52 protein-coding genes, 2 other RNA genes, 2 pseudogenes and 1 riboswitch (2 of these 57 running past the window's edge) are annotated in these 57671 nt (G+C 38.9%); of the genes and pseudogenes, 45 read left to right on the top strand and 11 right to left on the bottom strand.

Annotated features, from left to right (window positions below; translation table 11 throughout):
• The 6 genes in view from INF20_RS02230 to INF20_RS02205 are tightly spaced (at most 53 nt apart) and all read left to right on the top strand, a layout consistent with a single transcriptional unit that may run on beyond the window.
• On the top strand, positions 1-488 hold the 3' portion of the coding sequence (locus tag INF20_RS02230; protein ID WP_226384761.1) for a phosphopantothenoylcysteine decarboxylase domain-containing protein. Its footprint begins 271 nt before the window's first position; 488 of the gene's 759 nt are visible here — the last part of the coding sequence; the start codon falls outside the window, past its left edge; its stop codon occupies positions 486-488.
• 8 nt (positions 489-496) lie between these two features.
• Positions 497-1627 (top strand): DNA recombination protein RmuC, encoded by a 1131-nt coding sequence (locus INF20_RS02225; protein WP_226384760.1) that lies wholly within the window; start codon positions 497-499, stop codon positions 1625-1627.
• Between the two features lie 2 nt (positions 1628-1629).
• Positions 1630-2325, top strand: coding sequence for a metallophosphoesterase (locus INF20_RS02220; protein WP_226384759.1), 696 nt, complete (start codon positions 1630-1632; stop codon positions 2323-2325).
• A 53-nt stretch (positions 2326-2378) separates the two neighbouring features.
• Positions 2379-3557: a phosphopentomutase gene (locus tag INF20_RS02215; RefSeq protein WP_226384758.1), complete on the top strand. Its 1179-nt coding sequence runs from the start codon at positions 2379-2381 to the stop codon at positions 3555-3557.
• Positions 3558-3563: 6 nt separating this feature from the next.
• Positions 3564-4850: a thymidine phosphorylase gene (locus INF20_RS02210; RefSeq protein ID WP_226384757.1), complete on the top strand. Its 1287-nt coding sequence runs from the start codon at positions 3564-3566 to the stop codon at positions 4848-4850.
• A 28-nt stretch (positions 4851-4878) separates the two neighbouring features.
• On the top strand, positions 4879-5220 hold the full coding sequence (locus tag INF20_RS02205; protein WP_226384756.1) for a hypothetical protein: 342 nt from the start codon (positions 4879-4881) through the stop codon (positions 5218-5220).
• A 60-nt stretch (positions 5221-5280) separates the two neighbouring features.
• Here the strand turns inward: INF20_RS02205 and INF20_RS02200 are convergent, their stop codons facing one another.
• On the bottom strand, positions 5281-6393 hold the full coding sequence (locus tag INF20_RS02200) for an aminopeptidase (protein ID WP_226384755.1): 1113 nt from the start codon (positions 6391-6393) through the stop codon (positions 5281-5283).
• A 122-nt stretch (positions 6394-6515) separates the two neighbouring features.
• Between INF20_RS02200 and INF20_RS02195 the strand changes: the two genes are divergently transcribed.
• From INF20_RS02195 to INF20_RS02185, 3 genes are all read left to right on the top strand, one after another.
• Positions 6516-7475: a diacylglycerol/lipid kinase family protein gene (locus tag INF20_RS02195; RefSeq protein WP_226384754.1), complete on the top strand. Its 960-nt coding sequence runs from the start codon at positions 6516-6518 to the stop codon at positions 7473-7475.
• Positions 7476-7507: 32 nt separating this feature from the next.
• On the top strand, positions 7508-8284 hold the full coding sequence (gene proC / locus INF20_RS02190; protein WP_226384753.1) for a pyrroline-5-carboxylate reductase: 777 nt from the start codon (positions 7508-7510) through the stop codon (positions 8282-8284).
• A gap of 364 nt (positions 8285-8648) precedes the next feature.
• Positions 8649-9113 (top strand): hypothetical protein, encoded by a 465-nt coding sequence (locus INF20_RS02185; protein WP_226384752.1) that lies wholly within the window; start codon positions 8649-8651, stop codon positions 9111-9113.
• An 8-nt stretch (positions 9114-9121) separates the two neighbouring features.
• On the opposite strand, the gene INF20_RS02180 is transcribed toward INF20_RS02185, so the two are convergent.
• A complete protein-coding gene (locus INF20_RS02180; protein ID WP_226384751.1) occupies positions 9122-9991 on the bottom strand; it encodes a metallophosphoesterase in 870 nt (289 codons plus the stop codon).
• Between the two features lie 69 nt (positions 9992-10060).
• Here INF20_RS02180 and INF20_RS02175 point away from each other — a divergent pair.
• Positions 10061-10405 (top strand): annotated as a pseudogene (locus INF20_RS02175) (SseB family protein); the annotation flags it as partial.
• Positions 10406-10444: 39 nt separating this feature from the next.
• Positions 10445-10966, top strand: a complete 522-nt coding sequence (locus tag INF20_RS02170) for an O-acetyl-ADP-ribose deacetylase (RefSeq protein ID WP_226384845.1) — start codon at positions 10445-10447, stop codon at positions 10964-10966.
• A 25-nt stretch (positions 10967-10991) separates the two neighbouring features.
• On the opposite strand, the gene INF20_RS02165 is transcribed toward INF20_RS02170, so the two are convergent.
• Genes INF20_RS02165 through pepF form a run of 3 tightly spaced genes read right to left on the bottom strand, consistent with a single transcriptional unit; the run spans position 10992 to position 14679 of the window.
• Entirely contained in the window at positions 10992-12059 is a 1068-nt protein-coding gene (locus tag INF20_RS02165) for an RluA family pseudouridine synthase (RefSeq protein ID WP_226384750.1), read from the bottom strand.
• A gap of 12 nt (positions 12060-12071) precedes the next feature.
• The gene (locus tag INF20_RS02160) at positions 12072-12878 is read right to left on the bottom strand and encodes an NAD(+)/NADH kinase (protein ID WP_226384749.1); all 807 of its coding nucleotides are present in this window, start codon (positions 12876-12878) and stop codon (positions 12072-12074) included.
• Between the two features lies 1 nt (position 12879).
• Complete coding sequence (gene pepF / locus INF20_RS02155; RefSeq protein WP_226384748.1) at positions 12880-14679, bottom strand: oligoendopeptidase F; 1800 nt, start codon at positions 14677-14679, stop codon at positions 12880-12882.
• 96 nt (positions 14680-14775) lie between these two features.
• On the opposite strand from pepF, the gene murI reads away from it, so the two are divergent.
• The 13 genes from murI to INF20_RS02090 all read left to right on the top strand — a co-directional run bounded on the left by murI (position 14776) and on the right by INF20_RS02090 (position 27604).
• Positions 14776-15582 (top strand): glutamate racemase, encoded by an 807-nt coding sequence (gene murI / locus INF20_RS02150; RefSeq protein WP_226384747.1) that lies wholly within the window; start codon positions 14776-14778, stop codon positions 15580-15582.
• 33 nt (positions 15583-15615) lie between these two features.
• Positions 15616-16203 carry a hypothetical protein gene (locus INF20_RS02145; RefSeq protein WP_226384746.1) on the top strand — a complete coding sequence of 196 codons (588 nt, stop codon included), beginning with the start codon at positions 15616-15618 and terminating at the stop codon, positions 16201-16203.
• Entirely contained in the window at positions 16184-17077 is an 894-nt protein-coding gene (rarD, locus tag INF20_RS02140; RefSeq protein WP_226384745.1) for an EamA family transporter RarD, read from the top strand. Before INF20_RS02145 ends, rarD begins: the two co-directional genes overlap by 20 nt.
• A gap of 6 nt (positions 17078-17083) precedes the next feature.
• Positions 17084-19039, top strand: coding sequence for an MBL fold metallo-hydrolase (locus INF20_RS07975; RefSeq protein ID WP_226384744.1), 1956 nt, complete (start codon positions 17084-17086; stop codon positions 19037-19039).
• 18 nt (positions 19040-19057) lie between these two features.
• Positions 19058-20308, top strand: a complete 1251-nt coding sequence (locus INF20_RS02130) for a M16 family metallopeptidase (RefSeq protein ID WP_226384743.1) — start codon at positions 19058-19060, stop codon at positions 20306-20308.
• 19 nt (positions 20309-20327) lie between these two features.
• Positions 20328-20759, top strand: a complete 432-nt coding sequence (gene dut / locus INF20_RS02125) for a dUTP diphosphatase (RefSeq protein WP_226384742.1) — start codon at positions 20328-20330, stop codon at positions 20757-20759.
• A gap of 11 nt (positions 20760-20770) precedes the next feature.
• Positions 20771-21781, top strand: a complete 1011-nt coding sequence (locus INF20_RS02120) for a deoxyguanosinetriphosphate triphosphohydrolase (protein ID WP_404812911.1) — start codon at positions 20771-20773, stop codon at positions 21779-21781.
• A 91-nt stretch (positions 21782-21872) separates the two neighbouring features.
• Positions 21873-23624, top strand: a complete 1752-nt coding sequence (dnaG, locus tag INF20_RS02115; protein ID WP_226384740.1) for a DNA primase — start codon at positions 21873-21875, stop codon at positions 23622-23624.
• Positions 23624-24775 carry an RNA polymerase sigma factor RpoD gene (rpoD, locus tag INF20_RS02110; RefSeq protein ID WP_226384739.1) on the top strand — a complete coding sequence of 384 codons (1152 nt, stop codon included), beginning with the start codon at positions 23624-23626 and terminating at the stop codon, positions 24773-24775. Before dnaG ends, rpoD begins: the two co-directional genes overlap by 1 nt.
• A gap of 10 nt (positions 24776-24785) precedes the next feature.
• Complete coding sequence (locus INF20_RS02105; RefSeq protein WP_226384738.1) at positions 24786-25487, top strand: tRNA (adenine(22)-N(1))-methyltransferase; 702 nt, start codon at positions 24786-24788, stop codon at positions 25485-25487.
• 12 nt (positions 25488-25499) lie between these two features.
• Positions 25500-26282: a Nif3-like dinuclear metal center hexameric protein gene (locus tag INF20_RS02100; RefSeq protein WP_226384737.1), complete on the top strand. Its 783-nt coding sequence runs from the start codon at positions 25500-25502 to the stop codon at positions 26280-26282.
• Between the two features lie 12 nt (positions 26283-26294).
• An RNA gene (gene rnpB, locus INF20_RS02095) (RNase P RNA component class A) lies at positions 26295-26640 on the top strand.
• A 40-nt stretch (positions 26641-26680) separates the two neighbouring features.
• Positions 26681-27604, top strand: coding sequence for a carbon-nitrogen hydrolase family protein (locus tag INF20_RS02090; RefSeq protein WP_226384736.1), 924 nt, complete (start codon positions 26681-26683; stop codon positions 27602-27604).
• Between the two features lie 26 nt (positions 27605-27630).
• Here the strand turns inward: INF20_RS02090 and ppk1 are convergent, their stop codons facing one another.
• Positions 27631-29766 carry a polyphosphate kinase 1 gene (gene ppk1 / locus INF20_RS02085; RefSeq protein ID WP_226384735.1) on the bottom strand — a complete coding sequence of 712 codons (2136 nt, stop codon included), beginning with the start codon at positions 29764-29766 and terminating at the stop codon, positions 27631-27633.
• Positions 29766-30659 carry a Ppx/GppA phosphatase family protein gene (locus INF20_RS02080; protein WP_226384734.1) on the bottom strand — a complete coding sequence of 298 codons (894 nt, stop codon included), beginning with the start codon at positions 30657-30659 and terminating at the stop codon, positions 29766-29768. The genes ppk1 and INF20_RS02080 overlap by 1 nt, the downstream gene beginning before the upstream one ends.
• A 177-nt stretch (positions 30660-30836) precedes the next feature.
• Here INF20_RS02080 and INF20_RS02075 point away from each other — a divergent pair, with 177 nt between their 5' ends.
• The 3 genes from INF20_RS02075 to INF20_RS02065 are packed head-to-tail and all read left to right on the top strand — an operon-like array spanning position 30837 to position 33408.
• Positions 30837-31391, top strand: coding sequence for a beta-class carbonic anhydrase (locus tag INF20_RS02075; protein WP_226384733.1), 555 nt, complete (start codon positions 30837-30839; stop codon positions 31389-31391).
• A 47-nt stretch (positions 31392-31438) separates the two neighbouring features.
• A complete protein-coding gene (locus tag INF20_RS02070) occupies positions 31439-32800 on the top strand; it encodes an MATE family efflux transporter (protein ID WP_226384732.1) in 1362 nt (453 codons plus the stop codon).
• Entirely contained in the window at positions 32800-33408 is a 609-nt protein-coding gene (locus tag INF20_RS02065; protein ID WP_226384731.1) for a cytidylate kinase-like family protein, read from the top strand. The genes INF20_RS02070 and INF20_RS02065 overlap by 1 nt, the downstream gene beginning before the upstream one ends.
• A 69-nt stretch (positions 33409-33477) precedes the next feature.
• Here the strand turns inward: INF20_RS02065 and INF20_RS02060 are convergent, their stop codons facing one another.
• Both INF20_RS02060 and INF20_RS02055 read right to left on the bottom strand, forming a co-directional pair.
• On the bottom strand, positions 33478-34242 hold the full coding sequence (locus INF20_RS02060; RefSeq protein ID WP_226384730.1) for a formate/nitrite transporter family protein: 765 nt from the start codon (positions 34240-34242) through the stop codon (positions 33478-33480).
• Between the two features lie 49 nt (positions 34243-34291).
• A riboswitch (ZMP/ZTP riboswitch) is annotated at positions 34292-34373 on the bottom strand.
• 30 nt (positions 34374-34403) lie between these two features.
• On the bottom strand, positions 34404-34970 hold the full coding sequence (locus INF20_RS02055; protein WP_226384729.1) for a hypothetical protein: 567 nt from the start codon (positions 34968-34970) through the stop codon (positions 34404-34406).
• 162 nt (positions 34971-35132) lie between these two features.
• On the opposite strand from INF20_RS02055, the gene INF20_RS02050 reads away from it, so the two are divergent.
• From INF20_RS02050 to ssrS, 3 genes are all read left to right on the top strand, one after another.
• A complete protein-coding gene (locus INF20_RS02050) occupies positions 35133-39365 on the top strand; it encodes a 2-hydroxyacyl-CoA dehydratase (RefSeq protein ID WP_226384728.1) in 4233 nt (1410 codons plus the stop codon).
• 41 nt (positions 39366-39406) lie between these two features.
• A complete protein-coding gene (locus INF20_RS02045) occupies positions 39407-40132 on the top strand; it encodes a YebC/PmpR family DNA-binding transcriptional regulator (protein ID WP_226384727.1) in 726 nt (241 codons plus the stop codon).
• Positions 40133-40198: 66 nt separating this feature from the next.
• A non-coding RNA gene (gene ssrS / locus INF20_RS02040) (6S RNA) lies at positions 40199-40377 on the top strand.
• 44 nt (positions 40378-40421) lie between these two features.
• Here the strand turns inward: ssrS and INF20_RS02035 are convergent.
• Together INF20_RS02035 and INF20_RS02030 are read right to left on the bottom strand one after the other, a co-directional pair.
• On the bottom strand, positions 40422-41711 hold the full coding sequence (locus tag INF20_RS02035) for a D-alanyl-D-alanine carboxypeptidase family protein (RefSeq protein WP_226384726.1): 1290 nt from the start codon (positions 41709-41711) through the stop codon (positions 40422-40424).
• 12 nt (positions 41712-41723) lie between these two features.
• A complete protein-coding gene (locus INF20_RS02030; RefSeq protein WP_226384725.1) occupies positions 41724-42227 on the bottom strand; it encodes a DUF1836 domain-containing protein in 504 nt (167 codons plus the stop codon).
• Between the two features lie 135 nt (positions 42228-42362).
• Between INF20_RS02030 and INF20_RS02025 the strand changes: the two genes are divergently transcribed.
• The 15 genes and pseudogenes from INF20_RS02025 to INF20_RS01960 all read left to right on the top strand — a co-directional run.
• Positions 42363-43076, top strand: a complete 714-nt coding sequence (locus INF20_RS02025; RefSeq protein WP_226384724.1) for an SGNH/GDSL hydrolase family protein — start codon at positions 42363-42365, stop codon at positions 43074-43076.
• 37 nt (positions 43077-43113) lie between these two features.
• Positions 43114-43818: an ABC transporter ATP-binding protein gene (locus tag INF20_RS02020; RefSeq protein ID WP_226384723.1), complete on the top strand. Its 705-nt coding sequence runs from the start codon at positions 43114-43116 to the stop codon at positions 43816-43818.
• Positions 43819-43825: 7 nt separating this feature from the next.
• Positions 43826-46984 (top strand): ABC transporter permease, encoded by a 3159-nt coding sequence (locus tag INF20_RS02015; RefSeq protein WP_226384722.1) that lies wholly within the window; start codon positions 43826-43828, stop codon positions 46982-46984.
• Positions 46985-46997: 13 nt separating this feature from the next.
• Positions 46998-47513, top strand: a complete 516-nt coding sequence (locus INF20_RS02010; protein WP_226384721.1) for a shikimate kinase — start codon at positions 46998-47000, stop codon at positions 47511-47513.
• A 4-nt stretch (positions 47514-47517) separates the two neighbouring features.
• Entirely contained in the window at positions 47518-48258 is a 741-nt protein-coding gene (locus tag INF20_RS02005; RefSeq protein WP_226384720.1) for a nitroreductase family protein, read from the top strand.
• Positions 48259-48918, top strand: a pseudogene (locus INF20_RS08045) (GTP-binding protein); the annotation flags it as partial.
• 93 nt (positions 48919-49011) lie between these two features.
• Positions 49012-50835, top strand: coding sequence for an NYN domain-containing protein (locus INF20_RS02000; protein ID WP_449757707.1), 1824 nt, complete (start codon positions 49012-49014; stop codon positions 50833-50835).
• Positions 50832-52136 (top strand): acetyl-CoA hydrolase/transferase family protein, encoded by a 1305-nt coding sequence (locus tag INF20_RS01995; RefSeq protein WP_226384718.1) that lies wholly within the window; start codon positions 50832-50834, stop codon positions 52134-52136. The genes INF20_RS02000 and INF20_RS01995 overlap by 4 nt, the downstream gene beginning before the upstream one ends.
• A gap of 240 nt (positions 52137-52376) precedes the next feature.
• A complete protein-coding gene (locus INF20_RS01990; protein WP_226384717.1) occupies positions 52377-52742 on the top strand; it encodes an APC family permease in 366 nt (121 codons plus the stop codon).
• A 62-nt stretch (positions 52743-52804) separates the two neighbouring features.
• On the top strand, positions 52805-53293 hold the full coding sequence (locus INF20_RS01985; RefSeq protein WP_404812907.1) for an aminotransferase class III-fold pyridoxal phosphate-dependent enzyme: 489 nt from the start codon (positions 52805-52807) through the stop codon (positions 53291-53293).
• A gap of 24 nt (positions 53294-53317) precedes the next feature.
• Positions 53318-53599, top strand: coding sequence for a NifU family protein (locus INF20_RS01980; RefSeq protein ID WP_226384716.1), 282 nt, complete (start codon positions 53318-53320; stop codon positions 53597-53599).
• Between the two features lie 13 nt (positions 53600-53612).
• On the top strand, positions 53613-55085 hold the full coding sequence (locus tag INF20_RS01975) for a 4-hydroxyphenylacetate 3-hydroxylase family protein (RefSeq protein ID WP_226384715.1): 1473 nt from the start codon (positions 53613-53615) through the stop codon (positions 55083-55085).
• A gap of 11 nt (positions 55086-55096) precedes the next feature.
• Positions 55097-55399 carry a hypothetical protein gene (locus INF20_RS01970; protein WP_226384714.1) on the top strand — a complete coding sequence of 101 codons (303 nt, stop codon included), beginning with the start codon at positions 55097-55099 and terminating at the stop codon, positions 55397-55399.
• On the top strand, positions 55377-56693 hold the full coding sequence (locus INF20_RS01965; RefSeq protein WP_226384713.1) for an acetyl-CoA hydrolase/transferase family protein: 1317 nt from the start codon (positions 55377-55379) through the stop codon (positions 56691-56693). Before INF20_RS01970 ends, INF20_RS01965 begins: the two co-directional genes overlap by 23 nt.
• Positions 56694-56731: 38 nt before the next feature.
• Positions 56732-57671, top strand: partial view of a 4-hydroxybutyrate dehydrogenase gene (locus tag INF20_RS01960; RefSeq protein ID WP_226384712.1) — the 5' portion only. It continues 182 nt past the right edge of the window; 940 of the gene's 1122 nt are visible here — the first part of the coding sequence; its start codon is at positions 56732-56734; its stop codon lies beyond the right edge, outside the window.

Genomic DNA, 57671 nt, shown 5'->3' with positions numbered 1-57671 from the left:
GCTTTGATGCTGTAATTCATGCTTCGGCAGTGGGAGATTATAAAGCGGACTTTACTTTCCTTATGGAGGATTTGGCAGAGGAAATCTTTAATAACCTCGACAATATAAAATCCTCTGAGGATATTTTAAATATAATTACTGATCCTAAATGCAAAATAGATAACAGCTCAAAGATTAGCAGCTATCAGTCAAATCTTACTGTTAAGCTGGGACTTACACCAAAAATAATAGGTAATCTTAGAAAATGGATGCCTTCAGCCCTGCTATTAGGTTGTAAGCTCCTTGAGAATGTTTCCAAGGAAGAACTTATTGAAGTTGCAAGAAAGCTATGCGAAAAGAACAGCATGGACTATATTATGGCAAATGATTTGGCTGATTTAAGACATGGACAGAGCACAAGATACCTTACAAATGCAGAGGGCTTTACTGGTATTAAGCTTGAAACAGCTGAAGACGTATTTGCCTTTGTAGATGAGAAATTGAAATAGGAGGAGCTATGAATACGATAGCTTTGCTTTTAATGGCGCTTATCATCGCAGTTCTTGCAGTGGTGATAATAAATTTGGTAATGACATTGAACTCTAGAAAGGAAACTATGAGTTCCCTTATGAGCAGCATTGAGACAATGTCAAGGATGCTGTCTGAAAATCAGAAGAACTCGGCAATGATTCAGGATAAAAGACTTGAAGATCTTGCTGCAAAAATGGATAAAATGACAGCGGAAAATATAAGGCAGCTAGATAACATCAGGGAAACCGTTGATGAAAAGCTGCAAAAGACCCTTGAGGAAAGAATTACTCAGTCATTTAAAACTGTTTCTGATAGATTGGAGCAGGTACATAAGGGGCTTGGTGAAATGCAGACACTGGCTTCTGGTGTCGGTGACCTTAAAAAGGTACTTTCCAATGTCAAGACGAGAGGTATTTTAGGTGAAATACAGCTTGGCTCGATTCTTGAGCAGATACTTTCTCCTGAACAGTATGAGGAAAATGTAAAGACTCGCGCCAGCGGAAACGAAAGAGTAGAATTTGCAGTTAAGATGCCGGGTTCCGGAGATGATTTTGTATATCTTCCGATAGATGCTAAATTTCCAGGAGATACATACGAAGCTCTGATGAATGCTTATGAAACGGGAGATAAGGCATTGGTGGATGCTGCTTCTAAAAATCTTGAGAATGCCGTTAAAAAGGCTGCAAAGGATATTCATGATAAATATATTGAGCCTCCGTATACTACTGATTTTGCCATAATGTTTTTGCCATTTGAAGGATTGTATGCAGAGGTTGTAAAGAGCGGTCTTACAGAAAAGCTGCAAAGAGATTATAAGGTTAACATAGCAGGTCCTACTACTATGGCAGCATTATTAAATAGTTTGCAGATGGGTTTTAAAACTCTTGCTATACAAAAGAGAAGCAGCGAAGTGTGGAAAGTACTGGCGGCTGCTAAGACCGAATTCGGTAAATTCCAGATAGTAATTGAAAAGACACAGCAGAGACTTAATCAGGCGAACGAAGAGCTCGATAAGTTGGTGGGAGTCAGAACAAGGAGCATCAACAGAACTCTTAAGAGCATTTCCGATATGGGAGATGGGGAAGACTCTTCAAAATATTTGCTGGATGAGGAATAAACATGAGTATATATGCCATAGGAGATCTTCATCTTTCCATGGATCCTAAGATTGATAAGCCCATGGATATTTATGGCGGAATATGGGTGGATCATGCCCGAAAGGTGAAGGAAAACTGTGAAAAGAAAATAACCGATAATGATACGCTTATAATTGCAGGAGATATTTCCTGGGCTCTTAAATTACCGGATGCCATGGCTGATTTGGAATGGATTTCTAAGCTACCTGGTAAAAAAGTATGTTTTAAAGGCAATCACGATCTTTGGTGGAGCGGCATTAAAAAGCTTAACACTCTTTTTGATGATATAACGTTTATGCAAAATGATGTCTATATGGTAGAGGAAATTGCCATATGCGGCACAAGAGGCTGGATTTGTCCTGGAACTGACGGCTTTGATGCTTCAGATGAAAAGATATATAAAAGAGAGCTTTTAAGGCTTGAGGCTTCTTTAAAGGCTGCAATCGCAGCTGATGCTCAGGAAATTATAGGAGTTATGCATTATTCTCCAACAAATGATAAAAAACAGCTTTCGGGATTTACAGATCTATTTGAAAAGTATGGAGTAAAGGAAGTTGTCTTCGGACATCTTCACGGACATGATGCGGAGAGAAACAAAGAACCATTTAATTTAAACGGTGTTACTTATAGGCTTGTTTCTTTGGATGGCATTGATGCAGATCCTGTAAAGTTGAGATAAGGCTTACATAAAACGGAGATAAAGTTGGGGTATAACTGATTACAGGTGATAATATGGATAAAAGGGTTACAATAATTGTCACAGACAGTATGGGAGTCGGAGCAGCTCCGGATGCTTCTAAATTTGGTGATGCAGGCGCTGATACTTTAGGCCATATCATAGAACATGTGCCAGAAATAGATATTAGAAATCTTGAAAAACTTGGGATTTTTAAAATATTAGGACTTGAAAGATTTGATAAAAATCCGAAAGCCTCTGCATTAGGAGCCTATGGAAAAATGAAGGAGGTGTCCGCGGGGAAGGACACAACAACAGGGCATTGGGAGATTGCTGGGTTAAAAACTCAGATACCCTTTAAAACATATCCTGACGGATTTCCAAAAGAGTTTATTGAAGCCTTCGAAAAGGCTACGGGCAGAAAGACTGTTGGTAATATTCCTATTTCAGGAACTGAAATCATAGAGATGTACGGGCCACACCATGAAAAAACAGGTGATTTGATAGTATACACTTCAGAAGACAGCGTATTTCAAATTGCAGCCAATGTGGATGTGGTTCCCCTTAGTGAGCTTTACAGCGCTTGTGAAAAGGCCAGAGAGCTTTTAAAGGGAGAATGGGCTTGTGCCAGAGTTATTGCAAGACCATATAAAATCGAAAATGGAAAGAGAATTAGAACTTCCGATAGACATGATTATTCCGTATCGCCTCCTGAAAAGACGATGCTAGATTTGATTTCAGAATCAGGATTGAGGGTGCATGCCATTGGAAAAATAAGAGATATTTTTAACGGCTGTGGTGTTACTACCTCAGTTGCGACAAAAAGCAATGATGACGGCGTTGATAAAACGGTGGATGCTCTTAAAGAAAGATTTTCAGGACTTATATTTACAAATCTTGTGGATTTTGACTCTAAGTATGGACATCGCAGAAATATAGAAGGATATGCTAAGGCTATAGAGGATTTTGACCGAAGATTGCCAGAAATAATGGAAGCGATGAATGATGAGGATATTCTTATAATTTGTGCAGATCACGGCAATGATCCGGCTTATCAAGGCTTTAATCATACAAGGGAATTTGTACCTTTGTTAGTATACGGAAAAAATGTAAGGCCAGGAGTAAATCTTGGTATTAGAGATACGTTTTCCGATGTTGCAGCCAGCGTATGCGATTATCTGGGCGTAAGAGATACAGGAGCAGGTATAAGCTTTATAAAGGAAATTATGGAGTAATGCTTTATGTTTAGCATGACTGATATTATCGCGAAAAAGAAAAACGGTGAAAAGCTCTCAGAGCAGCAAATACGAGATCTAATAGACGGATATGTAAATGGAGATATTCCTGATTATCAGATGTCCGCACTTTTGATGGCAATATATTTTAACGGAATGGATGAGGATGAAATATATATCCTTACGGATGCCATGAAAAACAGCGGAGAAGTAATTGACCTTACGGATATTAAAGGAAATAAGGTTGATAAGCACAGCTCCGGAGGTGTCGGAGATAAGTTGTCTTTGACAGCTTGTCCAGTTGCTGCTGCTGCCGGTGTTAAAATAGCCAAAATGAGCGGAAGAGGCCTCGGATTTACAGGAGGCACCATAGACAAGTTAGAATCTGTTCCCGGCTTTAGAACGGATATACCAATGGATGAATTTAAGGCAAATGTTAACGAAATCGGTTTGTCAATTATCAGCCAGTCGGAGGAAATAGCGAAAGCGGATAAAATGATTTATGCTTTGAGAGATGTTACATCGACGGTGGATGTACCTGCTCTTATAGCTTCAAGCATAATGAGCAAAAAACTTGCCATGGGAAGCGATGCTGTTCTTTTAGATGTAAAATATGGCGATGGTGCATTGATGAAAACAAAGGAAGATGCAGAAAACCTCGCAAAGCTTATGATAATGATAGGTGAAAAAAATGGTAAAAGAACAGATGCATTGATTTCCGATATGGATCAGCCTTTGGGAAATTGTGTCGGTAATAGCCTTGAAATAGCAGAAGCAATAAAAACCTTAAAGGGTAATGGTCCAGAGGATATGTTTAAGAGCACCGTTGAAATGGCCGGAAGAATGATATATTTGGGTGGAATTGCAGAGACTGTAGCAGAGGGAGAAAGAATTGCCGAAGAGATGATAAGCTCGGGAAGAGCCTTTGAAAAATTTAGAGAGTTCATTATAAGACAGGGCGGAGATGTAAATGTAATCGATGATATTTCTCTTTTGCCTGTGGCAGCTGTAAAAAGGGAAATAAAAGGAAAAGATGTAGGAATTATTGATAAATCCCAAATAAGACATATCAGTGCATTGGCTGTTGGAACTGCTTCTCAGATATGTGGCGCAGGAAGAACAAAAAAAGGTGAGAAAGTTGATCCGGGTGCAGGTATCTTGCTTAATAAAAAAGCAGGAGACACTGTAGAGCCCGATGATGCTATCGCCCTACTCTATGCATCAGATGAAGATAAGGCTCAAGAAGCCATTTATAAATTGACTAACTGTTGGGATTATATTAAAATAAAATAGTTAATCAGACTAGTAGGAACGGTGGTTTATGTATACAGGCAAAATGACAACCAAACTGATTGCCGTGGCAATTCTCTTTATGACACTGATGTTTTTTCAGATATTTTCAGTCAAGGGAGGACATGACCTAAGCTTCGGTACATATACCGTAGTCTATGCAGCAGAAGAAGTGCAGCAGGTAGAAGAGGATAAGGTTACTAAGGACCAGGTGGATGTTGAGAATGTTGATCCATCAGCTTCAGAAAAGCTGCAGAAAAATCTTTCAATTCCAACGGATACTTTGTTGGTTTTCGGAGGAATAATTGTTGTTCTGGGCATATGTGTTGCCATAGCGGCGGTGGCGGGTAATGCCGCAAGAAAAAAGAAATAATTTGACAACAGAAAAAAATGAGAATACGGCGAAAAGCGCAAAGCTAATCGCCGTATTTTTTTAGTCGGATAAATTTTCAGGATTCAGACATTCCAATTCAGGAATTACAAATCTGCCATCCTTTCTAATAAGAACATCGTCAAAGTAAATTTCACCGCCGCCGTATTCAGGTCTTTGAATGTTTACTAGATCCCAATGTACGGCACTGTTATTTCCGTTTGGAGCATCTTCATAGCACATTCCCGGTGTAAGATGAAAGGAACCGCATATCTTTTCGTCAAAAAGCGTATCCTTCATAGGGTCCAATATGTAAGGATTTAGACCGAAGGAAAATTCTCCGAAATATCTAGCGCCTTCATCGGTATCCAAAAGTTCATTAATTCTGTCTGTATCGTTGGCAGTTGCTTTTATGATTTTACCGTCTTTAATTTCAAAAACGATATTTTCGTAGGTAAAGCCCTGTTCTTCACTTGGTGTATTATAGCTTATTATGCCGTTCATGCTGTCTTTTACCGGTGCTGTATAGACTTCTCCGTCAGGAATGTTACAGCCTCCGGAACATTTTACTGCAGGAATATTTTTAATGGAAAAAGTGAGATCAGTACCCGGTCCTGTAATTCTTACTTTATCGGTTTTATTCATCAGTTCCACGAGATTGTCCATTGCTTTATCCATTTTGCTGTAATCAAGGGTGCATACCTGATAATAGAAGTCCTCAAAGGCTTCAAGACTTGTGCCTGCAAGCTGAGCCATGGAGCTGTTTGGAAATCTTAAAATCACCCATTTTGTTTCGTTGACACGCTGGTCTAAGACAGGCTGAGTAAGGGTGTTATACATATTGAGCTGAGATGATGGAACATCTGATAGCTCAGATGTATTGGCACTTCCTCTGACACCAATGTAAGCATCCATTTCCTTCATAAATTCCAGCTGATGCTTGCTGTACATTTCTATCTGTTCTGTAGAAGCACCTAAAAGAATTTCCCTTGTTACGGATGATTCGCTGCTTTCCACATAAGGAAGTCCGCCTACTTTGTATATATCCTTTATAAGCTGTCTTATGAGAGGTAGTGTTTCTCTGCCCTCATAGTTTATCAGTACCTTTTCTCCCGGCTGAATTGAAGTTGAATAGTTAACCAGAAGATTTGAAAGTTTTTTTATTCTATCGTCCATATTTATACCCTCGCTTTCATATACCAATAAATTATACCGCCGGCAGAAGTCAGGTGCAATATATGAAGTTGTATTTTAAACGAATTCAATATAAAATAGAAAAGATATGAGAGGTTATAAATATGAATAGAAAACATGTTTTTTTGCTTAATCCGGCGGCAGGTCAGGGACAGGCCATTGGAATGAGAGAGCAAATTGAAAATATAAGTCAGAGGCTTTCCTTAGATACGGAAATATATGAAACAAAGGAAGAACTTGATGCACAGGTATTTACATCGCAGCTTATTAAAAACAATGATGTGGATACTAAAATCAGACTTTATGCCTGTGGCGGAGATGGCACTGCCAATGAAATTTTAAATGCAATTATAGGTCACGATAATATGGAATTGGCAGTTATACCCATGGGAACGGGAAATGATTTTGTACGCAATTTCGGTGATGTTGAGCTTTTTAGAAATCTTGAATATCAGATGACTGCAGATACAGTAAAAACAGACGTAATCCGTTATACATGGAAACGACAGGGCTTTTCATGCAGCAGATATTGCATAAATATGTTCAATATAGGTTTTGACTGTAATGTGGTGGAAATGGCAGGCAAATTAAAGAAAAAGCCGCTTATTTCCGGCTCAATGGCATATCTGGCAGGGGTTGCTGCTATGCTGGTTAAAATGAAGGGCGCTGATCTTAAAGTTGAATTTGAAGACGGAAAGGTGTTTGACGGAAAAATGCTGCTTATTGCCATAGCAAACGGTTGCTTTTGCGGAGGCGGCGTCAAAGGTGTACCTAAGGCTTTAACCGATGACGGTTTTATGGACATAAGTCTTATAAGAAAATGCAGCAGAAGGAGATTTATTCAGTTATTTCCTAAATATGCTAAGGGTGAACATCTTAATGCAAAGGGAGCAGATAAGCTAATTATATATAGAAAGGCAAAAACCCTTAAGATAACGGCGAACGGTGAGCCTTTTACATTCAGTACTGACGGTGAGCTTACCAAGGCAAAGGAAATAGAATTTGAGATAGTTCCAGGTGCTGTGGACTTTGTGGTGCCGCAGCAGATTGAAAGTAATAAATAAAAAAATTATTTGAAGGAAAGGACGGATATATTATGAAACTAGGATTTATCGGTTACGGAAATATGGCTCAGGCTATTGCTCAGGGTCTTGTGGAAAAAAAGGTTATGGCACCTTCGGATATATATGCTTCGGCCAGAGATAAGGAAAAACTCGCCAAAAATACCGGAAAACTTGGCATAAATCCATGTTATGACAACAAAGAGGTTGCAGAAAGCTGTGATATCGTAGTTCTTGCTGTAAAACCATATCAGATGAAGGAAGTGGCAGGTGCAGTATCAGAAGAGCTTAAGGATAAGTTGGTTGTTTCCATTGCAGCAGGCGTATTCTTTGATGACTATGAAGAAATATTGGCTTCAGGTACTCATCATATTTCCACAGTGCCGAATACTCCTATATGTACCGGTGAAGGAGTAATGGTATGTGAACAGACCCATTCACTAAGCGATGATGAGCTGAATACCTTTAAAGAAATCTTTGGCAAAGTGGCTTTACTTGAATTCATTGAAACAGAACATGTTTCCGTTGCAGGAACTGTGGCAGGATGCGGCCCGGCATTTACAGAAATGTATCTGGAAGCTTTAGGAGACGCTGCGGTAAAACACGGTCTAAACAGAGCCGCTTCATATAGACTTGCTGCGCAGATGATTAAAGGTGTAGGTGCTCTTTATCTTGCAAAAGGTGAACATCCCGGTGCCATGAAGGATGCAGTTTGCTCGCCGGGCGGCACAACGATAAAGGGTGTTGCGGCTCTTGAGAGAAATGCCTTTAGAGGCGCGGTAATTGATGCAATTGATGCGATAGAAGGTTAAAAATCAATAATAGGGCATCGGATATATTGGGATCAGACTTTAGTTACTATAAAATGATGTTTTTAAGATTTGTTACTCTGAATCTTATATCTGCAGTTTTTATACTATTTATCATGTGGTCCGTTAAGAAAATGGTAGATATAAGTAGGTTAGCAGGCATTTTACCTATTGTTATTACTCTATTGATCGAACTATCATATGTTCTATTTTATGTTTTTAACATTTCGGGTCCAGTTGTTGGTCAGTTATTTGTAGCTATGACTTGGCCTACCTATTTTCCGTGTATTGCGGTGATTATGTGCTTTGCCATTGGCTATACAATTTATAGCTGCATCATTTTGCGTAAGGGAAGGGAGAGAGTGAAATGAAGGACAAGAGTAAAAAAACATTGATTTATTCTGCATTATTTGTATTGTCGATTGTAATATTTATATTTGTTTTAACACTTCTTTCATCGGCTTCAGATGCTGTTACTGAGGCATTCAATAGAGATCTTAATATCATTAGATTAATAGGCATGGCTATTGTAATAAATATAGTTTCTGGAGTACTGGTGCTGTTTATATGCTGGACTATTAAGAGACTTATTGATAACAACAAAATAGCTGCCATATTACCAATTGCAGTTACAATTATAATGGAACTTATAGTGTTTGCTCCATTTATATTTGATAGTAGCTTTTTTGTTCAAATTTATATGGATATATTAAGTATGCCTAATTTCTTATCATATATGGCTATAGTAATGTGTTTTTCCATCGGATATACTATATATGCTGTACTTAAAGGAAAAAAAGAACCGGAAATTAAATCCGGTCCATTAGATTAAAAAATAAATTAGATACTTTTAATATGCAGATATGTTATCTCAGGCTCGGCGAAAAGTCGGGCTTTTATTTTTGTAGTACCAAGTCCTGGATTGACATATAAAGTTGATATGCCGTCTGAATACTCGCCCTTTAAATATTTACTTCCCAAAGAAGGGAGAAATTCATCTCTTAAATATGGTATGTTTATCTGACCGCCATGGGTATGGCCAGCAAACATGAAATCTATATCGTCACCTGTGAGTTTGTCGTAAATATCAGGCTCATGGCATAGAATTAGGTCATACATATTCGATGTGGCACTTTCGGAAATAGATACACTACCGTATCCTAGTAGAAGGTCGTCTATGCCGATAAGGCGAAGACCTGTGCCGGGGAGCACATAGGATTCGTTTTTAAGTACAGTAAAGCCGCCTGCATTCATTATGTCCTCATAATGATTTTCGGCACCACCGCCGTAGTCATGATTGCCAAACACGGCAAATTTGCCCAAAGAAGCGTTAATTTCAGATAGTTTTTCCGAAATTACCGCAGGGTCTCCCGTTCCTTTACTGAAATCATCTATGGTATATCTGTTGTAATCATCAATTAAATCGCCGAGGAACAAAACGATATCTACATCTTCTGCATTGATTTCATCTATGACTTTATCAAAGTCCTCAGCTTCAAAACCGGCACCGAAGTGAGTATCGGCTATTACCGCAATATCGATGTCACGGCTTACGAGAGATGATTCAACATTTATATCTTCAGTTGTGAGCCTATCTGGAGCTATATAAAAGGCATAGGCTGCCATTCCTGCTCCAATCAGGCATATTATAAAAATCAAGCATACGACAAATTTTATTATGCCGGTTATAAATCTGAATATAGTCCTCAATATTTTCCTCCTAAACAGCGGATACATTTTATCACAGGTAGCTTAAAAAGAACAGAAAAAGTGTTTAATATGATATACTGTAAAAAAGAAAAAATATCCGTAAAAATAACTTGGAGGCATCAAATGACTCTGACAGAAAGACTTATTATAAACAACGCAGAAATCTTCATGCCTGTGGTGTTTGATCAAAACAAACAAGAATCCAGTGATGATATAAAATATTCACTTATGAAGCTAAGATTGGATAATGGGGAAGAGGTTATTCCCGTATTTACCAGTGAAATGGAAGCTTTAAAGGGAGAAAAAACAGAGCTTATAAAAAAGCCGATTCTTGAACTGTTTTCGGCTTTAAATAATTCTGACCATATAAGCGGTATAGCCGTAGACCCTTGGGGTGATTTCGGATTTATTTCCATGGAAATGATAAGGATGGTGAATCAAATGAAAAAAGATATGAAGAAAAATAATAGCAGCATAATTCTTGATGAAGGGGATATAACAGTTCTTGATTGTGATGCCATAGTAAATGCAGCTAACAAAACGCTTTTAGGCGGCGGAGGTGTGGACGGTGCCATACACAGAGCCGCAGGTCCGGAGCTTCTCGCAGAGTGCAGAACGTTAAATGGCTGTGAAACGGGTCAGGCTAAGATAACTAAGGGTTATAAGTTAAAAGCTAAATATGTAATTCATACTGTAGGGCCAATATATTCAGGTAGTGAAAGTGATCCGATAAAACTGGCTGATTGTTACAGGAATTCCTTGGATCTTGCTAGAAAAAACGATATACATTCCATAGCTTTCCCTGCAATTTCAACGGGTGTATATGGCTATCCTATAGATGATGCATGTCATATTGCTGTGGAAACCATAGTAAAATGGCTTGATGAAAATGAAGATTACACGATGAAAATCATACTTTCCTGCTTTAACGGCAGAGTTAAGGAAGGATATGAAAAGGCTTTTGGTCAGAAATAAAATAAAGCCCTGGTGGATTTTAAAATTAAATCTGTTCCAGGGCTTTGTTTATGTCTTCAGGAAGCGGTGCTTCAAAAGAAAGTCTTTTTCCTGTGACAGGCTGATTAAGTGATAATTGGGATGCATGAAGAGCCTGCCTGCTGATGATATCTGATGCTCCGCCATACAATGTGTCACCTACAATGGGATGACCTATATAACTTACATGAACTCTTATTTGATGAGTTCTTCCTGTTTCAAGTTTTAGGCTTAAAAGGGTAAAACCCGGTTCATGAACTATATCGTTGGCTTCATCGTGAGCGGCAAGGTATTCGTAAAGCTTTTGCTTATCAGGATGAGCCTTAAGAAATTCATCCTTGTATTGTAGGTACTTTTTATGCTGTTCCATATCAAGACTGCTTCGATCTAATGGGTTTGATATGGAGTTTTTCTTTGGAAAAAATCTTTTTAGCACTTTGTAATGGGTCACACAAGGTGCTCCATTGGGCATAACTTTTCTTTTGATTCCAATTTCGTCAGGCCTTCCTATGGGAAGATCAATGGTACCTTCTTCCTCATCTATAATGCCATGTACCAAAGCAGTGTAGATTTTTTCAACCTTATCTGTTTTCATCTGCTGAGATATTTGATTTTGACAGTGGGAATTTTTTCCGATAACAAGAAGGCCAGATGTATCTCGGTCAAGTCTGTTAACAAATCTCAGTTTAAAGGTTTGATTTGTATCAATGCAATATTTAGCAATTCCGTTGGCTATTGTGTCCTCTGGATGACTTGCCGTGGGATGAACTATGTATCCCGGTTGCTTATCGATTACAAGCATATCCTCGTCTTCATAAACGACGCTTATAGGTATATCCTGGGGCGGAAAATTGCTCTTTTCCTCAGGCATAACTACAGTTATGGTATCGTCGGGTTTTGGGGTTATCCATCCGGGCACCGACTGACCGTTTAAGTATACGCAATGGTTTCTTTTAATTTTACCCATAAGGCGGGAAGAAAAATGAAATTCACGGCGAATTATACTTTTAATGTCATAGCCGGCGCTGCTGTCATCAGCGGTTACCAGATATGTAAAATCATTAGTTTCCTTCATTTAAACTCCGTTCTAAAGAAATTTAGTTTTTACTTTATTCCAAAAGTCATAGGTTTCAAATCTTAAGAGATTTACCTCAATATCGGATACGCCTACCTTTATGTTTGCCACATTGCTTAAAACGCTGCATTCTCCGTCGGCAACGATGCTTATTTTTTCGCATCTGGTAAGGTCAGGAACTACATCAAGATGCAAATCCGGCGGGAGAAGTATACTTGAAGTAAATGAACGGTACGCAGTGGTATTCATAGGTGCTAAAGGCGTAACCTGCAGCAAGTCGAGTCTAGGGTCAACTATTGAGCCGCCGAGAGAATAGTTATATGCAGTTGAACCGGCGGATGTAGCGACTAAAAGACCGTCTCCACTGAATTTTTCAATAAAGCTACCGTCAATTGAAAGTTCCAAGTGAGAAGCAAGATAGTTGTTTCCTCTTATAACTATTTCATTTAAGGCGTTTATAACTATTGTAGAGCCGTCGGTAAAAGTTACTATACCTTCTACTGTTGAAAGGGGCTGCAATCTGTAGCGACCTTCTCTGTAATTTTTTATAAAAGCGTCAAGGGTATGGGACTCAACTTCCTGGAAAAAACCAAGGTGTCCCGTGTTTACACCGATAACCGGAACCCTAGGAAAATTAAATCTGTGAAGGGCATCTAAGATTACTCCATCGCCCCCTATACAGATAAGAAGCTCAGTTTTTTCAGAAAGCTCGTCTTCAACGATATAACCGGCATTTATCAGTTTTGCTAAAAGTTCTTTTTTTGTCTGCTTTGATATTTCCGTGTCATTGGAATGTATGCAGATTATTTTGCTTGTCATTTTACTTTGATTCTCCTGTGAGTATTTCAAATTCATTTACCAAGTTTCTAAAGACTTTCATTGCCTTTTCTACGGGTTCTTTTACGCTCATATCGACACCGGCAATTTTTAGAAGCTCAATAGGGTGATTACTGCTACCTGTTTTAAGGAATTTCAGGTAATCTTGTGGACCTTTTTCTAAAATTATATCTGAAATTGCCGCTGCGGCAGAGTATCCTGTTGCATATTTGTAAACATAAAAAGAATTGTAAAAATGAGGAATTCTGGCCCATTCGTATTTAATCCAGTCATCCTTTTCAACGGTCTCGCCGAAATAAAGATTGTTAAGCTCTTGATACTTTTGGCACATTGATGCCGCTGTAAGGGAATGACCTTTTTCAACTTCTTCGTGAGTCCACTTTTCAAACTCTGCAAACATGGTTTGTCTAAATACTGTAGTCCTGAATTCTTCAAGATGATAGTTTACAAGATATTTTTTCATATCAGGAGAAGTTTCATTGGCTATCAGGTACTTCATCAGCAGATTTTCGTTGACTGTAGAAGCAACTTCTGCGGTGAAAATACTGTGATCTCCGTAAATATAAGGCTGCTCCTTGCGGGTATAAAAACTGTGCATAGAATGACCCATTTCATGTACAAGAGTAAATATATCCTTTAGTGTTTCTGAAAAATTCATCAGTATGTACGGCATTGAGTCATAACTTCCAAAGCTATAGGCTCCGCTAGTTTTGCCGATGTTTTCGTAAACATCTACCCAGCCTGCATCAAGGCCTGCTTTCATATCTTTTATATATTGGTCACCGAGAGGGGCAAGGGCCTTTGCCATAGTTTCTTTTGCCTCATCAAAGGAAACCTTTGTTTCTGGTATTTTTACAAGGGGAACATACACATCGTACATGTTCAGTTTATCAACACCAAGAAGCTTTTTTCTCAGCTCCATGTATTTGTACATGGAAGGAAGGTTTTCGTGTATGACATCAATAAGATTGTCATAAACCTCGTCTTTTATATTATCTCCGGAAAGAGCAGCTGCTCTTGCAGAAGGATATTTGCGTATTCTTGCGCTTATTACATCGGTTTTTGTATTATAGCTGTACGTGGTTGATATGGTGTTAATTAGTCCTTTATAGGCGGAATACATTTTTTCATAAGCTTGCTTTCTGACATCTCTGTTGTGACTTTCCATAAAAGTAATGTAATTGCCATGGGTAAGTTCAACTTCATGTCCATCTTCAGCAATTATTGTTCCGAATTTCATATCGGCATTGTTTAGCATGGTAAAAATATTATTTGTCGAGGAAGTAACTTCGCTCATCTGTGCCAATATGTTTTCCTCAGCTTCCGAAAGTACATGGGCTTTTTCCATCATAAGACATTCCAACATGAAGGAATAAGTTTTAAGCTCATCCTTTTGACTTACAAATGAATTGATAAGCTCTTCCTTTGCGGAAAGCAGTTCAGGTACAAAAAAGGAAAGGTAAGCGCTTATCTTAGAAATTGCAGCCTCGGCTTTATCGCTCATGGCCTGATAGCGTTCCTCTCTGTTATCCTCATCCCGTCTCATGCGGGAATATACATATGCTTTTTCCACTGTTTGCCAAATATTATCCCTCTGTTGTAAAGCAGAAAGAAGAGTATCGGCATCGTCGGTTAAATGTCCTTTGTATTTCAGAAAATCTTCAGCGTCTGAAAGGGATGCTTTTATATCATCTTCCCAAAGACTTTCATCACTGTACATGTCTTCAATATTCCATTTATATTTTTTATCAATATCCTTGCGTTCTCTAAGAGTTTTGCTCATTGATTTCCTCCGGGTTATGTTTACTTTAATATCTGTTTGTTGTAAAATATATAGGCGTAAAAATAGTATACCATAAATTTGAAAGGAAATAAAAATATGGACAACAGACCTATCGGTTTTTTTGATTCAGGACTTGGAGGACTTACATGTATTCCTTACCTGATGAAAAAACTGCCGGAGGAAAAGATAATATATTTCGGTGATACAGCAAGGACTCCTTACGGATCAAAGGCTGTATCGACTATCCGCGGGTTTTCTATGCAGATAGCCGATTTTTTGGTGCAAAACGATGTGAAGATGATAGTCATTGCATGTAATACGGTGAGCGCCACATGTCTTGATGATCTTCAGAAAAAATTCCCGCAGATTCCAATAGTCGGAATCATAGATCCTGCTGCGGCATTGGTCAGCAGAGTATGCGGAGGTTCGGACAGAGTAGGTATCATAGGAACAAAGGTTACGGTGTCCAGCGGTGCATATAAGGAAGCGATTAAAAGTAGAACACCGAACTTGGCTGTATTTGAGAAGGCGTGTCCTGCCTTTGTACCTTTAATTGAAGAGGGAATAATTCAAAATGATATTATGAATCTTACCATTGAGTATTATTTGGACGATTTTATACTGGAAAACAGAATCAATACTCTGGTTTTAGGATGTACTCATTATCCGCTTCTTCAGTCAAATATCAAACGCATGTATCCTAATCTTTGGATTATAAATCCATCGGAGGCGGTAATAGGCAGAATTGAAGAGATACTGGAGGAAAGGGATATGTTTGCTAAGGATTCTGAGTATGAAAGCACCTTTTATGCAAGTGACCTCTCCGAAAACTTTATGAACATGATTGACAGGATATTTGACGAAACCGATGTAAGGGTGGAATTTAAAAATCTGGACTTGTAATTCCTATTGACATTATTAAAGAGGGAGACTGAAATGGATTACGAAAAACTTTTGGAAAGCCTGGGTATAGAAAATGCTTCTGAATTTGAGTATTTTGAAAACTTTGCGGATCTTTGTGAAAACGGAGAGGAAGTAGAGGAAGAAGCCCTTTACAAGCTTTTTGAAGGAGCAGATACAGATGCTGTTCTTGAAATGATAGAAAACTATTTTAACGATATTATGGAACCCATACCTGATGATTCTACGGACATCTATATGCTGATGGAAACAATTAAAATGGCCCTTACTGGCCTGCTTGAGTCGGCAGATGATGAAACGGCCCTTGTACATTTTTGTGAGGAACTTAACAACTTCAGAAGATGGTACTGTGAAGAATCAGAGGTCGAATGTAGAAATATCGATGACGGAAGCATACAGACCATGTGTCTTAGAGATGCACTTTCCCTATGCAGAATAGAAAGATTGGAAGGGGATAGATACAGATACGACTTTTCTCCTGCATTAAATTATGAAATAGAAGAGTACATCATGAGTTACGCGGACATGGCGAGATCTCAGCGACAGGAAGATGACGAGGAAGATATGTTCGAGGAAAGATATGATGACTACGATGAATTATAAAAAGGGAATCATAGCGGCTGTATCAGGCTCATTTGTTTGGGGTATACTGCCAATATATTGGAAATCACTGGTGCCCATACCTTCATCTGTAATTATATTTTACAGGATATTTTGGGTAGGAGTGGTTTCTTTTATAGTATCTTGGAAGCTTTATGGTATGGACAGGATAAAGGAGCCCCTAAAGGATAAAAAGAAGGTGGCTCGTCTTATATTGGCAGGAGTTATAAACACATCAAACTGGAGTATATATATATGGGCGGTGAATGCCGGTTATGTTATTCAGACGAGTATAGGTTATTATATGGAACCTTTAGTAGTATGTCTTTTCGGCATTTTGTTCTTTAAAGAAAGATTTACTAAGTTCAATGTCACTGCAATGCTTATGGCTTTAGCCGGAGTCGTAATAATGATAATCAATTCTGGGCAGATTCCTGCAATAGCGTTAAGCCTCGCAATTACCTTTGCAACATATGCGGCAATTAAGAAGAGCGTCAAACTGGAGCCTATGGTTTCTTTGGCCTATGAGACAGTACTTCTTGTGCCAATTGCGTTGGCAGTTATTATCGTAATGGAAATCAATGGCGTAGGCGCAATAGGAGTGGGTGAAACCTATCAGTATGCACTGCTTATGCTGGCGGGAGTAGCAACTGCCATACCTTTAGGACTGTTTGCTCTGGGAGCCAATAATCTACCGCTTATAACACTGGGAGTCACCCAGTATGTATCTCCGACCGTGGCACTTCTTTTGGGAGTGTTCCTGTTTGGAGAGCCGTTTGATATTGTACAGTTTATCGCCTTTGCGGTAACATGGATTGGTCTTGTAATATTTACTATAGGAGAGGCAAAAGCCGGTAAATCCGGGAAAGAGAGTTAGGCAAAAGTGAATAGAGAAAAGAACAACAGTATTTTAAAAATTGCATTAGTTTATGTCGGAACCATGGTTGGAGCAGGATTTGCTTCAGGAAGGGAAATCTGGCAGTTTTTTGGTGTATTTGGAGATAACGCTGTGCCAGGTCTTGTATTGACAGGACTTCTTTTTATAGCGGCAGGCGTGATGTCCGGTGTTATAGCAAAAATAAAAAGAACTGAGGATATGGGTCAAGTTGTATGTCCTTGGGAAAATAAAAAACTGCAGCAGGCCATAGGGTGGGTAATACCGATTATCCTGTTTGTCATAATGGTAACTATGTGTGCTGCCATGGGTTCTCTTTTTAGTCAACAATTTGGAGGCAGTAAAGTACTTGGAGGTCTTTTGCTGGTACTTTTAGTTACGATTACCCTTATGGGTGGATTTGAAAGAATGCAAAAGGTGTTTCATGGGCTAGTACCTGTACTTATAGTTGTAATAATCGTAACATGTATAATCGTATTTATTATGGATTTGCCTAAGGGAAATATTCAGGCCGAGCTTGTTGCAAGTCCATTAACACCAAATTGGCTTATTGCATCTGTGCTTTATATTTCATATTGCATAGTAGCGGTCATACCTGTGATGTCAACGGCAGCAAATAAAACTAAGAGTTTAAAAAAGGCTGCTGCGGGACCTGCATTGGGAGGAGCTTTTTTATTCTTACTGTCATCTCTCTTATGTTTTGCAATGATGACTGACGGAGGATATGCTCAGGCGATGGATATGCCTATGCTTGCCTTTGCGGAAAAAATTGGACCTACAGCGGGAATAATTTATACGGTAATCATGTTTATCGCCATATATGCTTCGGCATCGGGTAATTTTTATGGCTTTACTACAAAGCTTAAGGACGACGGCAAAAAAGGATTGAAAATTGCTGTATTTGCATTGATAGCATTTTGTCTCAGCACAGTTGGCTTTAAAAATATAGTAGCCTACGGTTTCCCTATTATGGGGTGCTTCGGTTTGGTTATATTTGCCATGCTGACAATCAACTTCTTTAAGGTGTTTGTGTTTAACTATGCAAGTACACAGGAAAAGCATAAATACGACTTTCCTGAGGGTGCTATAAATGTAACTACAGGTCACGGTGGTGCGTGCCTTTTGTTTATAGGTGAGGACAAAACTGCCCTTATCGATTGTGGTAATGCCTATTGCGGCGAAAGATTGGTGGAAAAAATCAAGTCAGAACTTAAAGGAAGACCATTAGATTATCTGTTTTTAAGCCACACTCATTTTGATCATATCGGTGCTTTACCAAGTCTCAGAAAGCAATGGCCTAACTTAATCGTTGCAGGAGCACATCACGGTAAGAGTGTTCTCGAAAAGCAGAGTGCTTTAGATGCGATTAAAGCCAGAGGTGAAGAGGCGTCGCAAACTTACGGTATAGGAGAGACAACTCCTGTAACCACAGATGGAATGTGGATAGATATGGTTGTGGGAGACGGAGATGTGATAGATCTTGGTGGAAAGGAAATCCATGTTCTTGAAACGACGGGTCACACTAAATGTTCTCTTACATTTGTTATTGAACCGATGAGCCTTATGCTGGCAAGTGAAAGCGTCGGCATTTTAGACAGACGAGGAATGTGTCATCCGACAATTTTAAGCAGCTTCGAAGAATCCATTGCTTCAATAAATAAGTGCAGGGAGTACGGAGCAAAGAGAATCGTGGTTTCCCATTATGGAATAGTTCCTGAAAGCTACAATGAAAAGCTTTGGAATCTTTTGGAAAAGGAATCATATACTGAAAAGGAAATAATTGAAAAGGCTTGGGCTGAAGGAAAAACCGAGGATGAAATATTAGATATAATGACAGACAGATATGTAAACGATGAGAGACTGGCTGATCAAACCTTTAGTGCCTATGAGATAAACATGCGTTGTACCATTAGACTTTACAAGCCGAAGTCGATGGATAGTTAAGTCAGAAGGAGAATATTGATGATAAATATAAGAACTTTGGATTGCGGGGTCCGCGTTATAACTGATAGAACAGATTATCTGCAGTCAGCTGCCATAGGAATATGGGTAAAGGCCGGCTCCGTAGATGAAGAGGATAGATATGCGGGAGTTTCCCATTTTATAGAACATATGATGTTTAAGGGGACAAAGAACAGAACTGCTAAACAGATAGCTGACGATATGGACAAACTGGGAAGTCAGTTCAATGCTTTTACCAGTAAAGAAGCTACATGCTACTATGCCAAAACCATATCTTCTAATTTGATAAAATCCACGGAAATACTACTGGACATGCTTACAGAAAGTCTTTTCGATAAGCATGAGATGACTAGGGAAAGACAGGTTATCTGCGAAGAAATAAAGATGACTCAGGATTCTCCAGAGGAAAACGTCCATGATATGATTTCCGAGGCTGTTAACAGAGGTAATCCTTTAGGCAGAAGCATAATAGGAACGCCTACATCACTTAAGAGAATTTCACGAAATGTTCTTGTGGATTACATAGATAAAGAATATACAAGGGACAGCATAGTTGTGGCTATAGCAGGTAATTTTGACGAGGATGAAATATGTTCATTTCTTGAAGGTAGACTTAAAAGATTCAGCCCTACTAAGGAAAAGAAAAACCATCAAATTATACCGTATACTCCTGCTTTTAGGACAAAGGTCAAGGATATAGAGCAGGCACATTTCTTCCTGGGGACTGAAAGTGTAACGATGACTGATGATGAATACTATGCTGTAACAGTTCTTGGTAATATACTTGGTGGTTCAATGAGTTCAAGGCTGTTTCAAAGTGTAAGGGAAAGAAAGGGTCTGGCTTATTCGGTATATAGCTTTAACGCGTCAGCTTCAATGGCAGGTGCATTTTATATCTATGCGGGAGTAAGTCATGATAATTTGAGAAAAGCTATAGAGGCAGTTAAAGAAGAACTATTGATTTTAGGAAGAGAAGGGGTTACTAAAGAGGAATTGTCAAAAGCCAAGGAACAGCTTAAAGCCAACTTTATTTTTGGGCAGGAAAATGTAGCCTCTAAAATGTTTTCTCTGGGCAAGAGCCTGATTCTTACTGATAATGTAAAAACCGACAGTGAAGTCCTTGAAAAAATAGATTCTATTACGATGGATGAAATAAACAAAACAGCGGTTAAATTTGCTGATCCATTGAAATACAGCGCAGCAGCTATTACAAACAGACGATTTGACATTAAAAAAGTGATGCAGGGTTAATCCCGGGAAAGGAATAAAAATGATTGAAATAAAACTTGTTACTAAAAGCGGAAATATACCGGCTTATGAGACAGAAGGCTCTGCAGGAATGGACTTAAAGGCTGTTTTAAATGAACCGGTGATTTTGGCACCGGGAGAAAGAAGGCTTATTCCTACTGGCCTTTTTATAGAACTTCCTCAGGGATATGAGGCACAGGTAAGAGCAAGATCTGGTCTTGCAATAAAACATGGAATCACCCTTATAAACTGTGTTGGTACAATTGACAGTGACTATAGAGGGGAAATTCAGGTGCCGCTGGTAAATTTAGGACAGGAAGATTTTGAGATTAAAAACGGAGAACGCATAGCTCAGATGGTAATTGCAAAATACGAGCAAATAAGCTGGAAAATCACAGATGAACTTTCCGAAACGGAAAGGGGAGCAGGCGGCTTCGGACATACCGGAAGATAGGTAAAGAGATGATAATAGGTAGAATCGAACAGGAAAAAAGAGAATATGAAATATTGAGTCCTAGGGCATGTAAATCCGCTGAAAGCAGAGGTAGGCAGCGAGCTGAGGAAAAATGCGATATGAGGACTGAATTTCAGCGTGATAGGGATCGTATAATTCACAGTAAACCCTTCAGAAGGCTGATGCATAAGACTCAGGTGTTTCTCGCCCCTGAAGGAGATCATTTCAGAACGAGACTTACACATACAATCGAGGTTTCTCAGATAGCAAGAACAATTGCAAGGGGTCTAGGATTAAATGAGGACCTTACTGAAGCCATAGCCCTCGGTCATGATTTGGGACATACTCCTTTTGGACATAATGGCGAGGTTATATTGGATAGCATACATCCAGGCGGTTTTAAGCATAATATTCAGAGCCTTCGTGTTGTGGATGTTATTGAAAAGAGAAAAGGTCATAGGGGTATGAATCTTACCGAAGAAGTAAGAGACGGTATAAGAAACCATACGGGAAGTGTAACGCCGTTTACTTTAGAGGGCCAGATTGTTAAAATCAGCGACAGAATAGCATATATAAATCATGATATAGACGATGCATTAAGAAGCGGTGTTATCACAGTGGATGACCTACCTCAAGATTGCCTCGAAGTACTGGGTAAAAGTCATGGACAGAGAATAGATTTTCTCGTAAAAAATATGATAGAAAACAGTGAAAACTCCGAGCTAATAACTTTGAGTACAGATGCTAAAGAAGCAATGGATAAGCTGAGAAAAGCCATGTTTGAAATGGTTTATCATAATCCTCAAGTAAAAAAGGCATCGGATCTTTCAAAGGTTGAAAACATAATAACTTCTCTTTATGACTATTTTCTTGCTCATCCGGAAAAGCTTCCTGATGACGCAAGGGAATTGGCCGATGAATTTGGTGTAAGAGAAGCTGTAAAAGATCATATTGCAGGAATGACTGACAGATATGCCATAAATCTCTATGATGAGTTATTTATTCCAAAAGGATGGAAATAAAAATTTTTAAAAGTAAAAAACAGGAAAAGTGTGTATATATAGTATATAGACATAAAAATCACAGAAAGCATGATGACTGGCAGGTGAAACCGTGGCATATTCAGGTAGAAACAGCGTCATAGATGAAATAAAAAGCAGGTGCAATATCGTTGATGTGATTGGAAGCGTAGTTTCTTTAAGAAAGACAGGAGCCAATTATGTTGGTCTTTGTCCATTCCACAACGAAAAGACACCTTCTTTTGTGGTATCTGAATCTAAACAGGTTTACACATGCTATGGCTGCCACGAATGGGGCGATGTTATAACATTTGTAGAAAAGTATTATAATCTGTCCTTTCTTGAGGCAATAGAAAAGCTGGCTGCCCAGTGCGGTGTATCTTTGGATGATGGCTTTGGACGAAGTGAAAAAAAGGATATTTATTATGAAGTTAATCGTGAGGCTGCAAGGTTTTTTTATAAAGCTTTAAGATTCGGTGATAATCCGGGATTAAGGTATGTGGCAAAAAGAGGATTAACAAAAGAGACCCTTCATGAATTTGGCATCGGTTATGCTGACGGTGAATGGAACAGTCTTTACAATCATTTAAAGTCCAAAGGCTATGATGAAAAGATTATGCTTAAACTCGGTTTAATTTCAACATCCAAAGGGAAATATTACGATAAGTTTAGAAATCGGGTGATTTTTCCGATACAAAACACCGCTGGAAAGGTCATAGGTTTTGGTGGCAGAGCAATCGGCGATGATATGCCAAAATATCTTAACTCACAGGAAACCCCTGTTTTTTCAAAAAAGAATAATTTGTATGGGTTAAACATAACAAAAAATTATGTAAACAAAGAAGACTGTGCCATATTGGTTGAAGGATATATGGACGTGATTTCCCTTTATCAGGGAGGAGTTTTGAATGTATCTGCGTCCCTAGGAACTGCTTTAACTGAAAATCAGGCTAAGCTTCTCAAAAGATATACTAAGAACATAGTGCTTTCATATGATGCTGATAATGCCGGTGTAACAGCTTCCATAAGAGGCAGTGAGATATTGTATAAGGAAGGCTGTAAAGTCAGGATATTGCATATATCCGATGGTAAGGATCCGGACGATTTTATCAAGGCTAAAGGAAAGCTTGCATATTATAAGTTAGTTGACGAAGCAGTGGATTACGGCGACTATCGAATTGAACACATCAAAAAGAAACATGATATTTCTACCACCCGCGGGCGTGTAGACTTCCTTCGGGAAATAGCTGTATTTTTAAATACCTTAAGTCCTGTGGAAGCTGATATCTATGTTAAGAAGGTTGCCCAAAATTACGGAATTTCCGAAAGTGCCTTACGCTTGGAAATGGGACAGGATGCAAAAGCTGAGGAAGTTCAAAGAAAACCTATAAAAGAATCCGATGATAAGGCAGAAACGGATATTACTAAAATTGAGCAAATGGTAATAAAGGTGCTATTAACTGACAGCAGTTATTTTAAACGACTTTTATCTTATGAGGATATATTTGTCAGTGAAACAGGCGCCGAAATATTTAAAGCGATAAATGAAATCTACGATGAAAATGAAGAAATAGATATTGACATATTGATGGAAAATCTTGAGCCAAAGGAAGTAGAAACTTTAAGGGAAATCGATGAAGGGATTTCTCTTGGCGGTAAAACGGAAGCTATTTTTGAAGACTGCATCAGAACTCATAGAAAGGAAAAATTAAAAAGAAGAGAAAAGGAGATAACTGTGCAGCTGGAAATAGCCGAAGAGCAGGGCAATGCCCAAGAGGCTGAAAGACTGACTAAAGAATTGATGAAACTGTTGAAAGAAAGAAGTAGTTTAGGAGGAGAGAACTGATGGCTAACGAAGAAAACAAGGTAACTCATGAAAATCTGGATGAGCTTGTAAAAGAACTTAAAGATAAAGCCGAGCATAACGGAAAGAAGCTTTCCTACGCTGAAGTGGGACAGGTACTTGAAAAAATCGATTTGGAAGTAAATGAAATTGAGGAAATATATGAAAACCTTACAAGTAACGGTATAGAACTGCTTTCAGAGGAAAATCCAGAGGATTTTGAGATCGATGAATTGGAAGATGAGCTAGAAGCTGAAAAATCCTCCGAGCACAAGGATATTGATACAGACAAGGAAGATTTAGAAGATACTCTTCCAAAGTCTGTGGCAGTGGACGATCCTGTAAGAATGTATCTTAAGGAAATAGGTAAGGTACCTCTTTTGACTGCAGAAGAAGAAATTGAACTGGCAAAGCGTATGGAAGCAGGGGATGAACTGGCAAAGCAGAAACTTTGCGAGGCAAATCTCAGACTTGTTGTCAGCATTGCAAAAAGATATGTTGGCAGAGGAATGCTTTTCCTAGATCTTATTCAGGAAGGAAATCTCGGACTTATAAAGGCAGTAGATAAGTTTGATTGGAGAAAGGGATATAAATTTTCAACTTATGCAACATGGTGGATAAGACAGGCTATTACAAGATCCATCGCTGACCAAGCAAGAACCATTCGTATACCTGTTCATATGGTTGAAACCATAAATAAGCTTATGAGGATTCAAAGACAGCTGCTTCAGGAATACGGTCGTGAGGCTACACCTGAGGAAATTGCTGCTGAAATGGAAATCTCCGTGGAAAAGGTAAGAGAGATACTTAAAATTGCTCAGGAGCCGGTTTCTCTTGAAACTCCAATTGGCGAAGAGGAAGACAGCCATCTGGGAGACTTTATACCAGATGATGATGTTCCGGCTCCGGCGGAAGCGGCTGCATTTTCTATGCTTAAGGAGCAGCTTATTGAAGTGCTTGATACCCTTACAGACAGGGAACAGAAGGTGCTTAAACTCAGATTTGGCCTTGAGGATGGCAGAGCAAGAACCCTTGAGGAAGTAGGAAGACAGTTTGATGTAACAAGGGAAAGAATCCGTCAGATTGAAGCAAAGGCTCTCAGAAAGCTTAGACATCCAAGCAGAAGTAAGAAACTTAAAGATTATTTGGAATAGAGGTATATTTATGTTGACAGACAGACTGATGGCTATGGCAAATGAAATAGAACAGGGAGAGACGGTGGCAGATATCGGTACCGACCACGGTTATCTACCTGTATACCTGTATAAGGAAGGTATCAGCCCTAAGGTCATAATGACAGATGTTAGCAAAGGTTCATTAAATAAAGCGAGAAATAATTGCAAGGAAATGTGTCCCGGTGAAAAATTTGATTTTAGATTGGGATACGGACTAAAGGTTATTAAGCGTGGCGAAGTGGATGATATTGTTATTGCCGGTATGGGCGGCGTTTTAATAACTGAGATACTCGGTAAGGACATGGGAAAGACAAAGATGTTTAAAAAGCTTATCCTTCAGCCGAGGACAGCCCAGGGACGCCTTAGATTTTGGCTTGTAAGAAAGGGCTTTAACATTGTAAATGAGCAGCTGGTTAGGGAAGGCAGATTTATTTGCGAAATTATCACTGCTGTTCCGGGAGAAGCGCCGGAGGAAATGATGATGCCTGAAGGCCCTGATGCTATACAGTGGGAACTTCCACCTTGGGTTGCAAAACTACAAAAGCCGCTTGCAAAGGAATTTGTTCAGCTGAAATTGGACAGAGAAAACAGGATACTGACTTCCATGGGTAACAGTAAAACAATAAAACCGTCAGATATCAAGGCGGTAAAAAACAACATAAGATACTTGGAAAGGATGCTCAAACTGTAAAGGGAGGCGCCTATGAAGTTTGATAAAGTCATTGAAATAATTGAAAAGATTGCTCCGCCTGAATGCGGAGAAAACTGGGATAACAGCGGTGTACAGGTAAATGTGGGAAATGATGATATTGACAAAATATTGTTTTGCCTTGAAATCAATGACGATATAATTGACGAAGCCATTGAAAAATCGGTAGATATGATTGTTACACATCATCCGCTTCTCTTTAATAGACCTGACAGAGTGGATATAAGGGAAGTGACGGGAAGATATTTGATTAAGCTTATAAAATCCGGCATTTCAGTATATTCCGCTCATATAACCTTTGACAATGCTCCACTGGGCAATAATTATTATCTTGCAAGTCTTTTAGAGCTTGATGATATTGAAGAGGTAGAAGATTACTGCGGAGTAAGTGGATATTTACCTTCGGTTATGAGCTTTTCGCAGGCTCTTGAGCATGTGGAAAAAAGCCTTAAACTGCCGCCTCATTATATCAGAGCGGTGGGTAAGGATCCTATGGAAATTAGCCGTGTAGCTCTTTGTACCGGTGCAGGTGGAGATATCCTTTATACTGATACCGCAAAGGAATGTCAGCTGATAATTACAGGTGATGTTAAACTTAATGTGGCTCAGGATGCCAAGGCCATGGGAAAGGCTTTAATTGATGCAGGACACTACGGCACGGAAAAAATCTTTTCGGAAAATTTCCTAAATCAATTTAAAGAACTTCTTGAAGACTACGGTGAAGATACTGTAGAATTGGTATCGGCTGAGTCTGATACAAATCCATTTTCAGTTTAAGTTAAAGCTTGACGGGTAGGCCAGACGGTCGCGTGGGTAACCATGAGGAAAGTCCGGGCTCCGCAGGGCGAGGATGCCAGATAACGTCTGGCGTAGGTAACTATAGGGAAAGTGCAACAGAAACATTCCGCCGAAACGAGTAATGTCGTGGTAAGGTTGAAATGGTGAGGTAAGAGCTCACCGGCAGCATGGAGACATGCTGGCCGTGTAAACCCCATCCGGAGCAAGACCAAGAAAGGGCAAAAAAAGCGGCGGCCCGTCGCTGCCCGGTAGGTAGGTCGCATGAACATGCCGGCGACGGTATGTCTAGATAGATGATCGTCTAATACAGAACCCGGCTTATAGACCTGCCCGTCTTTAGTTTATATTTTTAAGTTACCCTGTGAAAGGAGAACGCCATGAAAGATATTGAAAACAGATGCAAAGTGGCGCTTGTTCAGGCAACGCCTGTTATGTTCGACAAAGCTGCAGGATGTGAGAAAACTATAAGCCTTATTAAAGAGGCATCAGAAAACAATCCTGATTTAATCGTATTTCCTGAGCTTTTTATCCCCGGATACCCCTATGGAATGACCTTTGGTTTTACTGTAGGCAGCCGCAATGAAGATGGAAGAAAGGACTGGAAGGTTTATTATGAAAATTCTATTCTGGTACCTGGACCAGAAACTGATGCTATAGGTAAAGCTGCAAAGGAGGCTGGAGCCTATGTCAGTGTTGGAGTTTCTGAAAGAGTTGAAGAATCGGCTACTTTATATAACACAAATATAATTTTTTCTCCTGAAGGAGAGCTAATATATGTTCACAGAAAACTTAAGCCTACAGGCTCGGAAAGAGTAGTATGGGGCGATGCGGATAAATATTATTTCCCTGTGGTTGATACTCCATGGGGCAGAATGGGAAGCCTCATATGTTGGGAAAGTTATATGCCACTTGCAAGAGTTGCACTTTATGAAAAGGGTGTTGGAATATATATTTCTCCTAATACCAATGATAATGAAGAGTGGCAAGCTACGATTCGTCATATAGCTATAGAAGGCCACTGCTACTTCATAAACAGTGATATGTATTTCAAAAAGGAAGATTATCCTGATGATCTCCATTGTCCGGAAGAAATAGATAGATTAAATGATATAGTATGCCGTGGAGGAAGCTGTATAGTGGATCCATATGGACATTATGTAACGGAACCTGTATGGGATAAAGAAGAAATTATCTATGCTGATTTGGATATGAGCATGGTATATGCCAGCAGAATGGAATTTGATGCCTGCGGTCACTATTCAAGACCTGATGCGGTTAAGCTTGTAATAGATGATAAATAACTAAATGATACAATTTAAGCGACATCTTAAGGATGTCGCTTATTTAATATGGATTTGAGTTTATCCAATAGAACGTTGTTTTGTCTTAAAACAGGGGACGGTTCGTGACTCTTATAGTAGCTGAGTAAAAATTCCTGTGAGTCAAATCGTTGCATTTCATGGTTCTTTTCTGTATACTCATCGTTACTTAGTAGAACCTGTGCGTTTACATTGTCTTTTTTTAATACTTCAATGATTTTCAGTATTCTGTTCTTTATATCGTTGTCGTATACTGGAACAGCGACTTCAATTCGCCTTTCTGTGTTTCTTGTCATCATGTCAGCAGAGGAAATATATAAATCAATATCCCATTGCTGGGAAACATCAGAAATATCACCGAAGAGATATATTCTCGTATGCTCAAGGAAACGGCCTACTATACTTTCGATATGTATATTTTCCGTTTTACCTTCAACACCGGGTCTTATGCAGCAAATACCCCTTATAAGCAAAAATACAGGAACACCAGCAACGGAAGCGTCTTTAAGAGCATTTATAACATCCCTGTCTGTAAGGGAATTCATTTTCATAAATATTCCGCAAGTTTGCCCGTGTTCTGCTTTTCTAATTTCATCTCTGATTTTATCAAGAATAGTACTTTTCAGAGAAGTAGGGGATACAAGTAAATGTTTGTATACTCCGTTAAGATTAAACATAGTTATATTCTGGAAAAACATAACCGCATCTTCTCCAATTTCCCTAGAAGCAGTCATAAGACTGAAATCTGTATATATTTTGGAAGTGGTTTCATTGTAATTTCCTGTTCCTATCTGTGTAATATACGATACGCCTTTATGACTTCTTCGAGTTATAAGACAGATTTTGGAATGAACCTTGTAATTTTCCATTCCATAGATTACTGTTGCTCCCGCATCTTCAAGTTTCTTAGAATAGTTGATGTTATTAGCCTCATCAAAACGGGCACGAAGTTCCATAAGTACTAAAACTTCTTTGCCATTTTCAGCTGCTTTACACAGATAATCTACAATCTTGGCATTTTTAGCAAGCCTATATATGGTTATTTTAATTGAAACTGTTTCCTTATCCTCGGAGCATTCTTTAAGAAGCTGTAAAAAAGGATCTATGCTTTCATAGGGGAAGAACAGCATTTTGTCCTGCTGTTGTATCTGCTTGACTACAGAAGTTCCGGGATAAAACATATTGGCTTTTGCTGGCACATATTTACCGTAAGTATGCTTTTCTCTGATTTCTTCAGGTATGTTATCAATTATTTCGTAAAAATATTTAAGGTTCAGGGGAACGGAATCTGAAAAAATATTTTTCTTATCCATGTCTAGCTTCTTTGTGATAAAATCCGCAAGGTCATCAGGAAGCTCACCGTAGGCTTCTATTCGTAAAGGGTGCAGGCGACCGCGCATTTTTAAAACCTTTTTCATATGTTCAATATAGTCATCGTGTTTTTCAAACATATCATCATCGGGATCTATATCTGCGCTTCTGGTTACTGCTATAACTGCCTTTGATTTCATATGATAATTGGTGAATATATCTGAGCAATAATAGCTGATTAAATCTTCAAGGAGAATATATCTTGTCTTTTTATTATTTAGATAAATTACTCTTTCGAGGTTTGATGGTATCGGAATAATACCGAAAAAGCCTTTATCCTTTCTTGAAAGGGAAACGAGAACATGAAGCTCCTTATTTGGAATATGAGGAAAAGGATGCTGCTTTCCTATTACCATTGGAGTGAGGAAAGGAAATACCCTTAACTCAAAATATGACTTAAGATATTCTTTATCTTTGTTTCCTAGGATTTCAATGTTCATATGATGAATTTTGATTTCTTCAAGATCGGACATTATATCCTTGTAGTAGAGAACCTTAGTCTTTTCCAGCTTACGCACTTCATGGTTGATTGCAGCAAGCTGCTCTGCCGGTGTCATATTTGACCTGGAATCTCTTTTATCCGGCTTAAAAATATTCATATCGAATATAGTGCCGACTCTTACCATATAAAATTCATCAAGATTATTTGTGTATATTTCAAGAAATTTAAGCCTTTCTAAAAGAGGCATATCCTTGTTTTTTACTTCGTTTAAAACTCTTTCATTAAATTTAAGCCATGAAAGTTCTCTGTCCTGAGTATAGCTGTAGTCCATTATTTGCCTCCGTTAATTTTTCGCAGAAGATATCCGTCCCGTACGCTTATTCTGTCTGTTAGTACATCGGATATTTTCCATTTTTTCATAATTGCTCTTGCTATGAGCATGCCTGGGATGGCTGTATGTATTCGCTCTGGCTTCACTTTTAAAATAAGATTTGCCAGGTCGTTTCTGTCAGTTTTACTGCAGTCGATGAGATTATCAAGCTGCTCTATAGAAAATTCTTTGTTTTGGTTTCCAACTAGATCTGGAATTAGTCGGAATGTACCGCCAACACCTATCAAATCTGTAAAAGCATCTTTGTTTTTTATGACTGATAGCTGACGATTTATTTCCGCTTTTATAGCTTTTATTTCTTTTTTTAAGGGCAAGATGCCTTTAACGTAATTAGAGTAAAGATTTAAAGAACCGATAGGAAGGGAAGTGTTTTCTACTATTTTGTTATTTTTAAATATAACAATTTCACTAGAGCCTCCTCCGATGTCAGCAATAATTCCGTTTTCACTGTTTAATTTGCCGTTTAAAAGCATTTTCATGGCGTAATAACTTAAATAACCTTCATCTTCATTGGAAATAAGGTCAATGTTGATTCCAAGATTTTTGTAGATATCGCTTATTACTTTATCGGTATTTGATATATTTCTTAAAGAAGCCGTTGCAAAATACCATACCTTAGGAATTGATAAATCATCGGTAATTTTCTTTATTTGTGTTAAGGTCCTGTTAAGAATTGCAATTCCATGACTGTTCAAAGTACCTTCTTCTACATATCCTGCTAATCCAGCAGTTTCCTTATATGAGAAAACTTTTTCGATGTTTTTAGACTTATCTATATTGTAAATTATCAATCTTATGGTGTTTGAACCTATGTCAACTATTCCCGTATACATTTTTACCTCCTAAAGAGTATTATAATACCTTACATGCATTGGTAAGATTAAATGAATGTTAAACTGGTGTTAATTTTACTTGCTAGTTACAGTTCTCAACATCTTGATGAATTTAGAATAATAAGATATAATAATCTATTGCGGATAGCGCAAAATACCGTGAAAGGAACTGAAAAAATGAAGGACTTTATTGATCATATGCTCAAATTTAACAAGACATTTGTTGAAGAGGGCAAATATAAAGAATTTATGACTACAAAGTATCCGGATAAAAAAGTAGCTATTATTTCCTGTATGGATACAAGATTGACAGCTCTTTTACCGGCTGCTTTAGATCTTAAAAACGGCGATGCCAAGATGATTAAAAATGCCGGAGGAGTTATTTCTCATCCTTTTGGTTCTGTAATGAGAAGTCTTATGGTTGCCGTTTATGAACTGGGTGTAACTCATATTCTTGTCATAGGTCATACGGACTGCGGAATGAGAGGTTTAAATCCTGCAGAAATCGAAGCGGAAATGATTAAGAGGGGAATTTCTGAGGATACTCTCAATATGATAAAGAACTGCGGCATTGATATTGACGGATGGCTCAGAGGTTTTGATGATGAAACAGAATCAGTAATTTCTACTGTTAATGTTATAAAAGAGCATCCTCTGATTCCTGATGATGTGACTGTCTACGGATATATAATGGACAGTACTACAGGTGAAATGAAGGAAGTAATTAAATAATATTTCTCAAATAGTTTATATAAGTAAAATATGAGAGGAGTGGATATATGGAAGCAAGAGAAAACAAAATGGGTACCATGCCCATAGGTAAACTTTTGGCTACAATGTCAGGACCGGCAATACTGTCGATGCTGATAAATTCTCTGTACAACATTGTTGACAGTATATTCGTTGCACAGATAGGTGAAAAGGCTCTGACGGCCGTTTCCATCGTATTTCCGATACAGGCATTGCTTGTGGCGATGGGTGTAGGTACAGGTGTCGGACTTAACTCGCTGATTTCCAGAAGGCTGGGAGCCAGAAGATTTCAGGATGCAGATGATGCGGCTTCATGCGGTATAAAGCTTGGCGTTTTAAACTGGCTTGTATTTGCAATATTCGGGCTGTTCTTTTCTGAAGCCTTTATGAAGATATTTTCAACAGATCAGACAGTAATTCAGTACGGTGTGGACTATATGCAGATTATTACTATCTTTAGTGTGTTCACAATGACTGCGATGATATGTGAAAAGATATTCCAGGCTACTGGTAATATGATAGTGCCAATGATTACTTTGATTGTAGGTGCTGTAATAAATATTATACTTGACCCAATTCTGATTTTCGGATGGTTTGGACTTCCTGAAATGGGTGTGTCCGGTGCTGCGGCTGCCACTGTAATTGCTCAGGCAATAGGCTGTGCACTGGGAATATTTATCCTTATAAAAAAGGACCATGCAGTCAATGTAAGGGTATTTAGTAAAGATTTTAAGCTTAGAACGATCAAGGATATATATGCTGTAGGTGCACCGTCCATAGTTATGCAGGCACTGGGCTCTGTAATGCTCTTTGGTATGAATGCTATACTTGCTTCTTTTTCCGGAACAGCTGTTGCGGTGCTCGGCGTTTACGGTAAGTTGCAATCCTTTGTATTTATGCCTGCCATAGGTGTAAACCAGGGAGCTCTTCCTATTATGGGATATAACTACGGAGCTAAAAACAGAGAAAGAATGATGAGGTGCTTTAAACTGGCGATTATTGCTGCTATGTCGATAATGGCCTTAGGACTACTGCTGTTCCAGTTCTTCCCAGGACTGCTTTTGAGCATGTTCAATGCTTCGGATAACATGTACACCATAGGTATAGATGCTCTCAGAAGTATAAGCTGGTGCTTTATCCCTGCAGGCTTTGGTATAGTTGCTGCAGGTCTTTTCCAGGCAACAGGTCACGGTATGATGAGTATGTGGGGTTCTATGATAAGACAGTTTGTGGGAATCCTGCCGCTGGCATTCATATTCGGTAAGCTTTTCGGCCTGAGAATGGTATGGTTTGCATTTCCTTTGGCTGAAATAATCGGTGTTGCATACTACATAATAGTACTTAAATACATATACAATAAAACTTTTAAGAATCTGGGGGTTGAAGAATAATGGCAGATACAAGAATAATTACTATAAGTAGAGAATACGGAAGCGGCGGCAGAGAAATAGGCGAAATGGTCGCTAAGAGGCTGGGAGTTCCATTCTACGACAAGGTCCTTATCGATATGATAGCTCAGGAAAGCGGAATGGCAGCCGGCTATGTAGAGGAAGCTTCCGAAAAGATGACAACAGCTCAGGCATTTAATATTTCAACTTTAGGATACTATTCTGTAAGCCCTATTATAGAAAATGTTCAGGTAATAGGAGAAGATGTATTTATAGCTCAGAGCCGCATTATAAAGGAATTGGCAGAAAAGGAATCCTGTGTAATAGTAGGAAGATGTGCAGATTACATTTTAAGAGAAAGAGATGATGTATTAAATGTATTTGTTCATGCTGACTATGAAAGCAGAAAAAAGAGAGCCATAGAAGAATACGGTATTGAAGAAAAAAAGGTTGCAAATGTTATAAAGAGAAGCGATAAGGCAAGGGCAAAGCATTACTCTTTCTACTGTGAAAGAAAATGGGGAAATGTTGACAACTATCATCTGATGGTAGACAGCGGAAAGCTGGGCGTTGACAAATGTGTAGATCTTATAATTGACGCAACGAAATAATATTGTATAAATTAAAGAACGCAGTCGAAAAACGGCTGCGTTCTTCTTATGGATTAAAAATGGTAAACACTATTCTTTTTCCTTTGAAATAATATGATACGGCAGTGCCACAAATACAGCACCTCCTATGATGTTTCCGATGGATGCAAGACCTACGCTGTAGGCATAGCTACTAAGGCTTATATCTCCGTTAAATAGGGCAACACCTTCTATACTCATATTGGCCACGCTATGCTCAAAACCGCATACCATAAATACAAATATGCACCAGAAAATCATAATAAGCTTTCCTGATTCGGTTGTAAGCTTAGTACCGCACCAAACCGCAAGACAAACGAGGATGTTACAAAGTATAGCGCGAATTATAAGCTCCACCGGTGCTAGCTCTACCTTACCGGTAGCTATTGTCGCAAAATATGCACCTGTATCTCCAGTAGGTATATTGGTCAGCTTAAAGGCTAGCACGCAGATAAGTGAACCGATAAGATTTCCAATCCAGCAAACTATCCATAGCTTTACAGTTCCAAGCCAGGAAACCTTTTTTCTCAGGGAAGAGGCGGTTAAAACAAAATTGTTTCCCGTAAAAAGCTCTGCTCCAGCCATTACCACGAGACTTAAGGCAGCAGCAAATGCAAAAGCCTGTGCAGCCTTTGTCCATGATGCGGCATCTCCGGCTGAAATAAGAGAACCTAATACGAATGCAACAAAGCTACCAAAGGATATAAACATACCGGCAACCATTGATGATACCATATATCCGGCAGGATTTGTTTTCATAAAATTGTATTTCGACACACCGGCCGAGCATACAGACTGAAATTCATCTTTGAACATTTTGGCTCCTTTCTCTAAGAAAAAAGGACAGTATTCGCGAATCTCGCGATAATACTGCCCAGACGATCGACTTAATATTAGATTCGACTTCATGTGGTAATCCACTATCATCGTCAGTAATCGAATCCTTTTAATTATGCAACTAATCTATCACGGTAAAACTAAAAAGTCAAGAGACCTTCATCACGCATCATTTGACTATCCATTTTCACAAGGTCATAGATAAGAGGATCTTTAATAAGTCGTTTCCACACTGTAAAGGTTGCTCTGCAAAATCTTTCGTTTAAAGGGATTTTTTTATCTATAAGAGGACAGCTGTAGGGTACATCTGCTTTAGAAAGTACAAGGGAAAAAACTCCGTCCTTATCTATATATGGCATAAGCGGATATGTTCGGCATTGTATAGGACGCATTTCCCTATGACAGAAGGGAGGTGTTGTACATCGTATAAAATATACTTTACCATGCCATGAATCTGGAAATTCGTAATCCTCTGCGTTTTCCACAGACCATTTGAGCCAGCCTTCTTTCATGGAAAAAAGTTTTTCTTCTCCAGGGAGAAGATACATTCCCAATACAAAATCTCCGAGACCTTCCTGAGTCTCGTCTCCTTCAGGTGTACAGCAGGCACAGCCGCACAATTTTCCGCAGTCTCCGTCAATTGGAGAAACCCTGTCTAAAAGCCTGTAAATAGCCTTCCACGTAGAGCGTTTAATAGTTGATTTCATGAAAATAGTATAGCAAAATCAATGGTTATGGTAAAGTTTAAAAGATGGTATAAAAATATAGGTGAAATTGTGTATGAAGTTTGTAAAACTTTGTTTTCAAATCCCAAAAAATTGGTATAATATAATGTTGTAAACAATACATTTTATGTGGGAGGAAATGTTTTGAAATTAGGTATTGATATAGGTTCGACTACGGTCAAACTTGTAGTAATCGATGACGAAAACAAAATAATATACAAAAGATACGAAAGACACATGTCAAATGTCATGGAAAAGGTTACGGAACTTTTGGAGGACCTGTACAAAACTCATAAAAGAGCTGATGTACAGGCTGTTATTACAGGTTCCGGCGGACTTGCCCTGTCAGAATTGATGGGTGTCTATTTTGAACAGGAAGTTGTTTCCTGCAGCAAAGCCGTGGAAACTTTAATTCCGCAAACGGATGTTGTAATTGAGCTGGGCGGTGAAGATGCTAAAATTACTTTCTACGGTCAGTCAATAGAACAGCAGATGAACGGTACTTGTGCAGGAGGTACTGGGGCATTTATCGACCAGATGGCAGTTTTGCTTAATACAGATGCTCAAGGCCTTAATGAGGCGGCTAAAAACCATAAAATTATATATCCTATTGCTGCAAGATGCGGTGTATTTGCAAAAACTGATATACAACCGCTCATTAATGATGGAGCGGCAATAGAAGATTTGGCTGCGTCTATATTTCAGGCCGTGGTAAATCAGACCATAAGTGGCCTTGCATGCGGTCGTCAGATAAAGGGCAACATCGCTTTTCTCGGTGGACCACTGTCGTTTTTATCTGAATTAAGAGCGCGATTTATAGAAACGTTGCAGCTGACAGATGAGCAGGTAATTTTTCCTGAAGATAGCAAATACTTTGTTGCCATAGGCGCCGCTATGCTTGCTGAAAAGCAGAAAGCCGTGCCTATGAAGGAACTATACGAAAGAATTAAAAATGTAGATCCTACGCAGCTTTCCGATACTAAGCATATGGAGCCTCTATTTAAAGACGAGGAGGATTATCGTGAATTTAAGGAAAGACATGATAAAGACAAGATAAAGAGAAAGGATATTTCCGAAGCTAGGGGAAATGTTTATCTTGGTATCGACGCTGGCTCTACAACAACAAAGGCTGCGCTTATTGATGATGATAAAAATCTTCTTTACGATTTCTATCAGAGCAATGAAGGTAAGCCTATTGAAGTAGTTAAGGAAATCTTGAGGGATTTATATTCAAAATTACCGGAAGAAGCCCATATTGCCAAAGCTGCTGTTACAGGTTATGGAGAAGGGCTTATTAAAGCTGCCTTTAAAGTTGATATAGGTGAAATAGAAACAATGGCCCACTATAAGGGGGCAGAGCAGTTCCTGCCGGGAGTTGAATTTATATTGGATATCGGCGGTCAGGATATGAAGTGCATGAAGATAAAGGATGGGGCAATTTATGACATTATGCTCAATGAAGCATGCTCTTCGGGCTGCGGTTCCTTTATTGAAACATATGCAAAATCCGTTGATATGGATACTAAGGATTTTGCAAAGGAAGCCTTGTCTTCAAAATCTCCTGTGGATCTTGGTACAAGATGTACTGTGTTTATGAATTCCAAGGTTAAACAGGCTCAGAAGGAAGGAGCTGACATCGGTGATATTTCCGCAGGACTTTCCTATTCTGTAATTAAAAATGCCCTTTATAAGGTAATTAAATTAAGAGATCCTGATGAAGCCGGAGAAAAGATTGTTGTTCAGGGCGGTACATTCCTTAACGATGCAGTGCTAAGAAGCATGGAAAAAATCGTAGGTAAGAATGTAATCAGACCTGATATCGCCGGTGTAATGGGTGCTTTTGGTGCAGCAATTATTGCAAAGGACAACTGGAAGGAAGGAGAAGTAAGCACGATACTCAGCTCCGACCAGCTTGATAATTTCACTGTTGCCAATACCCATACAAGATGCGGCGGATGTGAAAACAACTGTCTGCTGACTGTAAACAGATTTAACGACGGTTCATTGTTTATTACAGGTAACAGATGCGAAAAGGGTGAAGGAAAAACTATTATGAATAATGATATTCCTGACCTTTACGAATATAAATATAACAGACTGTTTGAATATGAACCTCTTGAAAAGGAAAAGGCATACAGAGGAACCATTGGTATTCCAAGAGTTTTGAATATGTATGAAAACTATCCTTTCTGGTTTACATTCTATACAAAGCTCGGCTTTAGAGTTGTACTTTCTGGACAGTCTAGTAAAGAAATGTACGAAAGCGGTATGGAAACCATAGCGTCGGATACTGCGTGTTATCCTGCAAAACTGGTGCACGGACATATCAGGTGGCTTGTTGACAATGGTATAAAGTATATATTTTATCCTAGCATCAACTATGAACAGAAGGAGGATGAAAGCGCTCCAAACCATTATAACTGTCCAATAGTTGCCACATATCCTGAATTGATTGCCAATAATATGGATGACATCTTTAAGGAAAACAGAGTCAGATTTATTCATCCGTTCATCCCTTATGATGACGATAAGCGTCTTATAGAGGAAATGACCAGAGAGATGTCTGAGCTTAACATTCCTAAGAAGGAAATAGAAGAAGCCGTTAAGGAAGGTAGAAAGGAATACAAGGCTTTCAGAAAGGACATAGTAAAAAAGGGCGAAGAAGCTTTAGAATATGCTAAAAAGAACGGTAAAAAGGCAGTGGTCCTGGCTGGAAGACCATATCATCTTGATCCGGAAATCAATCATGGAATGAATAAGCTTATTAGATCCTTTGATATTGTAGTACTTACTGAGGACTCTGTGGCTCAATTTGGTCGCCTTGAAAGACCTGTCAGAGTTCTTGACCAGTGGATGTATCACTCCCGTATGTACAAAGCTGCCGAATTTGTCGGCAATACAGATGATATTGAGCTTATTCAGCTTAATTCCTTCGGATGTGGACTTGATGCCGTAACAACCGATGAGGTCCAGGAAATTCTTTCTCAGCATAATAAGCTTTATACGGTGCTTAAGATAGACGAAGGTAATAATCTTGGTGCGGCAAAGATAAGAATAAGATCTCTTAAAGCTGCCATGAGTGAAAGAGACAGAAACGGAATCAAGCATAAAAAGGCAACATCAAGATTTAAAAGAGTTACCTTTGAAAAGGAAATGAGAGATGATTATACTATTTTAATTCCTCAGATGGCACCTATTCATTTCCAGTTCTTTGAGACTGCTTTAGGTAGTGAAGGGTATAAGGCTAAGCTGCTTCCGCCTGTTAGCGTTCATGCTGTAGAAGAAGGTTTAAAGTATATAAACAACGATGCATGTTATCCGACAATCGTTGCATTAGGCCAGATTATAGCCGCTCTTAAGTCCGGAGAATTTGATCTTAACAAAACTGCTATATTCATGTCCCAGACAGGAGGCGGATGTAGGGCATCAAATTATGTGGCTTTGCTGAGAAAAGCCCTTAAGGACCTTAAAATGTCTCAGATACCGGTTATTTCCGTAAACATGGTGGGACTTGAAAGCAATCCGGGATTTAAAATTACTGCAAAAATTGCTTTAAAAATGGTTCTGGCTATTTTATACGGGGATATACTGATGCAGGTGCTTTACAGAACAAGGCCTTACGAAAAGGTTCAGGGTTCTGCGGATGCATTGTTTGAAAAATGGTCAAAGATAGCAGACAAGAATATCAAAGACTGTAAGTTAAAGGAATTTAAAAGAAATGTAAAGAATATTATCAAGGATTTTGACAATCTTGAGATATTTGAAGATGTGGTTAAGCCAAAGGTCGGCGTCGTAGGTGAAATACTCGTTAAATATCATCCTACTGCAAACAACGATATTGTAGGCGTAATCGAAAAAGAAGGCGGAGAAGCCGTTGTATTGGATCTTTTGGACTTTTTCCTTTACGGTATGTACAGCAAGGAATTCAATTACAAGCATCTTGCAGGCTCCTTTAAAAACATGGCTGTAAATAAATCCCTTATAAATATTCTTGAGGTTTTCAGAAAGCCTCTCGTAAAAGCTCTTAAGGAAAGCAAACGCTTTAGACCACCTTCGCATATCAAGGAAACAGCTGAGAAGGCTCAAGATGTTATTTCCTTGGGTAACCAGTGTGGTGAAGGATGGCTGCTCACAGGAGAAATGGTTGAGCTCATCGACAGCGGTGTTGAAAATATCGTTTGTCTGCAGCCTTTTGCCTGCCTCCCTAACCATGTGGTAGGTAAAGGCATGATTAAGGCTCTTAAAAAGAGAAATCCTTATGCAAATGTGGCTGCCATCGACTATGACCCGGGCGCAAGCTCAGTAAATCAGCTTAACAGAATAAAGCTGATGATGGCTACTGCCCATAAAAACCTTGAAAAGAAGCAGTCACAGTAGTATACTATTTGAGGTATTTTAAAAAGAATGGAGGCTTTTAAGTGGGCAGACACGGAACAATTGCAGGAAGAAAAGAAAAGCAGGATTCAAAAAGAGCCGCTATGTTTACAAAGTACGCAAGAGCGATAACTGTTGCGGCTAAAAACGGCGGAGATCCGGAATATAACGTTGCTCTTAAGCATGCCATCGATAAGGCAAAGGGCATAAACATGCCTAATGATAATATTAAAAGAGCAATCAAAAAAGGTACAGGTGAGCTTGCCGGTGAGAACTATGAAACTGGAAGCTTTGAAGGATACGGTGCAGCAGGTGTTGCTGTAATCGTTGATGTACTTACAGATAACAAAAACAGAACTACAGCAGCTATAAAGCATGCCTTTGATAAGTTCGGAGGTAATCTTGGTACACCGGGATGCGTATCCTATATGTTCTCAAGAAAAGGAGTAATCGTAATCGAAAAGACTGACGCCATTGATGAAGATGCTCTTATGGAAGCAGCTTTGGAAGGCGGCATGGAGGATATGATTACCTATGACGACAGTTATGAAATTCTCACTGCACCTGATGATTTTGATGCTGTATCAGAAGCATTAAAGGCGGCTGGTTACGAATTTGTTGAGGCTGATATCGATTATCTGCCATCAATGGAATCTGAACCTACAGATGAAGAGGACATCAAAAATCTGAAGAAGATGATTGAGCTTCTCGAGGACAACGATGATGTGCAGAAGGTATATCATAACTGCAAGATAGACCTGGAAGCTTAAACAAATAGGACAAAACATATATTGACTAAACTGACTAAAAGGTATAACATCTAGTTGAAAGCAAGTCATAGCCTGGGGTGTGCGTTGTGGCTGTGTAATTCAACCTACAGAGTTCATACGGGACCTAGAGCTCACGGACGGATGTCAGGCCTCCTTGCAGTGGAAGACAGAAACCGTGATGAGGGACCCACCTTACGGAAGGTAAGGTCGTGAATTAGTCGTCATGACGGCATTCCGGGTATGCTTTTAAGAATTGGTTTATCATAGGCTAAAAAAATACTCTCGACGATTATCGTCGAGAGATTTTTTTTCGTTTTCTCTTGGATGTAAAATATATACGCAATACAACAATTGTAATTATTAAAAGTATTGCAATGCCAAGTATTACTTTTACAGCTATGGACATGGCATAACCCCAAAAGCTGAGGTCCTTATCAGCGGTTATGTCTGCAGTTCCTACAATATTACCATCATACATCATTTGTAGTTTTCCAGTCACATCGCCTTCCTTAATGGGATAGGATGCCTTTTCTTCTTTTATCTTATATGTTATCTGAGAAACATCTGCATCTTTTGGTATTACAGCGGATAAGTCGTCATCAGAAATTGAAGAATGTTTTATTTTGTAATTTGAACTTTTTAGCATGTCTTCAAATTTTTCCTGATTTTCGGATGCAGATATTTTAACCTTTGAATAGTTTTCAAAACTGCTGTCAAGAAGCTTAGTGGAGTCGTTATATGCATCTATTATGTTATCGCATTTGGCTGTGACGCATATGAGCTTAATTCCGTTTCGTTCAGCCGCTGTCACTACATTGCATTTTGATTCCTCAATGTAGCCTGTTTTACCGCCTATTATTCCGTCATATTCCATGCTTTTATATTTTGTCATCTTATGGGAAGTGTATATGTCAAGCTCATCACTTCTCATATTAGTAGGAGACATTATATACTTATATGCACTAAATATTTTAAGAAATTCTTCGTTTTCCATAGCGTACTTTGTGATAATGGCAAGATCTTTTGCAGTAGTATAATGCTCATCATCAAAGAGACCGTTTGGTGTAACGAAATGGGAATTTTCAAGTCCCAGTTCCTTTGCTTTCTCGTTTAATAGCTTTGCAAACTCCTCTTCGCTACCGCTGATGGATTCTGCAATGGCAATAGCTGCGTCATTGGCACTTTCCAGCATCATAGCGTACAATGCATCTTTCATTGTCAGCTTTTCGCCGGCTTTAAGACCGATATGGGCACCGTTATTTTCCTGACCCTTTAAAGCGTTTTGAGATACAGTTACTATGTCATCCATATCTGAATTTTCAATTGCGACTATACATGTGAGTATTTTACTGGTGCTGGCAGGATAAATTGTTTCATCTCCGCTTTTATCGTACAGAATATTGCCGCTGTTGGCATCCATAACAACTGCATATGAAGATTTGACTTTAACAGATGAAAGAGCATCCGCAGAATCGGATGCCGCGCCTTTTGCAATGGAAGGTACCAGAAAAGCGGCTGCCAGTATAAGCGCGACAGTCGCTGTTATGAGTTTACGTTTTGTAAAGTATTTTATAAGCACTTAATCATTATCCTATTCTTTCAGTGAGTTTATCAGGCACTGACATGCGAGTTTTCTTGCATAACTTGCAACAGCAAGTTCAAGGGCAAGTTCTGCTTTTTTTTCTTTATCCTGATTACTCAATAAATTATCCATATTTTTAAACTCACGGTCAAGAATTTCAATGTATTTTTCATAAAAGTCTTCAGTTTTTTCATATTTCATATGCTCATCTAAAAGGACTTTAGTATCGTTTACAGAAACGATTTGTTTGATAAGACAAATCGCTGTCAGCCAGGCTATGTGTTCACGACCATATTTTTTACCATTTGAGCGTGGCATAAGTCCCTGCTTGGTATAGTTGTTAACCATGGACGAAGTCAGTTTTTCATTGACGTCAAAGCCTGGATGTTGTCGTTTCATATATTCAATAATCTGATCCATATAAAGATCAAGATCGGGAATCATATTCCAGTGTTCTGGTCTTTTTTTAGTGAATAATGATTTAATATCGGTATTGTTATTTTCTTTTTCCATATTTAAACCTCCAATAATAAATGATTGTACTATATGATAATAGAATTGTAAATCAATTTACAAAATTAATATTATATGATATAGTAATGAAAAACATATTTTAATATATTTAAAACTAAAAAAAGGACTGCATATATGGAAAACATAAATATGATTGATCTTAAAAAAACGAAAATAGCTATCTTTGGAGACAGTGTATCTAAAGGTATAGTCTATGACGATATAAAGAAAAAATACAGGAAAGTAAAAAAGAATTTTGTGGATATAATATCTGAGAGTAAAGGATTGGTAATTGATAATCTTTCTAAATTCGGATGTACTGTGAGCAAAGGCATAGAGATTTTTAGGAAAAATGTAGATAAAATAAAAAATTGTAGCATTGTAGTGTTGGAATTTGGCGGTAATGACTGTAATTTTAAATGGAGTGAGATTGCAAGAGATCCCTATGCTGAACATGAATCAGCAGTGCCACCGGAAAGATTCAGAGAAGAATATGAGAGATTAATTAAAGCAGTTAAAGCTGCAAATTGTGTCCCTGTGCTTCTTTCTCTGCCTCCGATAGATTATCTTAGATTTTTTGAATGGGTCAGCCAAGGACTTTCCAGAGAAAACATACTAAAATTTTTAGGTAATAAGGATTTCATTTACAGATGGCATGAGATGTATAACGACATAATATTTGACTTGGCACAAAGAGAGAGTGTTATGGTTCTGGATATACGAAGGATATTTTTAAGTCATAGAAATATACAGGATTATATATGTACCGATGGTATGCATCCCAATGAAAAAGGCCATGAGCTTATAAGTAAGGCTCTCCTTGACTGTGGACTTATACCCGATTTATAATAATCTATAAGATATTACTTTATAAAGAGGTAGTTTTATGTCGCAATATGTCAAATTTAATAATGTCAGTAAGTATTATAAAATGGGAGACCAAAAGATATCTGCCCTTGATCATATCGGCTTTGAAATTGGTCAGGGAGAATTCTGCGTTATAGTTGGACCAAGCGGTGCAGGTAAGACGACACTTCTGAACATTTTAGGCGGTATGGACAGTTGCGATGAAGGCTCGGTATATCTTGACGGCAGAGAAATCAGCCGACTTAATGACAGAGAGCTCACATCATATCGTAGATACGATGTGGGTTTTGTTTTTCAGTTCTATAATCTGGTGCAAAATTTGACTGCATTGGAAAATGTGGAACTTGCTTCAGAAATATGTAAAGATCCCCTTGATGCTGCGGAAGTGTTAAGAGAAGTAGGTCTGGGCAATAGAATGAATAACTTTCCAGCTCAGCTTTCCGGAGGTGAGCAGCAGAGAGTATCCATTGCCAGAGCTCTTGCTAAAAATCCTAAGATACTTCTCTGTGATGAGCCAACAGGGGCTTTGGATTATATTACGGGTAAAAACATACTTCAACTGCTTCACGATACATGTAGGCAGAGAAATCAAACGGTTATCGTTATAACTCATAATCAGGCTATTGTTCCAATGGCAGACAGAGTTATTCAGGTAAAGAACGGTACTGTTACAGATATGAGATTAAATGAAAATCCTGTACCGATAAGTCAAATAGAGTGGTAAGGAATGTATGACTAAAAAGAACTTTATTAAAATGTCCGTAAGGTCCGTAAAGGGAAGCCTTTCAAGATTCCTTGCCATAGTCAGCATAGTAGCACTGGGTACAGGTTTTCTTGCAGGTCTTTTGGCAACTACACCGGACATGAAAGACAGCGCAAATGAATATTTTGAGGAGAGTAATCTTTACGACTTCTATATACAGAGCACTCTCGGCTTTTTAGATGAAAATGTTAAAGCTGTGGGTGATCTTTCCTATGTTTCAGATGTTATGGCTATTGAACAAGAAGATATAATGGTCAGCGACAGCGAAGGTGAAAATTTGGAAACTAGAATTTTTCATATAGATTTTAACGATAAGGACAGACTAAATAAATTTACTTTGCTCGAAGGCGATATCCCTAAAAATGATAATGAATGCATCATCGAGGTGCCTAACAGATACAGCTATGAAGCTAAGATTGGAGATGTATTTACCACTTCAGATGGCAGAGAATATAAGGCAACAGGTATAGCTTATTCTCCAGTTCTCATGTCTACAATGGGAGAGGTTACAACCATAGGTAAAGGAAGCGTTGCTCTAGGCATATATGTTCAGGAAGACGACAGCGATGTGACATATACAGCTCTTTATGGGAAGATTAGTGATATAGATAAAGATACATTTTCCGATGAATACAAGGATTGGTCTGAGGAAATACTTGATAAGCTTGAAGCAGTCGGCAAAGAACAGTCAAACATAAGATATAAGGAGCTTAAGGACGAAGCTCAGGAAGAGCTTAACAAGAGTCGTGCCGAATATGAAAAAGAAAAGGCTGAAGCCTTGGCAGAGCTGGAAGACAGTCGCAAAATGCTAGTTGAAAACCAGCAAAAGGTTACTGACGGCATATCGCAGATAGATGACGGATTAAGTCAGGTTAACAGCGGTATATCTCAGATTGATGAAGGTCTGCCGCAGATAGATGACGGTATTAAACAGATAGACGACGGTATAGTTCAAATCAATGATGGTATTTCCCAAGCGGAAAGCGGGCTTACTCAACTATCCGCTGAAAAGAGTAAAACTGAGGAAAGCATAGCTGCAATAAAGGAAGCAGAAAAAAACTTAGAAACTCAGATTGCCATAACTACAGATGAAACACTAAAAGCACAGCTTGAAGCTCAGTTAAAGGAACTGCAGGCTACTAGAGGTCAGGCAGAAAGCGGTCTTAAACTGATAGAGGAAAACGAATCCAAGGTATCAGGCCAGTTAAATTCTTTAAAACAGCAGCTTTCTGATTTGAATAAGCAAAAGTCAGACTTAAAAGCTCAGAAGGTACAGCTTCAGGATCAAAGGGTTGAGCTTAAGAAAACTAAGCAAGAACTTACAGCCCAGAGAGCTGAGCTTGTGGGTAATCTTAATGATATAGAAGAGGGCTGGGCAGAGTACAGAGACGGTCTTGCAACTGCCAATGAGAGCTTTGCCAGTGCTGAAAAGCAGCTGGATGATGCTCAAAAGGAAATTGATGAAATAGAAACTGGCAAATGGTACATTTCCGGAAGACTTGATGCTCAGGGTATCTCAAGCTATGAAAGCGACACAGACAAGGTGGCAGCCATAGCTAGGATTTTCCCGGTATTCTTTTTCCTGGTGGCAGCTCTTGTAGTTCTTACTACCATGACAAGGATGATAGAAGAGGAAAGAGGCCGTGTGGGAACTCTTAAATCCCTTGGATATACCAATGGAGTCATTAGAAACTATTATCTCGTTTACGGTTTTGTAGCATCCTTAATCGGTTCAGCTGTAGGAATGTCTTTAGGTTTTGTAATATTTCCTAAAGTTATTTCCAACGCATATGCAATGATGTATAACATACCGGAGGTTACAACTAAGTTCATATGGCCTATGGCCCTTGCAATAGGCGCGGTTACAATTGCTGTAATACTCTTTACAATATACTTTTCTTGCAGAGGAGAGCTTAAAGAAAAGCCGGCTTCTCTGCTTCAGCCTAAGGCTCCTGAGGCAGGTAAGCGAATCCTTATGGAAAGAATAACACCAATATGGAGCAGGCTTAAGTTTACTAGAAAGGTCACTCTCAGAAATTTGTTTAGATATAAGAAGAGATTTTTGATGACTATAATAGGTATGGCTGGCTGCTTTGCATTATTGCTTACAGGATTTGGAATACGGGATTCCATAAATGATATAGTTGGAATTCAGTATGGTGAAATCTTCAAATATGATATGACAATTTCCGTTGATAAGGATAAATGGAAGCCGTCGAAGGATATATATGAAAAGCAAGGATTCTTTGCAGAGGAAAATGCAGAGGTTGCATTTAATGGTGATAAGGAGACATTTACTCTCACAGTGCCTGAAAATCAAAAAGCTTTGTCTGATTTTGTAGATATAAGAACAAGAACTGGACATGAAGCCCTTGAACTTAAAAGTGGGGAAGTTGTGCTTTCCGAGAAAATGTGTGAGGTGCTTGATGTTAAAACAGGTGATACAGTAACTGTAACTCTTGACAGTGGTGAAGAAAAGGAAATGAAGGTTAGCGGCATCTGTGAAAATTATGTGGGCAGCGTAGGATTTGTGAATGCTGATACATATGAAGATGCATTTGGAAAAGCTCCAGATTATTCAACTCTTTATGTAGATATTAAAGATAAAGTCGCAGAAAGCGAAGATACAGATTCCCTTGTACGTGATGTCATGAATGAACCGGATGTTGAATATGTTCTTGCAACGGATACCATTAGTCAGAACTTTAATGATTCTGTAAAGAACATAGATTACATTGTAATGGTGCTGATTATTTCTGCAGGAGGACTTTCTATTATAGTTCTGTACAACCTCACTAATGTTAATGTAAGCGAGCGAAAAAAAGAACTGGCAACGATAAAGGTTTTGGGATTTTATGAAAGGGAAGTATCTTCTTACATATTCAGAGAAATAAATATACTTGCAGTACTGGGAATGATTTGCGGATTACCTTTGGGACTGGCTTTGCATAGATTTGTTATAAAGACCGCAGAGGTAGGAGGAATGATGTTTGGCAGAAACATCTATCTGCTAAGCTATGTTTTGTCATTTGTAATAATGGGAATATTTACTTTCCTTGTAAACCTTATAATGAGACGCAGCATCAGAAAGATTGATATGGTTGAATCCATGAAGGCAAATGATTGATGAGGACAGAGAAATGACTAATTCAAAAAATAATATAATTTTAATTGGTATGCCTGGAAGTGGCAAAAGCACAAATGGCGTAATATTAGCTAAAAATATGGGAATGGATTTTATAGACTCCGATATTTTGATTCAGCATGTAAAGGGTATGAGACTTGAGGAACTTTTAAATATCCACGGTCCTGAGGGTTTTAATGTTATCGAAGAGGAAGTCAATGCTGCCATTGATGTGGAAAATACCGTTATTGCCACAGGCGGAAGCGTTGTATACGGTGAAAAGGCCATGGAAAATCTTAAAGCACAAGGTACTGTGGTTTATCTTGATATAACATGTAAGGAACTTGAGGAAAGACTGGGAGACTTAAGAGAAAGAGGAGTTTCCATAAAAGACGGATGGACCTTACAGGATCTTTACGATGAAAGAAAGCCACTTTATGAAAAATATGCTGACATTACAGTAAATGTTTCTGGACTCACCGTTGGCGAGTCTATGGAGCTTATAAAATCACATTTTGTTTCAGGAGAATAATCTGATGGACTATAAAAAGGCGATATTATCAAGAATATCAAGGCGTTCATATACAAGTGAACTTCCAACTATAGATCAAGTAATGATTCTCCGTGATATAGTGGAAAGAACTAATTTAAGAGAAGGTCTCAATATCCAGCTTATGATAGATGAAAACCAGGGTTTTCAGGGAGTTAAAGGCGGATACGGGACCTTTTCCGGCGTGAGAAATTATATTGCCCTGGTGGGCCCTGCCGGAGATCCTTTAATAGAGGAAAAGCTTGGATATTACGGAGAAGAGCTGGTGCTTACCTGTGAAATGCTCGGTCTTGGAACCTGCTGGGTTGGTGGCACTTTTGACAAAAAGAAATGCAGATGTACGGTGGAAAAAGGTCAAATTTTCCGCTGTGCAATAGTATTTGGTAGAGTAAAGCCAAAGGAAACTAGCAAAGAGAAACTTATAAGAAAAAGCATGCATAAGCTTGTTAAAAGTAAAAAAATAGAGGATTTGTTTTACAGCGAAGAAGAACCCCCTAACTGGTTTATTGAAGGTATTAGAATGGTCTCAAAAGCCCCTTCGGCAATGAATAAGCAACCTGTTAAGTTTTATTATTCCGGAGGAAATGTTAATGCCAGAGTTAAGGAACCTAATCCTCTAAATATGTATGATCTTGGTATTGCTAAATTTCACTTTCAGGTAGGAGCAGGAAAGGGTCACTGGGAGTTTGGGAATGGTGGCCTTTTTTTCCGAGAGGAGGAGTTTTAAATGGCTAAAACAGTACTGGGAATGCTTGCCCATGTGGATGCCGGCAAAACTACCCTATCAGAAGCAATGCTGTATATGAGCGGTGCCATAAGACATCACGGAAGAGTAGATAAAAAAGACAGTTTTTTCGACGATGATATTCAGGAAAGACAAAGAGGTATAACAATCTTTTCAAAACAGGCTGAAATGAGCTTTGGCGACAGAAAAATGATACTTGTGGACACACCGGGACATGCTGATTTAATATCTGAAACGGAAAGAGCCATAGGTATTATGGACTATGCCGTTTTAGTGATAGATGCAAGAAAAGGGGTCCAAGGAAATACAAGGACGTTAATAAGCCTTTTGGAAAGATATAAGGTCCCTCTATTTATTTTTGTAAATAAAACTGATATTTACGGTGATAACAGAGAAGAGGTTTTATCCGCATTAAATGAAGAGATGGATGACAGATGCGTTGATATGAACAGCCTTTTAAAAACACCCGAATATCAGGAAGAGTTAGCTGTACGAGATGAGCAGATTATGGAGGAATATATGCAGTCGGATAGTATTTCGACTGAAAATATAAGAGCTGCAGTAAACCGACGCACCATTATACCGTGTTATTTCGGTTCGGCACTAAAGCTTGATGGCGTTGATAATCTGATACAGGGCATTATCGATTATACAGATGAAAAGACATATCCTGATGAATTTGGTGCAAGGGTATATAAAATTGCTAGAGATGATTCGGGAAACAGATTGACTTATATGAAGATAACCGGTGGAAGCTTATCTGCTAGACAGCTTGTTAATACAGGAAAAGAGACTGAAAAGGTCGGCACCATAAGGATTTATTCAGGAAGCGGATTTAGACAGGTGGATAATGTCGAAAGTGGCTGTATCTGTGCCGTGACTTCGTTAAAAAACACCTTCCCGGGACAGGGCCTAGGATACGAGGATAAAAATACGACTGCTTCAATTATGCCTGTTCTTTCATACAGGGTAATCCTGCCGGAGAATGTGGATCCAAAGGCAGCTTATCTTCAACTTTCCCAATTTATGGATGAAGAACCGGAGCTTGATATAATATGGGATCAAGAGTCTGGAGAAATATCCATAATGTTTATGGGAAATGTGCAAATTGAAATTCTTAGTCAGAGAATTAAGGACAGACTTGGTCTCGAAGTTAAGTTCGATAAGGGTAGAGTTAGATATAAAGAAACAGTAACTGAAAAATCTATCGGAATCGGTCATTTTGAACCGCTCAGACATTACGGAGAAGTTCATCTGCTTATTGAGCCAGGAGAACAGGGAAGCGGAATAGTCTTTATTGATGCTACTGAGGACGGAAAGGGTTCCGAAAAAGGTAAAATTGTAGCAGGCTACCTGGATGAAAGGTCATATCCCGGTGTACTTACGGGATCTCCCTTAACGGATATCTCTGTAAAGATACTTGCTGTCGGAGTTCATGACAAGCATACTGAAGGCGGAGATTTGAGACAGTCAGCATATCGGGCTATGAGAAACGGAGTGCTTAAAAATAACAGCATCCTGTTGGAGCCTGTATGCGATTTTGAAATAACGGCTCCTCAGGAATTTACTGGAAGGATTATGAGCGATATAACATCCATGTCAGGTTCATTTACTCAGCCTAAACAGGAGGATGAAATGTCAGTGATTAAGGGCAAAGCACCTGCTGGAGAAATTTCAGATTATCCGGTGCAATTATCCTCATTTACCAATGGCCTTGGAACTGTGTCAATTGGCAATACAGTCTATGCAGAGTGTCATAATTCTGATGATGTAATTGCCCAAGTTTCATATGATCCATTTGGGGATTTGGAAAATACAGGTGACAGCGTTTTTTGCCGTCATGGAAGCGGTGTAATTGTAAAATGGGATAAGGTCAGTGAAATGGCTCATATAAGGCCTATGGCGATTTCTGATTATAGAAGGCATGATTATAACAGCAATAGCAGAGGCTTAAATACAGATGATGATCTTAAATCTATTTTTGAAAAGACCTATGGAAAGGCAAAAGACAAAACCCATATTCATAAGCAGATAATAAGACCCACCGGAGAAAACAAGATTGTAATAGATGGAAAAATACTGAAAGAGCACCTTATTGTCGATGGATATAATATCATTTATGCTTGGGAAGATCTTAAAAACTTGGCTGCAGTAAATTTGGACGCTGCAAGACAGGCTTTATTGGAAATTTTAAGCAACTATCAGGGATATAGAAATTGTATTATTACTGTAGTTTTTGATGCATATAAGGTTAAAGGTGGAAACAGAAAAAACGAGAGATTTAACGATATTGAGGTGGTATACACTAAAGAGGGCGAAACTGCCGACAGTTACATCGAAAAGACCACCTATGAAGAAAAGGGTAAGGCTTATATGAGGGTTGCCACATCCGACAACCTAGAGCAGCAGATAATAACCGGTAACGGCGCTTTTAAAATTGAAGCTGCCGATTTTAAAAAGGAAATAGAAGCTACAGATGAAAAAATCAGAGAGATAATTGAAGAATACAATCGAAAAAGCAGACTAAATAGTAAAGTTACCATAGGAGATAAAATATGAGCTGGAAGAGCTATTTTGATGAAAATATAATATCACCAAAGGAAGCCATCGAGATGATTGACGAGGGAACAGGAGTGGTTATTTCTCCTGCAGCAGGAGAGCCCCATGCACTTACAAGGGCTTTAAACGAATATGCAGATAGTTTAAAGAATGTTAAAGTGATGCAGCTTTTAACAACAGGAGATGGAACATATGTTGGGGATGAAAACGATATAGACTTCGAAACATGTTTTATAGGACAACCTGTAAGAAAGGCTGTAAATGAGGGAAAAGCTGATTTTATTCCTGTTTTTTTCCATCAGCTTCCTGAAATGATACAAAAGGATGCTATAAAATGCGATGTTGCATTGGTCAGTGCTACACCTCCTGATGAGGAAGGATATGTAAGCTTTGGAACTGCTTGTGATTATACGGTAGCCGCTGTAAGGAAAGCCAAGTTTGTTATAGCTCAGATAAATGATAGGATGCCGTATACATTTGGTGAGAACCGTGTACATGTCAGCGAAATAAACAAGTTTGTATTATTCTCCGAACCTATTTTTGAAAGCTTCGTGCCCGAACTGGGAGAAAATGATAAGCAGATAGGCAAGTATTGTGCGCAGCTAATTGATGATGGGGCCACATTACAACTGGGTATAGGTGCAATACCAAATGCAGTTTTAGCTCAGCTGGGAAATAAAAAAGATCTTGGGATACACTCAGAGCTAATTTCTGACGGCGTAGTTGAATTGGCTAAGTCAGGAGTTGTTAACGGAAGTAAAAAATCCTTTAAACCAGGCAAAATGGTTGCCACTTTTCTTATGGGAACGCAAAAGCTGTATGATTTTGTAGACGGAAATCCCGACATTGAAATGAGAGAAGTAAATCATTGTAACGATCCAAGGGAAATCGCTAATAATTCCCAAATGATATGTATTAATTCATGTATAAAGGCAGATTTACTTGGTCAGGTCGTCTCCGATGCCATAGGCTGCAGACAGTTTTCCGGAGTAGGCGGTCAGGTTGACTTTTTGAGGGGTGCCGCTATGGCAAAGGATGGACTGGGAAAAGGCATAATTGCAATGGAATCAACCCTTGAAAAGAATGGTAAATTAATTTCAAAGATAGTTCCTTGCCTTGATAGTGGAGATATTGTTACAACATCAAGGCAGGATGTTGATTATCTTGTAACTGAGTATGGGATTGCAGAACTTAAGTGGAAAACAGTAAAGGAAAGGGCAGAAGCGATAATAAATGTTGCCCATCCTGATTTTAGACAATGGCTTAAGGATGAGTTTGAAAAGCAAATCATGTGTAAGTAATTCGATTTTGACTTAAACATCTAATGATATCGATTGTATCAAAGTGGATAGATACAGTTAATTTTAAGGTTTATGACCATCTAATTCATAGTTGAATTGGATGGTCTGATTCATTTTTTGCGTAATTCATTTTTGATTTATTATTCATTTCATAAGATTGTTGAAAGTAAGTGAAGAATAAATGAGAAATGTTTTTTTGTATAAAAAGGTTGTTGAAAAATTAACAATCAAGACATTTTGATGCTCTCCGGTCAATGGGCAGCATCCGCAGGTATGCTTGGCGCTATTCTTGCTTATGTGGTTGGCGCATTACTCTGCATCTTCGTAGGTCTCATTTATTCGGAATTGACACCTGCGATACCATTTACTGGTGGCGGCGTAGTATTCGCCTATAAATCCATGGGATACTGGCCTTCGGTATTTGCAGGACTTGCAACTGCACTGGCTTATCTTGGTGTAGCAGCGTGGGAAGGTCCGGCGTTTTCCACTGCGCTTAATTATGTAGTCCCTATTCCTAAGATAGGAAAGCTATGGACAATACAGGAAAGTGATGTATATGTATCAATTTCTCTGGTTGCCATCATTGCTTCCATAATTATTACCTAACTGAATTACAGAGAATCTTTGCTTCTCAGTACTATAAGGAAGCAGGATGCGCACCTGATATCATGACAACAGCAAAATCCATTGCCGGCGGACTTCCTCTTTCAGCCGTTACAGCAAGGGCAGAAATCATGGATGCAGTAACTCCGGGTACTATCGGCGGTACATTCTGCGGTAACGCTGTAGCATGCGCTGCAGGTCTCAAGGTTGCAGAAATTATGGAAAAAGAAGACTATCCTGGTAAGGCACTTAAGATTTCCGAAAAATGCTTTGAAGTTATGGGCCAGTGGAAGGAAAAATACGATATTATCGGTGATGTAAGAGGACTTGGCTCCATGCTTGGTGTTGAATTTGTTAAAGATAGAGAAACAAAGGAACCAAACAGCGAGCTGGTATCCAATATCATTAACTACGCTGCTCATCACGGACTTCTCCTTGAAGCAGCAGGTGTACACAACAACGTTATTAGATTCCTTTGTCCGCTTTGCGTAACAGACGCTCAGCTTGAAAAGGGACTTGAAATATTTGAAGAGGCAATTAAAGCCTGCATCTAGTATAATGTAACTGAGGTGAGGGAAATGATACACGAACAGATAGATAATATAATAAAAACCAAAGTCAATCCTGTATTAGCCGATCATTTCGGCAGCGCAACACTTACAAAATACGAAAACAAAATTGCTTATGTGAAATTAAACGGAACGTGTGCTTCATGTCCCTCGGCTCAGGATACATTAGAGCTGACAATTAAAGAAATTATTTTAAAGGAACTTCCAGAGGTGTCCGATGTAAAACTGGACACTTCCGTAAGCGAAGATATTCTCGACATGGCAAGAAAAATACTTAATATATCAAATTAAGGAGGAAAATAAAATGTTGATGACAGGAAAAGAATATATAGAAAGCTTAAGAAAACTCAACACAAGAGTATATATGTTCGGAGAAAAAATTGATAACTGGGTAGATCATCCTATGATCAGACCTTCAATCAACTGTCTTGCCGTAACATACGATCTTGCACTGGATCCACAGTATACTGACCTTATGACAGCTAAATCAAATCTTACAGGTGAAACTGTAAACAGATTTTCACACCTGCATCAGAGCACTGAAGACCTTAAGAAAAAGGTTAAGATGCAGAGACTTTGCGGACAGAAGACTGCATCCTGCTTCCAGAGATGCGTAGGTATGGACGCTTTTAACGCTGTATATTCTACAACTTATGAAATAGATGAAAAATACGGAACAAATTATCATAAGAATTTCGTTGAATACCTCAAATATGTTCAGGAAAATGACCTGGTAGTTGACGGTGCTATGACTGACCCTAAGGGTGATAGAAGTTTGGCTCCACATGCTCAGCCTGATCCTGACCTCTTCCTTAGAATTAAGGAAATCAGAGAAGACGGTATCGTTGTAAGAGGAGCAAAGTGCCACCAGACAGGTTCTATTAATTCCCATGAACATCTGATTATGCCTACTATGGCAATGAAGGAAGAAGATAAAATGTATGCTGTTTCCTTCGCAATTCAGTCTGATGCTGACGGAGTATTCATGATTTACGGAAGACAGTCCTGCGATACAAGAAAGCTTGAAGAAGGTGCAGATGTGGATCTGGGTAACAAGCAGTTCGGCGGACAGGAAGCACTTGTAGTATTTGATGACGTATTTATTCCTAACGATAGAATCTTCCTTTGCGGAGAAACTGAATTTGCAGGAATGATGGTAGAAAGATTTGCCGGATACCACAGACAGTCTTACGGTGGATGTAAAGTAGGTGTAGGCGATGTTATAATCGGTGCTGCCGCATTGGCCGCTGACTATAACGGAGCAAACAAGGCTTCACACGTTAAGGATAAGCTCATTGAAATGACACATCTTAACGAAACACTTTACTGCTGCGGTATCGCATGCTCCACAGAGGGCTATCCTACAAAGGCCGGAAACTATCAGATAGATCTGCTCCTTGCAAATGTCTGCAAGCAGAATGTTACAAGATTCCCTTATGAGATTGTAAGACTGGCTGAAGACATAGCAGGCGGACTTATGGTTACTATGCCTTCCGAAAAGGACTTCAAGTCCGACTTGGTAGTAGGAAAGAATAACGAGACTATAGGAGATATCTGCAATAAGTACTTTGCTGCTTCACCATCTTGCACAACTGAAGAAAGAATGAGAATCTTAAGATTCCTCGAAAACATCTGCCTGGGATCCTCTGCAGTTGGATACAGAACAGAATCCATGCACGGAGCTGGTTCTCCACAGGCTCAGAGAATCATGATTTCCAGACAGGGTAACATCGAAGCTAAGAAGGAACTTGCAAAGGCAATTGCCGGAATTAAATAAAGGTAATTACTATGACGGTAAAATGTGCTGTCAGATTTTGCGGAGGATGTAACCCGCGATATCACAGAGGAATGCTGTATCAAGAGATATCTGAGGAATGCGCCGGCATGTCCGGCGCAGATATCCTCTTTGAATATGCCAGAGAAGACGAACAATATGACATAATCCTTGTGATATGCGGCTGTCACAGCCGATGCGCTTCTTATATTCAGTATGATTTTAAGAAGGCGCTTATAATATCTGATTATGATCAGAAGGAGCATATATTATCTTCTCTTCTGGAGGTTAAAAATGAACTGGAAAAAGTATTATGAAGACAATCTCGTTTCAGCTATGGAGGCTGTAAATGAGATAAAATCAGGAGATGCGGTGGTATTTGCTCACGCTGCTGGAGAACCAAAGACTCTGGTGGACGCTATGGTTGCAAATGCTGCCAATTACAAAGATGTAACTGTTTCTCATATGGTTACAATGGGAGATGGTGCATACACAAGACCTAAATACAAGGACAACTTTACATTTAACGGATGGTTTTTAAGCGGTACCACAAGAAAGGCCGTTGAAACTGGAGATGCTGATTTTACACCTGTGTATTTCCATGAAGTACCTGATATGATCAGGAGGGGCTATTTTAAAGTTGATGTTGCATTGGTAACTGTTTCAAAGCCGGATGAGCACGGATATGTAAGTCTGGGAGTATCATGTGACTACACTTTGCAGGCAGTAAGATCTGCTAGAACAGTGCTTGCTGAGGTAAGTGACAAGTGCCCATATGTTTATGGACAGACTCTTATCCATGTAAGCGAAATAGACAAATTTGTAGAAACCTCAAGACCTTTATATGAGAGCGCCATCGCTCCTATAGGTGAAACTGAAGAGGCAATAGGTAAATATTGTGCACAGCTTATAGAAGATGGCTCAACATTGCAGCTTGGTATAGGAGCTATTCCTAATGCGGTTTTAGCTCAGCTTAAGGATAAAAAGAACTTGGGTATTCATTCGGAAATGATATCAGACGGTGTTCTTGAACTGGTTGAAGCCGGTGTAATCAACTGCAAGGAAAAGGCTTTGGACCCTGGTAAAATGGTCGTTACATTCCTTATGGGTACTCAAAAGCTGTATGATTTTGTAGATAAAAATCCGATGGTTGAGTTAAAGACCGTTGACTATGTTAACCATCCGATTGTTGTAGCGGAAAACTCAAAACTCGTATGCATCAATTCGGCACTTCAGGTGGATTTCCTTGGTCAGGTTGTGTCCGATAGCATTGGAACAAGACAGTTTTCTGGTGTAGGCGGTCAGGTAGACTTTATGAGGGGCGCTGCTATGGCAAAGGACGGAAAAGCAAAAGCCATTATAGCAATGCCTTCTGTAACTGTTAAAAAAGACGGAACAATGATTTCAAAGATAGTTCCTTTTATCGACGAAGGTGCGGCTGTAACCGCTACACGACATGACGCCGATTATATTATTACAGAATACGGTATTGCGCATCTTAAAGGTAAGACCTTAAAGGAAAGAGCAAGAGCCTTGGTTGAAATTGCTCATCCTAAGTTTAGAGAAGGACTTAAACGCCAATTTGAAACAAGATTTAATTGCGAATATTAGATTCTGTATAAAAAGCCTAAGGGCGGAAAGGAAACAAAATGTTAGCACTTAGAGTTGTACCACAGGTATTTTATTTTGACACATTTAAGGATTTTAATGAAGAATTTAAATTAACAGAAAGAGATATGATTTTGACAAATGAATGGCTCTATAAGCCTTTCATTGAACCGCTCAACACAGGAGCAAAGGTAATCTATCAGGAAAAATACGGAATGGGCGAGCCATCTGACCAGATGATAGATCAGATTTCTGCTGAAATGAAAAAATATGATTTCGATCGTCTTATTGCCATCGGTGGCGGAACTATTGTAGACATCTGCAAGGTTCTTTCCCTGGATGTTCCTGATGAATCTGTTAAATTATTCACAGGTGAAGTGCCACCGGTAAAGGAAAGAGAACTTATAGTTATACCTACTACATGCGGAACAGGTTCAGAGGTTACAAATGTTGCTATTGCAGAACTTAAATCTCTTAAAATAAAGAAAGGCTTAGCTGTGGAACAGACATACGCGGACTACGCAGTACTTATTCCGGAGAGTCTTTCAGGACTTCCTGACGGCGTATTTGCCACAAGCTCCATAGACGCTTTGATTCATGCAATCGAATCATATGTTTCACCTAAAGCATCGCCTTTCACTGAAATGTATTCCCTGAAGGCTATTGAAATGATAATGAATGGATATAAGGAAATAGCAGCTAAAGGAAATACAAAGGAAAGCAGAGCACCATTCCTTAAGGATTTTGCACTGGCATCTAACTATGCAGGAATCGCATTCGGTAATGCCGGCGTAGGTGCTGTACATGCACTTTCATATTCCATCGGTGGAGCGTTTCATGTACCTCACGGGGAAGCAAATTATCAGTTCTTCACAGAAGTATTTAAGATGTATATGAGAAAGGATCCTAACGGAAAGATTAGAGCCGCTAATAAGATTTTAGCAGACTGCCTGGGATGCAGTGAAGAAAACGTATACGAAG

Source organism: Gallibacter intestinalis, from assembly GCF_014982745.1.
In the GTDB taxonomy this organism is placed as follows: domain Bacteria; phylum Bacillota; class Clostridia; order Peptostreptococcales; family Anaerovoracaceae; genus Gallibacter; species Gallibacter intestinalis.
This window is presented reverse-complemented; position numbering and strand designations above follow the sequence as displayed.

Coding starts and splice junctions, on each gene's coding strand:
- INF20_RS02165 (WP_226384750.1), bottom strand. CDS start 12,059: ATGAAGGAAACTAATGATTTTACATATCTGGTAACCGCTGATGACAGC.
- INF20_RS02195 (WP_226384754.1), top strand. CDS start 6,516: ATGAATAGAAAACATGTTTTTTTGCTTAATCCGGCGGCAGGTCAGGGA.
- INF20_RS02010 (WP_226384721.1), top strand. CDS start 46,998: ATGACTAATTCAAAAAATAATATAATTTTAATTGGTATGCCTGGAAGT.
- INF20_RS02215 (WP_226384758.1), top strand. CDS start 2,379: ATGGATAAAAGGGTTACAATAATTGTCACAGACAGTATGGGAGTCGGA.
- INF20_RS02005 (WP_226384720.1), top strand. CDS start 47,518: ATGGACTATAAAAAGGCGATATTATCAAGAATATCAAGGCGTTCATAT.
- INF20_RS02170 (WP_226384845.1), top strand. CDS start 10,445: ATGAAGAAAAATAATAGCAGCATAATTCTTGATGAAGGGGATATAACA.
- rarD (WP_226384745.1), top strand. CDS start 16,184: ATGACTACGATGAATTATAAAAAGGGAATCATAGCGGCTGTATCAGGC.
- INF20_RS02080 (WP_226384734.1), bottom strand. CDS start 30,659: ATGTATACGGGAATAGTTGACATAGGTTCAAACACCATAAGATTGATA.
- INF20_RS02000 (WP_449757707.1), top strand. CDS start 49,012: ATGAAGATAACCGGTGGAAGCTTATCTGCTAGACAGCTTGTTAATACA.
- INF20_RS02105 (WP_226384738.1), top strand. CDS start 24,786: ATGTTGACAGACAGACTGATGGCTATGGCAAATGAAATAGAACAGGGA.
- INF20_RS02145 (WP_226384746.1), top strand. CDS start 15,616: ATGGATTACGAAAAACTTTTGGAAAGCCTGGGTATAGAAAATGCTTCT.
- INF20_RS02210 (WP_226384757.1), top strand. CDS start 3,564: ATGTTTAGCATGACTGATATTATCGCGAAAAAGAAAAACGGTGAAAAG.
- INF20_RS02025 (WP_226384724.1), top strand. CDS start 42,363: ATGGAAAACATAAATATGATTGATCTTAAAAAAACGAAAATAGCTATC.
- INF20_RS02225 (WP_226384760.1), top strand. CDS start 497: ATGAATACGATAGCTTTGCTTTTAATGGCGCTTATCATCGCAGTTCTT.
- INF20_RS02185 (WP_226384752.1), top strand. CDS start 8,649: ATGAAGGACAAGAGTAAAAAAACATTGATTTATTCTGCATTATTTGTA.
- INF20_RS02030 (WP_226384725.1), bottom strand. CDS start 42,227: ATGGAAAAAGAAAATAACAATACCGATATTAAATCATTATTCACTAAA.
- INF20_RS02060 (WP_226384730.1), bottom strand. CDS start 34,242: ATGTTCAAAGATGAATTTCAGTCTGTATGCTCGGCCGGTGTGTCGAAA.
- INF20_RS01985 (WP_404812907.1), top strand. CDS start 52,805: ATGACAACAGCAAAATCCATTGCCGGCGGACTTCCTCTTTCAGCCGTT.
- INF20_RS02200 (WP_226384755.1), bottom strand. CDS start 6,393: ATGGACGATAGAATAAAAAAACTTTCAAATCTTCTGGTTAACTATTCA.
- INF20_RS02065 (WP_226384731.1), top strand. CDS start 32,800: ATGGCAGATACAAGAATAATTACTATAAGTAGAGAATACGGAAGCGGC.
- dut (WP_226384742.1), top strand. CDS start 20,328: ATGATTGAAATAAAACTTGTTACTAAAAGCGGAAATATACCGGCTTAT.
- INF20_RS01995 (WP_226384718.1), top strand. CDS start 50,832: ATGAGCTGGAAGAGCTATTTTGATGAAAATATAATATCACCAAAGGAA.
- proC (WP_226384753.1), top strand. CDS start 7,508: ATGAAACTAGGATTTATCGGTTACGGAAATATGGCTCAGGCTATTGCT.
- INF20_RS02020 (WP_226384723.1), top strand. CDS start 43,114: ATGTCGCAATATGTCAAATTTAATAATGTCAGTAAGTATTATAAAATG.
- INF20_RS02220 (WP_226384759.1), top strand. CDS start 1,630: ATGAGTATATATGCCATAGGAGATCTTCATCTTTCCATGGATCCTAAG.
- INF20_RS02100 (WP_226384737.1), top strand. CDS start 25,500: ATGAAGTTTGATAAAGTCATTGAAATAATTGAAAAGATTGCTCCGCCT.
- INF20_RS02160 (WP_226384749.1), bottom strand. CDS start 12,878: ATGACAAGCAAAATAATCTGCATACATTCCAATGACACGGAAATATCA.
- INF20_RS02090 (WP_226384736.1), top strand. CDS start 26,681: ATGAAAGATATTGAAAACAGATGCAAAGTGGCGCTTGTTCAGGCAACG.
- INF20_RS01975 (WP_226384715.1), top strand. CDS start 53,613: ATGTTGATGACAGGAAAAGAATATATAGAAAGCTTAAGAAAACTCAAC.
- INF20_RS02205 (WP_226384756.1), top strand. CDS start 4,879: ATGTATACAGGCAAAATGACAACCAAACTGATTGCCGTGGCAATTCTC.
- INF20_RS02130 (WP_226384743.1), top strand. CDS start 19,058: ATGATAAATATAAGAACTTTGGATTGCGGGGTCCGCGTTATAACTGAT.
- INF20_RS02075 (WP_226384733.1), top strand. CDS start 30,837: ATGAAGGACTTTATTGATCATATGCTCAAATTTAACAAGACATTTGTT.
- rpoD (WP_226384739.1), top strand. CDS start 23,624: ATGGCTAACGAAGAAAACAAGGTAACTCATGAAAATCTGGATGAGCTT.
- ppk1 (WP_226384735.1), bottom strand. CDS start 29,766: ATGGACTACAGCTATACTCAGGACAGAGAACTTTCATGGCTTAAATTT.
- INF20_RS02070 (WP_226384732.1), top strand. CDS start 31,439: ATGGAAGCAAGAGAAAACAAAATGGGTACCATGCCCATAGGTAAACTT.
- INF20_RS01970 (WP_226384714.1), top strand. CDS start 55,097: ATGACGGTAAAATGTGCTGTCAGATTTTGCGGAGGATGTAACCCGCGA.
- INF20_RS01980 (WP_226384716.1), top strand. CDS start 53,318: ATGATACACGAACAGATAGATAATATAATAAAAACCAAAGTCAATCCT.
- murI (WP_226384747.1), top strand. CDS start 14,776: ATGGACAACAGACCTATCGGTTTTTTTGATTCAGGACTTGGAGGACTT.
- pepF (WP_226384748.1), bottom strand. CDS start 14,679: ATGAGCAAAACTCTTAGAGAACGCAAGGATATTGATAAAAAATATAAA.
- INF20_RS02055 (WP_226384729.1), bottom strand. CDS start 34,970: ATGAAATCAACTATTAAACGCTCTACGTGGAAGGCTATTTACAGGCTT.
- INF20_RS01965 (WP_226384713.1), top strand. CDS start 55,377: ATGAACTGGAAAAAGTATTATGAAGACAATCTCGTTTCAGCTATGGAG.
- INF20_RS02015 (WP_226384722.1), top strand. CDS start 43,826: ATGACTAAAAAGAACTTTATTAAAATGTCCGTAAGGTCCGTAAAGGGA.
- INF20_RS01990 (WP_226384717.1), top strand. CDS start 52,377: ATGCTCTCCGGTCAATGGGCAGCATCCGCAGGTATGCTTGGCGCTATT.